General features: G+C 67.5%; 50 protein-coding genes, 4 tRNA genes and 1 pseudogene (2 of these 55 only partly in view). 27 read left to right on the plus strand and 28 right to left on the minus strand.

Annotated elements, in window-relative coordinates; translation table 11 throughout:
- On the plus strand, positions 1-956 hold the 3' portion of the coding sequence (gene nagE / locus PBN85_RS05935; RefSeq protein WP_271300442.1) for an N-acetylglucosamine-specific PTS transporter subunit IIBC. Its footprint begins 739 nt before the window's first position; 956 of the gene's 1,695 nt are visible here — the last part of the coding sequence; the start codon falls outside the window, past its left edge; its stop codon occupies positions 954-956.
- A gap of 4 nt (positions 957-960) precedes the next feature.
- Here the strand turns inward: nagE and PBN85_RS05940 are convergent, their stop codons facing one another.
- A complete protein-coding gene (locus tag PBN85_RS05940) occupies positions 961-1,500 on the minus strand; it encodes a pseudouridine synthase (RefSeq protein WP_037530789.1) in 540 nt (179 codons plus the stop codon).
- A 101-nt stretch (positions 1,501-1,601) separates the two neighbouring features.
- Between PBN85_RS05940 and PBN85_RS05945 the strand changes: the two genes are divergently transcribed.
- Positions 1,602-1,672, plus strand: a tRNA-Gly gene (locus PBN85_RS05945).
- Positions 1,673-1,791: 119 nt separating this feature from the next.
- On the opposite strand, the gene PBN85_RS05950 is transcribed toward PBN85_RS05945, so the two are convergent.
- Positions 1,792-2,370 carry an SMI1/KNR4 family protein gene (locus PBN85_RS05950; RefSeq protein WP_271300443.1) on the minus strand — a complete coding sequence of 193 codons (579 nt, stop codon included), beginning with the start codon at positions 2,368-2,370 and terminating at the stop codon, positions 1,792-1,794.
- Positions 2,371-2,520: 150 nt separating this feature from the next.
- On the opposite strand from PBN85_RS05950, the gene PBN85_RS05955 reads away from it, so the two are divergent.
- Positions 2,521-3,078, plus strand: a complete 558-nt coding sequence (locus PBN85_RS05955) for a hypothetical protein (RefSeq protein ID WP_271300444.1) — start codon at positions 2,521-2,523, stop codon at positions 3,076-3,078.
- Positions 3,079-3,111: 33 nt separating this feature from the next.
- Here the strand turns inward: PBN85_RS05955 and PBN85_RS05960 are convergent, their stop codons facing one another.
- Together PBN85_RS05960 and PBN85_RS05965 are read right to left on the minus strand one after the other, a co-directional pair.
- A complete protein-coding gene (locus PBN85_RS05960) occupies positions 3,112-3,381 on the minus strand; it encodes a hypothetical protein (RefSeq protein WP_271300445.1) in 270 nt (89 codons plus the stop codon).
- Positions 3,382-3,891: 510 nt separating this feature from the next.
- Positions 3,892-3,970, minus strand: a tRNA-OTHER gene (locus PBN85_RS05965).
- 343 nt (positions 3,971-4,313) lie between these two features.
- On the opposite strand from PBN85_RS05965, the gene PBN85_RS05970 reads away from it, so the two are divergent.
- Positions 4,314-4,826: a hypothetical protein gene (locus PBN85_RS05970; protein WP_271300446.1), complete on the plus strand. Its 513-nt coding sequence runs from the start codon at positions 4,314-4,316 to the stop codon at positions 4,824-4,826.
- A gap of 333 nt (positions 4,827-5,159) precedes the next feature.
- Complete coding sequence (locus PBN85_RS05975) at positions 5,160-6,593, plus strand: NAD-dependent succinate-semialdehyde dehydrogenase (protein ID WP_271300447.1); 1,434 nt, start codon at positions 5,160-5,162, stop codon at positions 6,591-6,593.
- Positions 6,594-6,630: 37 nt separating this feature from the next.
- On the opposite strand, the gene PBN85_RS05980 is transcribed toward PBN85_RS05975, so the two are convergent.
- From PBN85_RS05980 to PBN85_RS05995, 4 genes and pseudogenes are all read right to left on the minus strand, one after another.
- Entirely contained in the window at positions 6,631-7,023 is a 393-nt protein-coding gene (locus PBN85_RS05980; RefSeq protein ID WP_271300448.1) for an MAPEG family protein, read from the minus strand.
- A 69-nt stretch (positions 7,024-7,092) separates the two neighbouring features.
- On the minus strand, positions 7,093-8,094 hold the full coding sequence (locus PBN85_RS05985) for an inorganic phosphate transporter (protein WP_037530299.1): 1,002 nt from the start codon (positions 8,092-8,094) through the stop codon (positions 7,093-7,095).
- Between the two features lie 3 nt (positions 8,095-8,097).
- Positions 8,098-8,757: pseudogene (locus tag PBN85_RS05990) on the minus strand (DUF47 domain-containing protein); the annotation flags it as partial.
- Between the two features lie 237 nt (positions 8,758-8,994).
- On the minus strand, positions 8,995-11,127 hold the full coding sequence (locus PBN85_RS05995; protein WP_037530303.1) for a histidine kinase dimerization/phosphoacceptor domain -containing protein: 2,133 nt from the start codon (positions 11,125-11,127) through the stop codon (positions 8,995-8,997).
- Positions 11,128-11,292: 165 nt separating this feature from the next.
- Here PBN85_RS05995 and PBN85_RS06000 point away from each other — a divergent pair, with 165 nt between their 5' ends.
- A complete protein-coding gene (locus tag PBN85_RS06000) occupies positions 11,293-12,075 on the plus strand; it encodes a metallophosphoesterase family protein (RefSeq protein ID WP_271300449.1) in 783 nt (260 codons plus the stop codon).
- A 12-nt stretch (positions 12,076-12,087) separates the two neighbouring features.
- Here the strand turns inward: PBN85_RS06000 and PBN85_RS06005 are convergent, their stop codons facing one another.
- Positions 12,088-12,282 carry a hypothetical protein gene (locus PBN85_RS06005; protein ID WP_037530306.1) on the minus strand — a complete coding sequence of 65 codons (195 nt, stop codon included), beginning with the start codon at positions 12,280-12,282 and terminating at the stop codon, positions 12,088-12,090.
- Positions 12,283-12,332: 50 nt separating this feature from the next.
- On the opposite strand from PBN85_RS06005, the gene PBN85_RS06010 reads away from it, so the two are divergent.
- Positions 12,333-12,569: a hypothetical protein gene (locus tag PBN85_RS06010; RefSeq protein ID WP_271300450.1), complete on the plus strand. Its 237-nt coding sequence runs from the start codon at positions 12,333-12,335 to the stop codon at positions 12,567-12,569.
- A 107-nt stretch (positions 12,570-12,676) separates the two neighbouring features.
- On the opposite strand, the gene rpoC is transcribed toward PBN85_RS06010, so the two are convergent.
- A complete protein-coding gene (gene rpoC, locus PBN85_RS06015) occupies positions 12,677-16,966 on the minus strand; it encodes a DNA-directed RNA polymerase subunit beta' (RefSeq protein ID WP_037530308.1) in 4,290 nt (1,429 codons plus the stop codon).
- 178 nt (positions 16,967-17,144) lie between these two features.
- Positions 17,145-21,299: a DNA-directed RNA polymerase subunit beta gene (gene rpoB / locus PBN85_RS06020; RefSeq protein ID WP_037530310.1), complete on the minus strand. Its 4,155-nt coding sequence runs from the start codon at positions 21,297-21,299 to the stop codon at positions 17,145-17,147.
- Between the two features lie 378 nt (positions 21,300-21,677).
- Between rpoB and PBN85_RS06025 the strand changes: the two genes are divergently transcribed.
- Positions 21,678-22,844 carry a hypothetical protein gene (locus tag PBN85_RS06025; RefSeq protein ID WP_271300451.1) on the plus strand — a complete coding sequence of 389 codons (1,167 nt, stop codon included), beginning with the start codon at positions 21,678-21,680 and terminating at the stop codon, positions 22,842-22,844.
- Between the two features lie 83 nt (positions 22,845-22,927).
- Entirely contained in the window at positions 22,928-23,908 is a 981-nt protein-coding gene (locus tag PBN85_RS06030) for a methyl-accepting chemotaxis protein (protein ID WP_271300452.1), read from the plus strand.
- Positions 23,909-23,999: 91 nt separating this feature from the next.
- Here the strand turns inward: PBN85_RS06030 and rplL are convergent, their stop codons facing one another.
- Entirely contained in the window at positions 24,000-24,380 is a 381-nt protein-coding gene (gene rplL / locus PBN85_RS06035) for a 50S ribosomal protein L7/L12 (protein WP_037530315.1), read from the minus strand.
- Positions 24,381-24,456: 76 nt separating this feature from the next.
- Positions 24,457-24,972, minus strand: coding sequence for a 50S ribosomal protein L10 (gene rplJ / locus PBN85_RS06040; protein ID WP_271300453.1), 516 nt, complete (start codon positions 24,970-24,972; stop codon positions 24,457-24,459).
- A gap of 411 nt (positions 24,973-25,383) precedes the next feature.
- On the opposite strand from rplJ, the gene PBN85_RS06045 reads away from it, so the two are divergent.
- Complete coding sequence (locus PBN85_RS06045; RefSeq protein WP_271300454.1) at positions 25,384-25,896, plus strand: PilZ domain-containing protein; 513 nt, start codon at positions 25,384-25,386, stop codon at positions 25,894-25,896.
- Between the two features lie 69 nt (positions 25,897-25,965).
- Positions 25,966-26,811 (plus strand): oxidoreductase, encoded by an 846-nt coding sequence (locus PBN85_RS06050; protein ID WP_271300455.1) that lies wholly within the window; start codon positions 25,966-25,968, stop codon positions 26,809-26,811.
- Between the two features lie 561 nt (positions 26,812-27,372).
- Here the strand turns inward: PBN85_RS06050 and rplA are convergent.
- On the minus strand, positions 27,373-28,065 hold the full coding sequence (gene rplA / locus PBN85_RS06055; protein ID WP_037530327.1) for a 50S ribosomal protein L1: 693 nt from the start codon (positions 28,063-28,065) through the stop codon (positions 27,373-27,375).
- Between the two features lie 3 nt (positions 28,066-28,068).
- Complete coding sequence (gene rplK / locus PBN85_RS06060; protein WP_017978227.1) at positions 28,069-28,500, minus strand: 50S ribosomal protein L11; 432 nt, start codon at positions 28,498-28,500, stop codon at positions 28,069-28,071.
- A gap of 197 nt (positions 28,501-28,697) precedes the next feature.
- Here rplK and PBN85_RS06065 point away from each other — a divergent pair, with 197 nt between their 5' ends.
- Complete coding sequence (locus tag PBN85_RS06065; protein WP_271300847.1) at positions 28,698-30,944, plus strand: S9 family peptidase; 2,247 nt, start codon at positions 28,698-28,700, stop codon at positions 30,942-30,944.
- Positions 30,945-30,978: 34 nt separating this feature from the next.
- On the opposite strand, the gene dinB is transcribed toward PBN85_RS06065, so the two are convergent.
- Entirely contained in the window at positions 30,979-32,070 is a 1,092-nt protein-coding gene (gene dinB / locus PBN85_RS06070; RefSeq protein WP_037530330.1) for a DNA polymerase IV, read from the minus strand.
- A 68-nt stretch (positions 32,071-32,138) separates the two neighbouring features.
- Here dinB and PBN85_RS06075 point away from each other — a divergent pair, with 68 nt between their 5' ends.
- A complete protein-coding gene (locus PBN85_RS06075) occupies positions 32,139-32,801 on the plus strand; it encodes a cysteine hydrolase family protein (RefSeq protein WP_271300456.1) in 663 nt (220 codons plus the stop codon).
- Between the two features lie 101 nt (positions 32,802-32,902).
- Here PBN85_RS06075 and PBN85_RS06080 read toward each other — a convergent pair whose 3' ends face one another.
- From PBN85_RS06080 to PBN85_RS06090, 3 genes are all read right to left on the minus strand, one after another.
- Positions 32,903-33,355 carry a hypothetical protein gene (locus PBN85_RS06080; protein WP_271300457.1) on the minus strand — a complete coding sequence of 151 codons (453 nt, stop codon included), beginning with the start codon at positions 33,353-33,355 and terminating at the stop codon, positions 32,903-32,905.
- Positions 33,356-33,379: 24 nt separating this feature from the next.
- Positions 33,380-33,456: transfer RNA gene (locus PBN85_RS06085), tRNA-Arg, on the minus strand.
- Positions 33,457-33,576: 120 nt separating this feature from the next.
- The gene (locus PBN85_RS06090) at positions 33,577-34,215 is read right to left on the minus strand and encodes an acyltransferase (RefSeq protein WP_271300458.1); all 639 of its coding nucleotides are present in this window, start codon (positions 34,213-34,215) and stop codon (positions 33,577-33,579) included.
- 292 nt (positions 34,216-34,507) lie between these two features.
- On the opposite strand from PBN85_RS06090, the gene PBN85_RS06095 reads away from it, so the two are divergent.
- A complete protein-coding gene (locus PBN85_RS06095; RefSeq protein WP_152542032.1) occupies positions 34,508-34,747 on the plus strand; it encodes a hypothetical protein in 240 nt (79 codons plus the stop codon).
- 117 nt (positions 34,748-34,864) lie between these two features.
- Positions 34,865-35,449, plus strand: coding sequence for a hypothetical protein (locus PBN85_RS06100; RefSeq protein WP_271300459.1), 585 nt, complete (start codon positions 34,865-34,867; stop codon positions 35,447-35,449).
- Between the two features lie 173 nt (positions 35,450-35,622).
- Here PBN85_RS06100 and PBN85_RS06105 read toward each other — a convergent pair.
- Positions 35,623-35,699: transfer RNA gene (locus PBN85_RS06105), tRNA-Pro, on the minus strand.
- A 141-nt stretch (positions 35,700-35,840) separates the two neighbouring features.
- Between PBN85_RS06105 and pnuC the strand changes: the two genes are divergently transcribed.
- Together pnuC and PBN85_RS06115 are read left to right on the plus strand one after the other, a co-directional pair.
- Entirely contained in the window at positions 35,841-36,413 is a 573-nt protein-coding gene (gene pnuC / locus PBN85_RS06110) for a nicotinamide riboside transporter PnuC (RefSeq protein ID WP_271300848.1), read from the plus strand.
- Complete coding sequence (locus PBN85_RS06115; RefSeq protein ID WP_037530335.1) at positions 36,410-36,934, plus strand: AAA family ATPase; 525 nt, start codon at positions 36,410-36,412, stop codon at positions 36,932-36,934. Before pnuC ends, PBN85_RS06115 begins: the two co-directional genes overlap by 4 nt.
- Before the next feature lie 32 nt (positions 36,935-36,966).
- Here the strand turns inward: PBN85_RS06115 and PBN85_RS06120 are convergent, their stop codons facing one another.
- Entirely contained in the window at positions 36,967-37,848 is an 882-nt protein-coding gene (locus tag PBN85_RS06120) for an SH3 domain-containing protein (protein WP_443026781.1), read from the minus strand.
- A 196-nt stretch (positions 37,849-38,044) separates the two neighbouring features.
- Between PBN85_RS06120 and lepA the strand changes: the two genes are divergently transcribed.
- On the plus strand, positions 38,045-39,868 hold the full coding sequence (gene lepA / locus PBN85_RS06125) for a translation elongation factor 4 (protein ID WP_037530336.1): 1,824 nt from the start codon (positions 38,045-38,047) through the stop codon (positions 39,866-39,868).
- A 262-nt stretch (positions 39,869-40,130) separates the two neighbouring features.
- Here lepA and PBN85_RS06130 read toward each other — a convergent pair whose 3' ends face one another.
- The 4 genes from PBN85_RS06130 to PBN85_RS06145 form a co-directional block, all read right to left on the minus strand.
- A complete protein-coding gene (locus PBN85_RS06130; RefSeq protein ID WP_037530338.1) occupies positions 40,131-40,550 on the minus strand; it encodes a hypothetical protein in 420 nt (139 codons plus the stop codon).
- Between the two features lie 207 nt (positions 40,551-40,757).
- Entirely contained in the window at positions 40,758-41,048 is a 291-nt protein-coding gene (locus tag PBN85_RS06135) for a hypothetical protein (protein ID WP_271300461.1), read from the minus strand.
- A 92-nt stretch (positions 41,049-41,140) separates the two neighbouring features.
- The gene (locus PBN85_RS06140; protein WP_037530342.1) at positions 41,141-41,593 is read right to left on the minus strand and encodes a YaiI/YqxD family protein; all 453 of its coding nucleotides are present in this window, start codon (positions 41,591-41,593) and stop codon (positions 41,141-41,143) included.
- Positions 41,594-41,599: 6 nt separating this feature from the next.
- Positions 41,600-43,348, minus strand: coding sequence for a DEAD/DEAH box helicase (locus PBN85_RS06145; protein WP_271300462.1), 1,749 nt, complete (start codon positions 43,346-43,348; stop codon positions 41,600-41,602).
- A gap of 410 nt (positions 43,349-43,758) precedes the next feature.
- Here PBN85_RS06145 and PBN85_RS06150 point away from each other — a divergent pair, with 410 nt between their 5' ends.
- From PBN85_RS06150 to mtnP, 7 genes are all read left to right on the plus strand, one after another.
- Positions 43,759-45,015 (plus strand): MFS transporter, encoded by a 1,257-nt coding sequence (locus PBN85_RS06150; protein WP_271300463.1) that lies wholly within the window; start codon positions 43,759-43,761, stop codon positions 45,013-45,015.
- A 259-nt stretch (positions 45,016-45,274) separates the two neighbouring features.
- On the plus strand, positions 45,275-46,513 hold the full coding sequence (locus tag PBN85_RS06155; RefSeq protein WP_271300464.1) for an arsenic transporter: 1,239 nt from the start codon (positions 45,275-45,277) through the stop codon (positions 46,511-46,513).
- A gap of 63 nt (positions 46,514-46,576) precedes the next feature.
- Positions 46,577-46,912, plus strand: a complete 336-nt coding sequence (gene erpA, locus PBN85_RS06160) for an iron-sulfur cluster insertion protein ErpA (protein ID WP_037530349.1) — start codon at positions 46,577-46,579, stop codon at positions 46,910-46,912.
- A gap of 3 nt (positions 46,913-46,915) precedes the next feature.
- Complete coding sequence (xth, locus tag PBN85_RS06165) at positions 46,916-47,686, plus strand: exodeoxyribonuclease III (RefSeq protein ID WP_271300465.1); 771 nt, start codon at positions 46,916-46,918, stop codon at positions 47,684-47,686.
- Entirely contained in the window at positions 47,683-48,480 is a 798-nt protein-coding gene (locus tag PBN85_RS06170; RefSeq protein WP_271300466.1) for a transporter, read from the plus strand. Before xth ends, PBN85_RS06170 begins: the two co-directional genes overlap by 4 nt.
- Positions 48,481-48,570: 90 nt before the next feature.
- Positions 48,571-49,965 (plus strand): amino acid permease, encoded by a 1,395-nt coding sequence (locus PBN85_RS06175; protein ID WP_271300467.1) that lies wholly within the window; start codon positions 48,571-48,573, stop codon positions 49,963-49,965.
- Entirely contained in the window at positions 49,962-50,828 is an 867-nt protein-coding gene (gene mtnP, locus PBN85_RS06180) for an S-methyl-5'-thioadenosine phosphorylase (RefSeq protein ID WP_271300468.1), read from the plus strand. Before PBN85_RS06175 ends, mtnP begins: the two co-directional genes overlap by 4 nt.
- A 4-nt stretch (positions 50,829-50,832) precedes the next feature.
- Here mtnP and PBN85_RS06185 read toward each other — a convergent pair whose 3' ends face one another.
- The 3 genes from PBN85_RS06185 to PBN85_RS06195 form a co-directional block, all read right to left on the minus strand.
- On the minus strand, positions 50,833-51,285 hold the full coding sequence (locus tag PBN85_RS06185; RefSeq protein ID WP_161773106.1) for a DUF2141 domain-containing protein: 453 nt from the start codon (positions 51,283-51,285) through the stop codon (positions 50,833-50,835).
- Between the two features lie 171 nt (positions 51,286-51,456).
- A complete protein-coding gene (acnA, locus tag PBN85_RS06190; protein ID WP_037530364.1) occupies positions 51,457-54,141 on the minus strand; it encodes an aconitate hydratase AcnA in 2,685 nt (894 codons plus the stop codon).
- A gap of 159 nt (positions 54,142-54,300) precedes the next feature.
- Entirely contained in the window at positions 54,301-54,933 is a 633-nt protein-coding gene (locus PBN85_RS06195) for a L,D-transpeptidase family protein (RefSeq protein WP_235199446.1), read from the minus strand.
- Between the two features lie 205 nt (positions 54,934-55,138).
- On the opposite strand from PBN85_RS06195, the gene PBN85_RS06200 reads away from it, so the two are divergent.
- Positions 55,139-55,690: a hypothetical protein gene (locus PBN85_RS06200; RefSeq protein ID WP_037530366.1), complete on the plus strand. Its 552-nt coding sequence runs from the start codon at positions 55,139-55,141 to the stop codon at positions 55,688-55,690.
- Between the two features lie 79 nt (positions 55,691-55,769).
- On the plus strand, positions 55,770-55,903 hold the 5' portion of the coding sequence (locus PBN85_RS06205) for a hypothetical protein (protein ID WP_235199447.1). It continues 145 nt past the right edge of the window; the window shows 134 of its 279 coding nt (coding positions 1-134); its start codon is at positions 55,770-55,772; its stop codon lies off the right edge, out of view.

Below are 55,903 nucleotides of genomic sequence, written 5' to 3' on the forward strand. Positions count from 1 at the left end.
TCGCCGGCGATCCGACCGCGGGCGGCTTCATGAGCGGCTTCTTCCCGGTGATGATGTTCGGCCTGCCCGCCGCCTGTCTCGCCATGTACCACGCGACGGCGCCGGAGCGGCGCAAGGAAGTCGGCGGGATGCTGTTCAGCCTCGCGCTGACCTCGTTCCTTACCGGCGTCACCGAGCCGATCGAGTTCAGCTTCATGTTCCTCGCGCCGGTGCTCTACGGCATCCATGCGCTGCTCGCAGGGCTCGCCGAGGCGATCATGAACGCGCTCGGCGTCCGGCTCGGCTACGGCTTTTCGGCAGGGCTGTTCGATTATGTCCTGAACTACGGCAAGGCGACGCGGCCGCTGATGCTGCTGCCGGTCGGGGCGGCCTATGCGGTGATCTACTACGTGCTGTTCCGCTGGGCTATCGTCCGCTTCAACCTGCCGACGCCGGGGCGCGAGGCGCCCGAGGCCGTGCCGGCCGGACCGGCGGTGGCGGCCGATGCCAAGGCGGCGGCGTTCGTCGCCGCGCTCGGCGGTGCGGCCAATCTGCGCGGCATCGACGCCTGCGCCACCCGGCTGCGCCTGTCGGTCGCCGACGCCCAGGCGATCGACGAGCCGCGGCTGCGCCAGCTCGGCGCGCGTGGCGTGCTGCGCCCGTCGGGGACGGCGGTGCAGGTGATCGTCGGCGGCATCGCCGACGGGCTGGCGATGGAGATGCGCGCGGCGCTCGACGCCGGCGGTACCGCGACCGCGCCGGTCGCGGCCCCGCCGGCCGCCGCACCGGTGACGCTGCCGGAGACGATGGTCGCTGCGCTCGGCGGCAGCGGCAATGTCGGGGCGGTCAGCCGCCATGCCGACCGCTATCGCGTCGTCGTCACCGATCGCACGCGGGTGGACGAGGCCGCTTTGCCGCCCGAGGTCCGCACCATCGCCTGGCCGAGCCCGGCGGTCGCGCACCTGCTGCTGCGCTGAGCGGCTAGCGGAGGATGCGATGCGCCCCCGGCGCCAGCCCGTCGAGCGTCCATTCGCCGATCCGCCAGCGCACCAGCCGCAACGTCGGATAGCCGACTGCCGCGGTCATCCGCCGCACCTGCCGGTTGCGCCCTTCGCGCAAGGTCAGCGATAGCCAGCTGACGGGGATGTGCGCGCGGACGCGGATCGGCGGATCGCGCGGCCAGAGCGCGGGATCGTCGATCCGCGCCACCTCGGCGGGCCGCGTCGGCCCGTCGTTGAGCACCACGCCGTCGCGCAGCCGCGCCAGCGCCGCGTCATCGGGCTCGCCCTCGACCTGTACCCAATAGGTCTTGGCGAGCTTGAAGCGCGGATCGGCGATGCGCGCCTGCAGGCGGCCGTCGTCGGTGAGCAGCAACAGCCCCTCGCTGTCGCGATCGAGCCGTCCCGCCGGATAGACGCCGGGCAGGGCGATATGATCGGACAAGGTCGCCCGCGTCGTCGGCGCGCCGCGATCGGTGAACTGGCTGAGCACGTTGAACGGCTTGTTGAACAGCACCAGCATCGCGACGCGGTATCGCGTCGCCGCGCCGCTGTCGATTGCCCCGTTGCATTGCCGCCGCCGCCGGCTTACAGCCCGGATCGCGCCGCCGATCGCGGCCCGGCGCGGGTGTAGCTCAATGGTAGAGCAGAAGCTTCCCAAGCTTACGACGAGGGTTCGATTCCCTTCACCCGCTCCCCGCTCCCTCGTGTGAGGCGGCTCCAGCCTTAGTGGGGCAGGGGGCGATGTCCGCTAATGGGCGGAAAGCGGACGGACCGCTCTGACGCAATCATACGGAATTGCGCCCATCAATTGCTAAGGCGCGATGCCCCCGCCAGCGCCTTGATGGATGGAGAAATCGTCTGTCAGTTCCAATAAAAGGAACTGGCGAAAGCTATCGGCGACGATCGCATCCGGCAGGCCACCGATCAGTGCAACCTTTCCGCGGTTCGGTCCGTCCGAGCAGCAGATCGCCCATGCGTAGCACCAGATTAGGTAGTCCGAGAATATGAGATAAGCGTGCTTTTCGTGTTCGATCTCGTCATTCAATCTACCCGGCGGGCCATCTGGGCATTCATCCGGGATAGATTTGATTTCGTCTGCGGCCCACCACTGCGTACCGATGTCGTCCATGTATCTTGTTCGTGGCGCGGCATTTAACAGATACGATCGGAAATCATCAGGGAGGCAAATGGAATAGCGTTCTTCAAGCGCTTTGATCTGAACTTCCGCGCAACCCGGTGAATAGCTCTTCGGGTCAGAGGACGCCCAAAATCGGGCAAGAGCTTTAAATAGACGGTCCCCACCTTGGTCGAACAGCGTCGCATCGATCGGCGGGATGCCTGCGCGATGCGGCTTGGCGGGGTGCCTCCCCTTTCGTAGCCAACCGAACACAGACTTCTCCTGCCAATGATCACCGCCGCCATCGAAACTAAGCTGAACCAACGGCAGGTTCGGAGCAAGTCGATCAACCTCATGAACGACGGACTATGGGCGTAAGCGGACGCGGGTACCGGCACCAGCCGGGTTGGGTATCGACAGCCGTTGACCGGGCAGATTTGGCTGACCGCGGCGGAGGGTGTCTCCGCCGAGAGTGTTCGCTTTTGGGGGAAAGCGGACGTTGAGAAATCTGCGCCTGCGTGGGACCATGTGCGCATGAACCGTTCGCAAGCCATCGCTGCCGCCGAGCATTTTCTGGCGACTGTCTGGGGTGACAAACCTCCCAAAGATGAAGCCTTGCTCAACGCGTTGGATCGGCTTGTCGCCGCCTACCATGAGACGCCACATGGCGATTTGACGGACGCCGAGATCGATGCGCCACGACAGGATGGCCCGTCACTTTACAAGCAAGTGGCCGAACGTTTCCCGGCTTACGGGTATTACCCCGTAGCTGACCCGGCCAAATCATTCGATGACGCGCTCATGACGGCGGACGCCATCGATGATTTAGCCGACCTAACGCTCGATATGCGCGAAGTGCTTTGGTTTGCAGAGCATGTCAGCATTGATGACGCTCACTTCGCCTTTCGGCTTCATCACTTCCACTGGGGACAACACGCTAGGGAGCTTGCCATATTTCTGTGCGGGCGGCTCTGGGGGTGAATGTCCGCTAATGGGCGTGAGCGGACATTCCGCTTACTGGCTGACGGCGAACATCTCTTTGAGCATGGACGCCACATCCCTATCGCGATCGGGTCGCACCGGAAGTTCAATCCGATCTCGAACGACGCTCGTTAGATAGCCAGCAATCTGCTCGACCGGCGCTTCGGCTTTCAGCATTTGGAGCACTGCGGGCGCATACATATCGTATTCGTTAGAAGCTTCTTCGATGCCCCGCACACCGATCGGGTCCCATGCCCAGTGCAGGGCCGCTTGGACAATCCGTATACTTGTATCGAAACTCATGTAGCGATTCTACGATCGATGCCGAAGTTCCACAATTGGACGAAAGCGGAATGTCCCCTTCTGGGAGGGAAGCGGATGGGCGGCTTTCGGGCATGTAGGCCGCCTAAGCGACGCCATTGCAAGCCGCATAAGTCACACGATTGTCTTTAATTGAGAAGACTACATTGACCACGCCGCATCCGCCGTCGAGGACCATTATCATCTTGTCCTTAGTCCGCCACTCACGGCCGGGTTTGCTGGATAGCACGTAGGTGCCGACTATTGCCCGATTGTCGCGGTAATAATATCGCCTATACCTTTTCAACGCACTCGCGCCCGAAGGCATTCGCACTGTTTGCTCTATTTGATCTATGATCCTTTCGGATGACGATGACGCGCAGCCCGTAAGGGCGACGCCAAGCAGAATAGGGCGAACGTTCATCGCGTACGTCTGCACCCGTTGCTTATGGCTCGCAATGTCTGATCTTGGTCTGCTGACGGGTATTCTGAATGTCCGGCATTGAGCAATATTGCCAGCGGCAGGGAATCGAGCCCGCACCCGTTGCCGGGATCGCTGTGGCGATACGTCTACCTATTCCGTCACGCTGGCCGGGCCGACGTATCGGGTGATCGAGTTTGGAGCAATGTCCGCTTCTGGGCGTGAGCGGACGTTCGTTGCCTCAGACGCGGGCTTTCAGAAACGTACGCTTACGGCGTGTTCCCTTCACCCGCTCCATTCCCGTATCCCTGAGCGCACGCACGGTTCAGGCCCCGGCTCGAGCGCCCGCCGATGTTCGGCGCGCAGGCGAAGGCCATGCATGACAGCGCCTTAGCGGAGCGCTCATCGCACTAATTTCGTTGCCCGATCGCGGGAACCCCAGGCCGCCTCGCGGGTCGCACCGTGCATGAACCTCGTCGCGCCCGCGTTCGCCACCCTTGCCATCTCCCGTGTCATGCGGCCCGGGCACGAACAGGCGTTCGAGCCGTGGGCGGATCGCTGCGTCGCCGCGGCGCAGGCCCAGCCGCGGTTCCGCTGCGCGGTGCGGCTGGCGCAGGCGGGCGGGCTGCATCATCTGCTGCTGCAATTCGGCGACCGGACGGCGGTCGACGCCTGGACGGGGCAGGACGGCTATCGCGCGCTGTCCGACGAGGCGGACGATTTCTCGGTCGGGCTCGACCAGTCCGATGCCGGCACGCTGCTCGCCTTCACGCTGCCGAGCGAGGCGGCGGCGCGCAAGTGGAAGACGGCCTGCGTCACCTGGATCGGCGTCGTGCCGACCCTGCTGATCGTCAGCGCGGTGATCGGCTGGCTGCTGCCCGGTGCGCCCAAGGTGGTGCAGCAGATCCTGTCGTCGGTGATCCTTACCGCGGCGCTGACCTGGCTGATTCTGCCCAAGGTGCGCGGCTGGTCGCGTTTCTGGATGCTGCAGGACGAGCGCGGCCAGTTGTTGCGCAACGCCGAGTGACTCATCGTCGGCGCGCGATCACGCTCATTGTCAGCGTCTCGCCCAGCCGACGGGGATGATCGGCAGGACGGGTCTGGACGGTCGCGAGGTCTGCGTCCGCGGCGAGGGCGCCGGATCGATGCTGCCGCAGCTCGCGACCGTCGTCATGGCAAGACGGCGCCGGTCGCCATGACGAACGCCACAAGCATCCGTCGGTTGACCAAGTACGCCGGCAAGCCGCCCGCGCGCCGCTTTGCGCGGGCGCGCCGGGGCGGTAGAGGGGCCGACAGCGCCAGGGCCGCTGCCCCGTCGGCGATTGGCCCGGCGCGCTCTAGCTGACGAAAGCGAGCTGTTATGACCGACACTTCCTACGATACGCGCCTCGGCCTGTTGATCGACGGCGAGTGGATCACCGATCGCGAGACGCAACCGGTGCTCGATCCCGCCACCGGGGCGACGCTGGCGCAGGTGCCGCTGGCCACCGCCGCCGATCTCGATCGCGCGCTCGATGCCGCGGACCGCGCCTTCAAGAGCTGGCGCGCGGTCGCGCCGCAGGAGCGGGCGGCGGTCCTGTCACGGACCGCGGCGCTGGTCCGCGAGCGCGCCGACCGGCTCGCCCGGCTCGCGACGCTGGAAGAAGGCAAGCCGCTCGCCGAGGCGAAGGGCGAGGTGATGGCGACCGCCGCGCTGCTCGACTTCCACGCCGGCGAGGCGGTGCGCATCTACGGCCGGGTGCTGCCGCGCCCGGCGGGGACGCGCTCGCTGGTGCTGCATCAGCCGGTCGGCCCGGTCGCAGCCTTCTGCGCCTGGAACTTCCCGGTGATGAACCCGGTGCGCAAGCTGTCGCCGGCGATCGCCGCGGGCTGTTCGGTGATCCTCAAGCCGAGCGAGGAGACGCCGGGTGCGGCGGTCGAGATCCTGCGCTGCTTCGAGGATGCCGGCCTGCCCGCCGGGGTGGCGCAGCTCGTCTTCGGCGTGCCCGATGCGGTGTCGCGCCAGCTGCTCGCCTCGCCGGTGACGCGCAAGCTCAGCTTCACCGGCTCGGTGCCGGTCGGCAAGCATCTGCTCAAGCTCGCCGCCGATACGGTGATGAAGACGACGATGGAGCTGGGCGGGCACGGCCCGGTGCTGGTGTTCGACGATTGCGACCTCGATCGCACGCTCGACATCCTCGTCCAGCACAAGTTCCGCAACGCCGGACAGGTCTGCGTCGCGCCGACCCGCTTCCACGTCCAGCAGGGCATTTATGAGCGGTTCGCACAGGGCTTCGCCGAGCGCACCCGCGCGCTCAAGCTCGGCAACGGGCTCGAGGCGGGGACGCAGATGGGGCCGATGGCCAATCCGCGCCGGCCGGAAGCGATCGCCGGGCTGGTCGACGATGCGGTCGGCGCCGGCGCGCGGTTGCTCACCGGCGGCACGCGCGCGGAGGGAGAGGGGTTCTTCTTCGCCCCGACGGTGCTCGCCGACGTGCCGCTCGCCAGCCATGCGATGAACGAGGAGCCGTTCGGCCCGGTCGCGCTGATCGGCGCCTTCGCCACCGCCGATGACGCGATCGCGGAGGCGAACCGGTTGCCCTATGGCCTCGGCGCCTATTGCTTCACCGAAAACGGCCGGCTCCAGAACCGGCTCGGCGACGAGATCGAGGCCGGCATGGTGGCGATCAACACGGTGCGGCTGAGCTGGGGCGATGCGCCGTTCGGCGGGGTCAAGGACAGCGGCTTCGGTTCGGAAGACGGGCCGGAGGGGATCGCCGCGCATTGCATCACCAAGGCGGTGCATATCGCCTGACGGGGGCGGGGGCTGCCGCGCCGGCGGCCCCCGTCGCTCAGACGAAGCGGATCAGCATCAGCAGCAGGCCGAGCATCGCCACCACCCAGACGAGGCTGCGCACATAGGGCACGCCGAGCAGATAGAGCGGAATGTAGACGATCCGCGCGATCAGCCAGACCAGCGCACCGATCGCGCCGAGTCCGCCGGTCTGCCCCGTCGCCGCCAGCCCGAGCGCCAGCGCGAGGAAGGCGGGATAGGTCTCCTGGAAATTGGCGAGCGCACGGGCGGCGCGACCGGCGAGCACGCCGAGCGGTTTGACGTCGCCTTCGTCGCGCGGTCCGGCGTTCCAGGCGAGGCCGCGATCATGCGTCGCGGTCTGGCCCTGCAGCATGATATGCACGACGAGCAGCGCGACCGACGCCGCCAGCACGATCATCTCGGTCGCCATCACCCACACTCCCTCGTCATCCGCCGCAGCCAACGAGGCAGCGCGGCGAAGGCTCCGTGCAGCGCGAGACTAGCGCGACAGCAGCGCCGCGCCTTCGTAGCAAAGCGCGCCGATCAGCCCCGCCGCCGGCAGCGTCACCACCCAGGCGACGACGATCCGGCTCGCGACGTTCCAGCGCACCGCGGACAGCCGCCGTGCCGAGCCGACGCCGACGATCGCGCCGGTGATCGTGTGGGTCGAGGAGACCGGGATGCCGCCGACGGTCGCCATGAACAGGGTGATCGCGCCGCCGGTCTCGGCGCAGAATCCCTGCGCCGGGGTCAGCCGAGTGATCTTCGACCCCATCGTATGGACGATCTTCCACCCGCCCGACATCGTGCCGATCGCCATCGCCGCCTGGCACGACAGCACCACCCAGAAGGGGACGTGGAAGGCGCCGGTCAGCAGGCCCTGCGAATAGAGCAGCACGGTGATGATCCCCATCGTCTTCTGCGCGTCATTGGCGCCGTGGCCGAGGCTGTAGAGCGCGGCGGAGACGAGCTGGAGCTTGCGATAGCGCCGGTCGACCCCCATCGGCGTCAGCCGCAGCGAGCTCCAGGCGACGACGAGCACGAGCAGCAGCGCGAGGATCATGCCGATCGTCGGCGACAGGAAGATCGCGCCGACCGTCTTGCCGACGCCCGCCCAGACGACGCTGTCGAACCCCGCCTTGCTGATCCCGGCGCCGAGCAGGCCGCCGATCAGCGCATGGCTGGAGCTGGACGGAATGCCATAGCGCCAGGTGATGACGTTCCAGACGATCGCACCCATCAGCGCGCCGAAGATCACCTGCGGATCGATGACGGTGGCACTGACGATGCCCTTGCCGACCGTCTGCGCGACATTGTGGTCGAAGACGGCGAAGGCGATGAAGTTGAAGAAGGCGGCCCAGATCACCGCATGATGCGGCTTGAGCACGCGCGTCGAGACCACCGTCGCGATCGAATTGGCGGCGTCGTGCAGTCCGTTGAGAAAGTCGAACAGCAGGGCGACGCCGATCAGCGCGACAAGCAGCGTGAAGGAGATGGTCATGGCTCAGGCGTGATCGATGACGAGACCCTGGATCTCGTTGGCGATGTCCTCGAACCGGTCGGCGATGCGTTCGAGATGGCTGTAGATCTCGCGCTCGACGATGAAGCGCATCGTCTGGCTGTCGTCGCAGGATTTGAACAGGGCGTGCAGGCCGCGGGCGTGATGGTCGTCGACCTGCCCCTCAAGCTGCACCAGCCGGGCGGTGAGGTCGTGCAGCCGCGCGGCGTTGGTGTCGAGCTTGCGGAGCAGCGGAATGGCTTCGGCGGTGACCCGCGCCGCCTCGACGACGAGGTCGACCATCGCGCGCATGTCGGGCGCGAACTGATTGACCTCGTAGAGCGCGATCGTCGTCGCGGTCTGGTTCATCTGGTCGATCGAATCGTCCATCACCCCGATCAGGTCGGTGATCGCCGAACGGTCGAACGGCGTGACGAACACGCGGCGGACGTCCTGCAACACCTCACGCGTGATATCGTCCGCCTCATGCTCGCGATCGACGATCTCGGCGATATGCACCGGGATCGCGCCGTCGCCGCTGAACAGCTTCTGCAAGGCGTCCGCACCCGCGACCAGCGTCGCGGCATGGGCTTCGAATTGTTCGAAGAACCGACCTTGCTTCGGCATCAGCGCCTGGAACCAGGCTACCATAAGAGACCTTTCGTTGGTGGCGGGGGGCGCATGGGGCGGCGCGGCGCGCGAGGCAAGCCGAAATTGCGCACTGCACCATCGGGGGACGCCGCCGCACGCGCGCCGATCCCGCCGGCGGCGGTCGGTCGACGGGGGCGCGCGCAGGCCATGAGGCTATGCTATCACATTGCCGGCAAAAGGCTATCGCATCACGAGCAAGGCTTCCGCCGGGATCGTCGGGAGCGATCGATCCGGATCGCACCCGATGCAAAATTATATTTCGTCGATCGGCGCGGTCATGATCGCACGCAGGCCGGGATGATTGTCGCCATATTCGATCACGCCCGACAGGCGCTGGACCATCGCGTCCATCATCCGGCTGCCGAATCCCTCGCCGTCGCCCTTGCCGCGGCCGTCGTCGGCGACGATCAGCCGCAGCTTGCCGCCATGCTGTTCGAGCGCGATCGCCAGCGGTCCGGCCGCGCCGCCATAGGCATATTTGGTCGCGTTGATCACCAGCTCGGTCAGGATCAGGCCGATATTCACCGCCCGGTCGGTCGGCACCAGCACCGGCGCAAGGTCGAGCTTGATATGCCGCCCCCATTCGGCGCCGAGCGACGTCCGCATATCGGCGATCAGCTCGTCGACATAGCGGGCGAGATCGACACTTTCGACCTGATCGTCACGATACAGGCGGCGGTGGACCAGCGCCACCGCGGCGAGTCGCGCCTGCGCCTCGGCGAGGTGATCGGCGACGACGGGGCTGTTGGCGGTCTTGGCCTGGAGGCGGAGGAACGAGGCGACCAGCTGCAGGCTGTTCTGCACGCGATGATTGACCTCCTTCATCAGGACGTCCTTCTGCGCGAGCAGCGCATCCTTCTCGCTCAGCGCGCGGGCATATTCGCGGTTGAGCGTGCGGACCTGAAGGTGCTGGCGCGCCTCGTGGAAGCGGCGGCGCAGGCGATGCGCGGCCTCGATCTGTTCGAGCGTCCAGCGCTGCGAACAGCCGCGGACCGTCTCGCTATAGCTGGCGAAGGAGGTGCGCGGCGTCAGCGTCTCGCCGGGCGTGACCGCGACCGACTTGTGGGGATTGCCTGCCCATTCGATCGTCTCGACCGTCTCGGCACGCAGCCACAGCAGGATCGCATCCTCGTCGAACAGCGGCAGTGCGAGCAGGCCGCTCATCATGGTCTCATGCGCGCGCGCCATCGGGAAGAGCGCACCCAGTTCGTGCGTCGCGAGCGGCTCGCCACCGCGTTCGCGCACCCACCGGGCGATACCGGCGAGCACATTGTCGTCGGGGCAGCGGCCCGAGCGTTCGATCTGGTTGCCCGCGACCATGGCAAAGCCGTCGGCGTGCAGCATCGCGCGCAATTCGTCCTTCACCGCGATGATCGAGGCGCGCAGCGGCTCCTCGCTGTTGAGGCGCGGCACCATATGGTCCTCGTCGGCGCGCAGCGTCAGGCGCTCGCGATAGGCGGCGGCCTCCTCCTTGGCGCGAATCTGCCGGGCGAGGCCGCTGGCCAGCGTCGCCGCGGTGTTGCGGACGTCGGGCGGCAGCACGCGCGGGCTGTTGTGGTGACAGGCGATCAGCCCCCACAGCAAGCCGTCCTTGACGATCGAGATCGACGCCGACGCCTCCACCCCCATATTGCGGAGATATTGCAGGTGGATCGGCGAGACATGGCGCACCGCGACGTCGCTGAGGTCGATATGGTCAAAGGCGGCCGGGCGCAGCGGCGCCGGGTCATAGTCGACCGTCGGGATCGTCCGCGTGCGGTTGCGCACATAGAGCGCGCGCGCCTGCCGCGGAATGTCGGAGGCGGGGAAGCGATGGTTGCGGAAGGTGGCCAGCGACGGATCGCGATCCTCCGCCACCACCTGTCCGGCGTCGTCGTCGAGGAAGCGGTAGATCATCACCCGATCGAAGCCGGTGAGCATCCGGAACGCACCGGCAGCGCGGTCGTACAGCGTCTGGAGATCGGCGGCGCGCTCGAAACTCGCCGCGACCGCGTCGAGCCAGGCCAGCGTCGTCGATACCGACGCCGGCGCGCCCGCGACCGGCTCGAGCTCGACGAGCAGATGCGTGCCGCCCCGATGCACCGTCGCCACGAACGATTCGCCGATTCCCGGCACGACGATCTGGCTGGTCGCGTCCAGCCCGCCCGGCAGATGGTGGAGCAGCGCTTGGATATCCTGGCCGAGCAGATCGGCGAGCGGCCGGCCCTGCCAGTGCGTCGCCAGCCGCGCCTCGATCGCCCCCGCGCCGGCGATCACCGCATGACCGGGGCCGGCTTCGGCGACCAGCAGCAGTCCGTGCGGCTGGATGGCGCCTGGGATATGAATGGGTTCGCGATCACAGGCCGTCAGGTCGAGACTCGGATCTGTTTCGAGGGGGATCGCCATTGTCACCGTATGCAACTCGTCCAGTCCAGCATGGCCTGACCCGTATGGCTTTACAAATGAACCCGTGCTGATCCAAATCAATATGTTGGCAAGTCGAGCACCCACTTGCAGCCGCCCGGATCGGCGCATTAGCAGCTTTCCGGCAGCAGCAGCGTTCGGAAAGCCATGATCACTCTATTCCACGTCAGCGATGTCCATTTCGGCGCAGAGGACCCACAGGCGATCGCCTGGTTCGGCGAACGCGTTACCGCGGAACGCCCCGATGCGGTGATCATGACCGGCGACCTGACGATGCGCGCGACGCGATCCGAGTTCGAGCGGGGCGGGGCGTGGCTGCGCAGCCTCGGCGTGCCGGTGACGCTGGAGATCGGCAACCACGACATCCCTTATTACTGGGATCCGTTTCGCCGCCTGTTCGCGCCCTATCAGCGCTATGCCGCGGTGGAGAAGATGATCGAGCGCGAGCTCGACCTGCCCGGCGTGACGATCGTCCCGCTCAAGACGATCGCGCGGGCGCAATGGCGCTGGAATTGGTCGAAGGGCCGGGTAGGGGCGGGTTCGTTACGCCGCGCGCTGGCGATGATCGACGCGGCGCCCAAGGACCGGCTGATCTTCGTCGCCGCGCATCACCCTCTTATCGAAGGCCCGACCAAGGGCACGGCCAGCACGCGTAATGGCGACGGGGCGCTGACCGCGCTGGCGGAGGCGGGGGCGCATGCGGTGCTGTCGGGCCATGTCCATGACCCCTTCGACGTTCCGGTCGCGCGCGCGGGGCGGACGATCCGGATGATCGGTGCCGGAACGCTGTCGAAGCGGACGCGCCATTCGCCGCCGGCGTTCAATGAGATCCGCGTCCATAACGGTGGCTTCGAAACGATCGCCCGGACGATGGGCGTAGACGCCGCGGTGGTCGGCGATGCGACGGCCGATGTCGGGCGCCTGTCCTAGCGGCGCGGCGGCTCAGTTGAGTAGCGACATCGTCCCCCAGGATTGCCACAGCGGGTTGGAATTGGAGGATTCGCGAGCGATCATAAGCGCTTCCTCGATGCGGATCGCAGCGAGGTCGAGCCCGACCGCATCCGCGATCTGACAGGCCTCGACCAACAGCGTCTCCAAGGTCTCAAGCGGCTGCGACTGCGACGACATATTCATCATTTCATATCCCACGAGGCCAAATGCCCCGCCCCCGTCCTGATATACGGTATATGCCCGTTATCGCCAATGTGGCGCAAGTTTTAATTGCGCTCGGCAAACAGCCCGCGCCGCAATTCCCAATATCCAGTGGCACGCGAGACACAGTTCCTGTCGCGAGTGGTTATCATCAGCAAAATAGCGTCATCCCCTCCAAAGATCAGACGGCAAGAGCCACCCAATCACGTCCGTTGCTTGATTTGTATCAAGAGGGACGGAGCGGCGGGCATCATTCGGTGAAATTTTTTTAAGGTGGCGTTGCGGGGCGCGCGCGGGGCCGCTGCCGGCATACGCCCAAAATAAAACCGCCGCCCGGTCACCCGGACGGCGGTTTCGTGTGCTCGGCAAGAGGCCAGGATCACTCCTGGTTGAGATACTCACCTGCGGCGGCATCGCTGCCGTCGCCCGAGGGCACGACCTCGGCGAGCGGGTCAGGACCCGTGCCGGCATCGTCGCGCACCGTGCGCTGCTGCTCCGCGGCCCGCTGTTCCGCGGCAGAGATCGGGGCGACGATCGCCGCCGACAGCGCCCGCTGCTGTGCCCGCAGCGCCGCGTCGCGCGACGAAGCGGCGACCCGCAGCCGGTTCATGCCCGCGCCGGTACCCGCCGGGATCAGCCGGCCGACGATGACATTCTCCTTCAGACCCATCAGCGTGTCCTGCTTGCCCTGGACCGCCGCCTCGGTGAGGACGCGGGTGGTCTCCTGGAACGACGCCGCCGAGATGAAGCTGCGGGTCTGCAGCGACGCCTTGGTGATGCCGAGCAGCACCGGCTTGCCCTGCGCGGGCTGCTGGTTCTTCTCGAGCTTCTCGTTCGTCGCGTCCATTTCCTCGCGATCGACCTGCTCGCCCTTGAGCAGCGTGGTGTCGCCGCCGTCGGTGATCTCGACCTTCTGCAGCATCTGACGAACGATCGTCTCGATGTGCTTGTCGTTGATCTTGACGCCCTGCAGTCGATAGACTTCCTGGATTTCGCTGACCAGATATTCGGCCAGCGGCTCGATGCCCATCGTCTCCAGGATGTCATGCGGGTTGGGCGAACCACCGATCAGGTTGTCGCCACGCTTGACGTAGTCGCCTTCCTGAACGTCGATCACCTTCGACTTCGGCACCAGATATTCGACGACCTCGCCGCCATCCTCGGGCTGGATGCCGATCTTGCGCTTCGCCTTATAGTCCTTGCCGAACACGACCCGGCCGGAGACCTTGGCGATGATCGCCGCCTCCTTGGGGATGCGCGCCTCGAACAGTTCCGCGACGCGCGGCAGACCGCCGGTGATGTCGCGGGTCTTGGCGGACTCGCGGCTGACACGGGCGAGCACGTCGCCCGCCTGCACCTCGGCATTGTCGTCGACCGACAGCACCGCGCCGGCAGCGAGCATGTAGCGCGCCGCTTCGCCGTCTTCCGACGTCGTGAGGGTCAGGCGCGGACGCAGATCCTCCTTCGACTTGGACGAGGTGCGATATTCGATCACCACGCGCTGCGCGATGCCGGTCGCTTCGTCGGTCTGCTCGGTGAGCGTCTTGCCCTCGATCAGATCCTGATACTTCACGATGCCCGAATTCTCGGTGATCACCGGCATGGTGAACGGATCCCACTCCGCCATGCGATCGCCCTTCGACAGCATGTGGCCGTCGTCGAACATCACATAGGCGCCATAGGGGATACGGTGCGTCGACAGTTCGCGGCCGTCCATGTCGACGATCGCGATCTCGCCCGAACGCGACAGCGTCACCCGCCGCCCGCGCTGATCGACGATCAGGCGCAGGTCGCGGAACTGGGCGGTGCCGTCGACCGGCGCCTCCAGGTTCGACTGTTCGTTGAGCTGCGCCGCGCCGCCGATGTGGAAGGTGCGCATCGTCAGCTGCGTACCCGGCTCGCCGATCGACTGCGCCGCGATCACGCCGACCGCCTCGCCGATGTTGACCGGCGTACCGCGGGCGAGGTCACGCCCGTAGCACTTGCCGCACACGCCGATCTTGCTTTCGCAGACCAGCGGCGAGCGGATCTTCATCCCCTGAATGCCGATCTTCTCGATCTGCGCGATCATCGCCTCGTCGAGCAACGTGCCCGTCGGGATGATGACTTCACCGCTCTTGGCGTCGACCACGTCCTCCGCCGTCGTGCGGCCGAGGATGCGCTCGCCGAGCGAGGCGATCGTCGAACCGCCCTGCACGATCGCCTTCATCTCCAGCGCGCGCTCGGTGCCGCAATCCTCCTCGACGATGACGCAATCCTGCGACACGTCGACGAGGCGGCGGGTGAGATAACCCGAGTTGGCCGTTTTCAACGCGGTGTCCGCGAGGCCCTTACGAGCACCGTGGGTCGAGTTGAAATATTCGAGGACGGTCAGGCCTTCCTTGAAGTTCGAGATGATCGGCGTCTCGATGATCTCGCCTGACGGCTTGGCCATCAGCCCGCGCATGCCGGCAAGCTGCTTGATCTGCGCCTGCGAGCCACGGGCACCCGAGTGGGCCATCATGTAGATCGAGTTGATGTCCTTCTCGCGGCCCTTCATCGGCCCGTCCTCATAGTGACGGACGGCCTTGATCTCGTTCATCATCGAGTTCGCCACCTGATCGCCGCAGCGGCTCCAGGCGTCGATCACCTTGTTGTACTTTTCCTGCTGCGTGATCAGGCCGTCCTGATACTGCTGCTCGAAGTCCTTCACCTGATCGCGCGTCTCGTCGACCAGCTTGTCCTTGTCCGGCGCGATGATCATGTCGTCCTTGCCGAACGAGATGCCGGCGCGGAACGCGTGACGGAAGCCCAGTGCCATGATCGCATCGGCGAACAGCACGGTCTCCTTCTGGCCGGTGTGACGATAGACCTCGTCGATCACGTCGCCGACGTCCTTCTTGGTGAGCAGGCGGTTGACGGTCTCGAACGGCACCTTGTGGCTGTGCGGCAGGGTTTCACCCAGCAGCATGCGGCCCGGCGTCGTCTCGTAGCGCTTGAGGTACTGCTTGCCGTTCTCGTCGGTCTGCGGAACGCGGCTGACGATCTTGGTGTGCAGCGTCACCGCACCCGCGTTAAGCGCCTGATGCACCTCGGCCATGTCGCCGAGCAGCATGCCTTCGCCCGGCTCGCCTTCCTTCATCATCGACAGATAATAGAGACCCAGCACCATGTCCTGCGACGGCACGATGATCGGCTTGCCGTTGGCGGGCGACAGGATGTTATTGGTCGACATCATCAGGACGCGCGCTTCCAGCTGCGCCTCGAGGCTCAGCGGCACGTGCACGGCCATCTGGTCGCCGTCGAAGTCGGCGTTGAACGCCGAGCAGACCAGCGGGTGGAGCTGGATCGCCTTGCCCTCGATCAGCACCGGCTCGAACGCCTGGATGCCGAGCCGGTGGAGCGTCGGTGCGCGGTTGAGCATCACCGGATGCTCGCGGATCACCTCATCCAGGATGTCCCAGACTTCCTTGCGCTCCTTCTCGACCCACTTCTTCGCCTGCTTGAGCGTCATGCTCAGGCCCTTGGCGTCGAGGCGGGCGTAGATGAACGGCTTGAACAGCTCGAGCGCCATCTTCTTGGGCAGGCCGCACTGGTGCAGCTTCAATTCCGGGCCGGTCACGATCACCGAACGACCCGAATAGTCGACGCGCTTGCCGAGAAGGTTCTGGCGGAAGCGGCCCTGCTTGCCCTTGAGCATGTCGGACAGCGACTTGAGCGGACGCTTGTTGGCGCCGGTGATCGTCCGGCCGCGGCGGCCGTTGTCGAACAGCGCGTCGACCGCTTCCTGCAGCATGCGCTTTTCGTTGCGGACGATGATGTCCGGCGCGCGCAGCTCCATCAGGCGCTTCAACCGGTTGTTGCGGTTGATGACGCGGCGGTACAGGTCGTTGAGATCCGACGTCGCGAAGCGGCCGCCGTCGAGCGGCACCAGCGGGCGCAGCTCGGGCGGGATCACCGGCACCACCTCGAGGATCATCCACTCGGGCCGGTTGCCCGATTCGAGGAAGCTCTCGACGACCTTCAAACGCTTGATGATCTTCTTCGGCTTCAGCTCCGACTTGGTCGTCGCCAGCTCTTCGAGCAGCTGCGTCTTCTCGCCCTCGAGATCGAGGCTTTCGAGCATGATGCGCACGGCCTCGGCGCCGATCCCGGCGGAGAAGGCGTCCTCACCATATTGGTCCTGCGCCTCGAGCAGCTCGTCCTCGGTCATCAGCTGGAACTTCTCCAGCGGCGTCAGACCCGGCTCGATGACGATATAGGCTTCAAAGTACAGCACGCGCTCGAGCTGCTTGAGCTGCATGTCGAGCAGCAGGCCGATGCGCGACGGCAGCGACTTGAGGAACCAGATGTGCGCGACCGGGGCGGCGAGTTCGATATGGCCCATCCGCTCGCGGCGGACCTTCGACACGGTGACTTCGACGCCGCATTTCTCGCAGACGATGCCCTTGTACTTCATGCGCTTGTACTTGCCGCACAGGCATTCGTAATCCTTGATCGGACCGAAGATGCGCGCGCAGAACAGGCCGTCACGCTCGGGCTTGAACGTGCGGTAGTTGATGGTCTCGGGCTTCTTGATCTCGCCGAACGACCACGAGCGGATCTTGTCGGGCGAGGCGATGCCGATCTGGATCTGGTCGAAGGTTTCGGGCTTGGCGATCGGGTTCGCGAAGTTGGTCAGTTCGTTCATGAACCTGTCCTCTTAAAATCTCTGTCTCCTCTCCCCTTGTGGGAGAGGAAGGGGCCCGCTGCCGAAGGCAGTGGGAAGGTGAGGGGGAAGCGATGCGGCTGCCGTGCCGCACTGCCCCTCACCCCGCGCCGCGTTCCGCGGCTTGCCCCTCTCCCACAGGGGGAGAGGGGACTTGAGGTCACTCCGCGGCGATCGCGATGCCGTCCTCGTCGACCTGGTCCTGCATCGTCTTCAAGTCGACGTTGAGGCCCAGCGAGCGCATTTCCTTGACGAGCACGTTGAAGCTCTCGGGGATGCCGGCCTCGAACGTGTCGTCACCCTTGACGATCGCCTCATAGACCTTGGTGCGGCCGACCACGTCGTCGGACTTCACCGTCAGCATCTCCTGCAAGGTGTAGGCGGCGCCATAGGCCTGCAAGGCCCAGACCTCCATCTCGCCGAAGCGCTGGCCGCCGAACTGCGCCTTGCCGCCCAGCGGCTGCTGGGTGACGAGCGAGTAGGGCCCGATCGAGCGCGCGTGGATCTTGTCGTCCACCAGATGGTGCAGCTTGAGCATGTAGATGATGCCCACCGTCACCTTGCGGTCGAACTTGTCGCCGGTGCGTCCGTCGAACAGCTCCGACTGGCCCGACGTGTCGAGACCCGCCAGCTCCAGCATCGCCGACACGTCGCTTTCGCGGGCGCCGTCGAACACCGGGGTGCCCATCGGAATGCCGGTCCGGATGTTCTGGACCAGCTCGGCGATCTCTTCCGGCTCGCGGCTCTGGATGTCGTCGGCATAATGATCGCCATAGACCTCGACGAGGCGCGAACGGACCGCGTCGGGCATCTCGCCCGCCTTGGCGTCCGGATTCGCCTCGCGCCAATCCTCGAGCGCGGTCGCGACCTGCATGCCCAGGTTACGGGCAGCCCAGCCGAGATGCGTTTCGAAGATCTGCCCGACGTTCATGCGCGACGGCACGCCCAGCGGGTTGAGCACCAGATCGACCGGCGTCCCGTCGGCGAGGAACGGCATGTCCTCCTGCGGCAGGATGCGGCTGATCACGCCCTTGTTGCCGTGACGGCCGGCCATCTTGTCGCCCGGCTGCAGCTTGCGCTTCACCGCGACGAACACCTTGACCATCTTGAGCACGCCCGGCGGCAGCTCGTCGCCACGCTCCAGCTTCTCGCGGCGGTCATGGAACTTGTCCGTGATCCGCTTGGCCGCCTCGTCATACTGCTGCTTGACGGCTTCGAGATTGGCCTGGACCGCATCGTCCTGCACCGCGAACTTCCACCATTCGTGGCGGTCGACGCTGTCGAGCAGGTCCATGTCGATCGTCGAGCCCTTCTTGAGGCCCTTCGGAACGGCGGTGGCGACCTGGTCGAGCAGCATTTCGCGCAGGCGGCTCCACGTCGCCCGGTTGAGGATGGTGCGCTCGTCGTCCGAGTCCTTCTTGAGGCGCTCGATCTCCTCGCGCTCGATCGCCATCGCGCGCTCGTCCTTGTCGATGCCGTGGCGATTGAAGACGCGCACGTCGACGATCGTCCCGGCGACGCCCGGCGGCAGGCGCAGCGAGGTGTCGCGCACGTCGCTCGCCTTTTCACCGAAGATCGCGCGGAGCAGCTTCTCTTCCGGCGTCATCGGGCTTTCGCCCTTCGGCGTGATCTTGCCGACGAGGATGTCGCCCGGCTCGACCTCGGCACCGACGTAGACGATGCCCGCCTCGTCGAGGTTGCGCAATGCTTCCTCGCCGACGTTGGGGATGTCGCGCGTGATGTCCTCGGGCCCGAGCTTGGTGTCGCGGGCCATCACCTCGAACTCGTCGATGTGGATCGACGTGAACACGTCGTCCTTCACGATCCGCTCGGAGATGAGGATCGAGTCCTCGTAGTTGTAGCCGTTCCAGGGCATGAACGCGACGAGCGCGTTGCGGCCGAGCGCCAGCTCGCCGAACTCGGTCGACGGACCGTCGGCGATGACGTCGCCGGCGTTGACCACGTCGCCCACCTTCACCAGCGGACGCTGGTTGATGCAGGTCGACTGGTTCGAGCGCTGGAACTTCATCAGCGTGTAGATGTCGACGCCCGACTTGGCCGAATCGACCTCACCGGTGGCGCGCACGACGATGCGGCTGGCATCGACCTGGTCGACGATGCCGGCACGCTTGGCGGCGATCGCGGCGCCCGAATCGCGCGCCACGGTCTCTTCCATGCCGGTGCCGACGAACGGCGCCTCGGCCTTGACCAGCGGCACCGCCTGGCGCTGCATGTTCGAGCCCATCAGCGCGCGGTTGGCGTCGTCGTTCTCGAGGAACGGGATCAGCGACGCGGCGACCGACACCAGCTGCTTGGGGCTGACGTCCATCAGCGTGATCGTCTCGGGCAGCGCCATCAGGAACTCGCCCGCCTGACGGGCCGACACCAGCTCCTCGGCGAAGCTGCCGTCGTCCTTCAGCTCGGCCGAGGCCTGCGCGATCGTATGCTTGGCCTCTTCCATCGCCGACAGATAGACGACGTCGTCAGTGACCTTGCCGTCGACGATCTTGCGGTACGGCGTCTCGATGAAGCCGTATTTGTTGACCCGGCTGAACGAGGCGAGGCTGTTGATCAGACCGATGTTCGGGCCTTCCGGCGTCTCGATCGGGCAGATGCGGCCATAATGCGTCGGGTGGACGTCGCGGACTTCGAAGCCCGCGCGTTCCCGCGTCAGACCGCCCGGCCCGAGCGCCGAGACACGACGCTTGTGCGTCACTTCCGACAGCGGGTTGGTCTGGTCCATGAACTGCGACAGCTGCGACGAGCCGAAGAATTCCCGCACCGCGGCGACCGCCGGCTTGGCGTTGATCAGGTCGTTCGGCATCACTGTCGACACGTCGACAGAGGACATGCGCTCCTTGACCGCACGCTCCATGCGCAGCAGGCCGACGCGATACTGGTTCTCGAGCAGCTCGCCGACCGAGCGGACGCGGCGGTTGCCGAGATTGTCGATGTCGTCGATCTCGCCCTTGCCGTCCTTGAGGTCGACCAGCGTCTTGACCACGGCGAGGATATCCTCGGTGCGCAGCGTCGTCACCGTATCCGGGCAGTCGAGGTCGAGGCGCATGTTGAGCTTGACGCGGCCGACCGCCGACAGGTCATAGCGGTCCGGATCAAAGAACAGGCCGGCGAACAGCGCCTCCGCGGTCTCCAGCGTCGGCGGCTCGCCGGGGCGCATGACGCGATAGATGTCGCTCAGCGCCTGCTCGCGCTCCTCGGCCTTGTCGGCCTTGAGCGTGTTGCGGATCCATGCGCCGGTCGAGACGTGATCGATGTCGAGCAGCTCGATCGTGTCGATGCCGGCCTTGTCGAGCGCCTCGAGATTCTCGGCGCCGATCTCGTCGCCCGCCTCGACGTAGATCTCGCCGGTTTGCTCGTTGATGAGGTCATAGGCCGAATAGCGGCCGAAGATCTCTTCGGTCGGGATCAGCAGCTGGGTGAGGCCGTCCTTGGCCGCCTTGTTGGCCGCACGCGGGCTGATCTTCTGCTGCGCGGCGAACACGACTTCGCCCGAGGAGGCGTCGACGATGTCGAACAGCGGCTTGACGCCACGCCAGTTTTCCGGCGCGAACGGGATGATCCAGCCGCCCTGGCCGCGCACATAGGTGACGCGGTTGTAGAAGTGGTTGAGGATGTCCTCGCTGGTCATGCCGAGCGCATAGAGCAGCGCCGTCACCGGCAGCTTGCGCTTACGGTCGATGCGGACGTTGACGATGTCCTTGGCGTCGAACTCGAAGTCGAGCCACGAGCCGCGATACGGAATGACGCGGGCGGCGAACAGATACTTGCCCGACGCATGCGTCTTGCCGCGATCGTGATCGAACAGCACGCCCGGCGAGCGGTGCATCTGGCTGACGATGACGCGCTCGGTGCCGTTGATGAAGAAGGTGCCGTTCTCGGTCATGAGCGGCATGTCGCCCATGTAGACGTCCTGCTCCTTGATATCGATGACCGACTTGGCCTCGGTATCCGGATCGACCTCGAACGCGGTCAGGCGCAGCGTGACGCGCATCGGCGCGGCATAGGTGATGCCGCGCTGGCGGCATTCTTCCACGTCGAACTTCGGCGGCTCCAGGACGTAATCGTCGAAGTCGAGATAGGCGGTGCCGGCGAAATCCTGGATCGGGAACACGCTGCGCAGCGTCTTCTCGAGGCCCGAGACGTGGCCGATGCTCTTGTCCGAACGGAGGAACTGCTCGTAGCTCTCGCGCTGAACCTCGATCAGGTTCGGCATCTGAATGACTTCGTGGATGTCCCCGAAGATCTTGCGGATGCGCCGCTTCGCGGTGCTGCCCTGGATCGCTTTGCTGGCCATGGTGTTATGCCCTCAGTCGTGGCCCGCCAGCGGACACTGGCGACGGCCGGAATATCGTGCCCGGGAACCCCCGGAGCGGGACGCGAGGTGCGACGCAAAAAAGCCGATCGCATCCAAGTGCGTCGGCCTTCAGCGTCTTTGAAACCAGAACCCTCTATCCGTACGGGGCGCTGCGCGACGGCGCCCCATGTCCCGAAAGCTTTGGTGAACCGCGGATATAGGCGGCTTGCCCCGCCGTGTCAAAGGGGTGGCGGCGGCGGGCGGCGCGGCCGTGCCGTTCGCTCCGTCGCCATAGCGGGGCGGTTCGTCGCAGCGGGGGTGGCGGTCGTCAACCGTTCACTAAGGAGCGCGCAAGGGTTTTGGGTGAGATCAGAGTACATGACCATGATGCGGGGCGCGCGGCTGGGCGCGATCGCCCTTTCGGCGGCGGCTCTGGCGGGGACGCCGGGGCTCGCGCAGTCCAATACGAGCGCGCCGCAGACGATCCCGGGGCTCGACAATTTCAGCCTGTCGCCGTCGCGCCCGGCCACCCCCGCGCCGGTCGTTCCCGAGCCGACGCCTGCACCCAGCCCGACGCCGGCTCCAACCCCGACACCGCGTGCGGTCCCGACCCCGCGGACTACGCCCACGCCGCGCGCCACACCGACGCCGCGTGCGACGCCGACCCCGGCCGCGACGCCCACCGTCGCGCCTGTACCGACCATCGCACCGGAACCCGCCGCGACGACGCCGGCGGCACTGCCGACGGACGAATCCTCAGCGGCCCCGCTCGCGACACCGAGCCCGACCGCCACGCCGGTGATTGCGCCCGCAGCCGAAGGGGATGGATCGGGTCTCTGGTGGCTGATCGCTGCCGCGGTGATCGCAGCGGCCTCGGGCGGTTGGTGGTGGCTACGCCGTCGCTCGCGCGAGGCGGTCGATGAGGCGCCTGCGGTCGTACCGGTTGCGCCACTGCCGCCGGCTCCACCGGTGCGGGATCGCCTGCCCACGCCAGCGGCAACGCCGACGACGGCCCCGACCCCGGCGATGTTCGAGCCGCCCGCGGCGCGTGCCCGGCTGGCGCTTGCGCTGCACCCGCGTCGCGCCGGGCTCAACCTGCTCAGCGCCACCGTCGAGGCGGAACTCGAAGTGCGCAATGCCGGGACGGCGCCGGCACAGGCGATCCGCATCGCCGCGACGCTGACCGGCGCCGGACCGGGGCAGGAGGGTGATGTCGCCGCCATCTATGCCGCGCCGCCGGGACGCACCGCGGTGCCACCCTTCGCGCTGGCGCCGGGAGAGTCACGCCGCGTCCGCGTCGTCGTCGCCCTGTCGCGCACCGAGATCCGCCCGCTCGAGGCGGCGGGGCGGCCGATGTTCGTGCCCGTCGTCGTCGTCAACGTCGTCTATGATGCCGGTGGCGGCGAGGGGCAGGTCGGCAACGCCTTCGCGGTCGGCGTCGAGCGCGTCGACTCGGCGAAACTGGTGCCGTTCTGGCTCGATCAGCCGGCGCGGATGCACGATGTCCTCGGCGTCCGCCCCTATGCCGCTGCCGTGGAGCGGTGAGCGACGCAATTCGCGCTTGATCCGCATCGCCGGTTGTCGCTAACCGTGTCCAAAGTGGTCCTTTCTCGGGGCCGGGAGACCCCATGGCAGGCGAACGTCACGGTGCCGCGATCTGGGCGGCGATCTGCCGCACGACCAATGTCGCGCATTTCGATGCCGCCGGCCATGTCGTGTGGGCGAGCGAGCGCTATTGCACGACCTTCGGCTATCAGCTCGAAAACCTGCTCGGCATGCCGCACCGCGCCTTCTGCTCGCCGGAGGTGCGGGCGTCGGCCGACTACCGGCAATTGTGGCTCGATCTCGCGCTCGGCCGCGCCGTCTCGCTCGATTGCACGCGGATCGGCCGGGACGGACGCGAGCTGCGGCTGCACGCCGATTACGATCCGCTGCTCGACGATGACGGCGCGGTCTGCGGCTTCGTCAAGGTCGCCAGCGAACGGACCGCGCCACCGTCCGATGACGAGACGCGCGACGCCCGCCTCGTCGCGCTCGACCGCAGCCATGCGGTCATCGACTTCACGCCGGACGGGATCATCCTCGACGCCAATGCGCGGTTCCTCGCGCTCATCGGCTATGACCGCGACGATCTGATCGGCCGCCACCATCGCATCCTGTGCGATCCGGTCGATGCCGGTGCGCCGGCCTATACCGCCCTCTGGGCGAGGCTCGCCGCCGGCGAGAGCGAGGCGGGGGTCCTGGCGTGGATCGACAGCAAGGGGGCGCCGTTATGGCTGCAGGCAAGCTATACGCCGGTCGCCGACGCGGACGGCACGCCGCAGCGCATCGTCGCCATCGCCACCGACGTCACCCGCCGCGTTCGCCTCGACCATGATGTCGCCGCGCGCCACGACGAGGTGCGCCGCCACCAGGCGGCGATCGCCGACAAGACGGGGGAGATGCAGGCGACGATGACGCAGCTCGCCGCGCTGGTCGACGCGATGACCGCGATGAGCCGGCAGACCGAGCTGATGGCGATCAACGCCGCGATCGACGCGGCGCGTGCCGGCGAGCCGCCGGCGACGGTGATCCGGCCCGAGTCCTGGCGTCCCGCACGCCGGCGGTGACGCATAACGAAAGGGGCGACCTTCTCGCGAAGGCCGCCTCATCCGTTGCACGATCCGCCCGACGCCGTGACGCCGGACGGTTCGGACCAGCTTACTTGAGTTCGACGGTCGCGCCGGCGTCTTCAAGCTGCTTCTTGACCTTCTCGGCCTCGTCCTTGTTCACGCCTTCCTTGACGGCCTTCGGCGCGCCTTCGACGAGCGCCTTGGCTTCGGTCAGGCCGAGACCGGTGATGGCGCGGACTTCCTTGATGACGTTGATCTTCTTGCCACCGTCGCCGGTGAGGATCACGTCGAACTCGGTCTTCTCTTCCGCGGCCGGGGCACCGGCGCCCGCGCCACCGGCGGCGGGAGCCGCGGCGACGGCAGCGGCGGCCGAAACGCCCCACTTCTCTTCGAGCATCTTCGAGAGCTCGGCGGCCTCGAGGACGGTCAGTTCGCTCAGCTGGTCAACCAGCGCGTTCAGGTCTGCCATGATACTTCCTTCATATGCCGGGGCGAAACGCCCCTAAGTGTCAGTTGAAAATCGCTTGTCCGAAAGCGCCTGAAGCTCAGGCGGCTTCCTTCTCGGCGTAGGCCGACAGCACGCGCGCGATCTGCGCCGCGGGAGCCTGGGTGATGGTCGCGAGCTTCGTTGCCGGGGCAACGATGAGGCCGACGATCTTCGCCCGGAGTTCATCCAGCGAGGGCAGGGTGGCGAGCGCTTGCACGCCGGCAACGTCGAGAGAGGTCGCACCCATCGCACCGCCGACGATTTCGAACTTGTCGTTCGTCTTCGCGAATTCGACCGCTACCTTGGCAGCGGCGACGGGGTCGATCGAGGTGGCGAGGCCGACCGGGCCGGTGAGCATGTCGCCCAGCGAACCGTAATCGGTGCCATCGAGTGCGATCTTGGCAAGCTTGTTCTTCGAGACCTTGTAGGTCGCGCCGGCGTCCCGCATCGCGTTGCGCAGTCGGGTCGACTGGGCAACCGTCATTCCGTTGTTGCGGGTGACGACCACCACGCCGACCTCGGAAAAGGTGCGATTCAACTCGGCAACGGCCGCGGCCTTTTGAGCACGATCCATGCCATTCTCCACGTTTTGAGAGCGCCGCACGAAGCGACCCTCCCGGTTACAAACCGGAGGGGAAAACCCCGCCGGGGTTGTCCATCGATGGGGAAGGCACCCGTGAAGGGCGGCAGACCGGCGCGACGGAGCGCTCCGATCGTTCGAAATCCTGTCCCCGTCTCGGCAGGGCATTAAGCCGTGGCAAATCCGCGGCACCTGCTGTCTTGGACGGATGCGCGGCGGGCGGACCCACCGGCAAGCGCGGGCCTTTACCGCAGTTACGTGCGAAGTCAACCATGCCCTTCGGTGCGCGGCGGCAAGCACCGGAATTATGTCAGAAACTGATACGTCTATTACGGACGTTTAACATTTGCGTGGTAGGGCAGCGATGATGTCCGACCTTTTCTCCGCGCCCGACCGGCCCGCCCGATGAAAAAGCGCGAACCCCGCGTCAAGGTGCTGGTGCGCGCGCGCATGCGGGCGGGATCGGAATGGACCGACGTGGTGATCCACAACATGTCGTCGCGCGGCCTGCTCGCCACCGCCGAGCCCGCCTGCCGGCCGGGAACGGTGATCGAGATCCGCCGGATCCATCATGTCGTCGTCGGCCGCGTCGTCTGGCAGAACGGCGCCTTCTTCGGCGTGCGGACGCAGGACCCGATCGACATCGACGGCATCGTCTCCGCCAAGCCGCCCGCGCATAAGCCGCAGCGCGGCGACGCGCCGGGCGCGGATCGGCGCGCCGAACGCCGCGTGCCCCCCGCCGAGCGCGAGGCGCAGAGCCATCGCTTTGCCGCCGCCTTCCAGTTCGTCGCGCTGCTCGTCGCGATCGGCGTCGTCGGCATCTTTGCCGCCCGTCACGTCGGCGCGATCCTGTCGCGGCCGCTCGCCTCGGTCGGCGCCGCGCTCGACGGCAGCGCAGGGGCGACGCCGCCGAAGTGATGTTAGCGCGGAACCCGGCTCGCGCTGCCGCATTGCTCCGGTTTGCTCCCGATCGCACCGAGGTTCCCGATGACACTGCCTTCCGCCCCCGTCTGGTTCATCACCGGTTGCTCGACCGGTTTCGGTCGCGATCTGGCAAAGCTGGTGCTGGCGCGCGGCTGGCGTGTCGTCGTCACCGCGCGGGATGCGGAGCGCGTCGCCGGTCTGGCGGCGGAGGCGGAGGACCGCGCGCTGGCACTGGCGCTCGACGTCAACGATGCCGGTCAGGTGGCGGCGGCGGTCGCGGCGGCGGAGTCGCGTTTCGGCCGCATCGACGTGCTCGTCAACAATGCCGGCTATGGCTATCAGGCGAGCATCGAGGAAGGCGAAGAGGCGGCGATCCGCGCGCAGTTCGATACCAACGTCTTCGGCCTGTTCGCGCTGACCCGCGCGGTGCTGCCGCTGATGCGCGCGCAGCGATCGGGTCACGTCATCAACTTCACCTCGGTCGCGGGGCTGATCGGCTTTCCGGGCTCGGGCTATTATGCCGCGTCCAAACATGCGGTCGAGGGCTGGTCGGACAGCCTGCTCGCCGAGGTCGCGCCGCTCGGCATCGCCGTCACCTGCGTCGAGCCGGGGCCGTTCCGCACCGACTGGGCCGGTCGTTCGCTCCAGCAGACGCCGGTACGGATCGCCGACTATGCCGACACCGCAGGCAAGCGGATGGAGTCGACCAGGCAGATCAGCGGCGAGCAGGCGGGCGATCCGGTCCGCGCCGGCGACGCGATCATCGCCGCCGCCGAGGCGGACACGCCGCCGCGGCATCTGGTGCTCGGCAAGTTCGGCTATGAGGCGGTGACAGCCAAGTTGCGGGAGCGGCTGGCGGAAATCGAAGGCCTGCGCGACGCCGCGCTGGGGGCGGACTTTCCGGAATAGCCGTCGCGGCGGGCGGTTGGGGTGAGGCGAGCGGCGGCGTTCGCGCTCCACCCGAGTATCGGCCTTTTACGGGGATGATCGCGCGAAGACGCGAAGACGCGAAGATGTTGCGACCCGGCACCGGTCTGGCCTTACTCGAGAGCACGGCAAGGCGAAGTGCCTCTGTCCATATAGTCTCTCCGCGCCTCCGCGCCTCCGCGTGAACGCTCTTCCTTCGCGGCTTCGCGCCTTCGCGTGAATCATCATCGCACGGGCAGCCCGAGGATTTGCGTTCGCGCGGAGGCGCGGAGGCGCGGAGGGTTGTCGATGCGATCAAGTGACCTGAAGGTGAAAGTCTCCCGGCGAGGCGAAGACTTTCGGCGAAGTCGCCCAGCGCTCCGCAAACCACCAGTAGTCTCGCGCAGGCGGGAATTTAGTGGCCAAGCGGAACAGCGGCCTGCGGCGAAAAGAAAACTGGGCTTCCGCCCCCGCGGGAGCATTGTCTAGGCCGGAGTAGCACCCATAGAAAAAGGGCCGGGATCGCTCCCGGCCCTTCTCCTATTCACTGCAAGCGGGCGACGCTTACGCGCCGGCCACCTCGGCGGTGTCGACGCGGATGCCCGGGCCCATCGTCGAGCTGACGGCGACCTTGCGGACATACTTGCCCTTGGCGCCCGACGGCTTGGCCTTGACCACCGCATCGACCAGCGCGTCGAAGTTGCGACGCAGGTCTTCCTGCGTGAACGACGCCTTGCCGATCCCCGAGTGGATGATGCCGGCCTTCTCGACGCGATACTCGACCTGACCGCCCTTGGCGGCCTTGACCGCTTCGGCGACGTTCATCGTCACGGTGCCGAGCTTCGGGTTCGGCATCAGGCCCTTGGGACCCAGCACCTTACCGAGGCGGCCGACAACGCCCATCATGTCCGGGGTCGCGATGCAGCGATCGAATTCGATCGTGCCGCCCTGGATCGTCTCCATCAGGTCTTCCGCACCGACGACATCGGCGCCGGCTGCGCGCGCTTCGTCAGCCTTGGGGCCGCGGGCGAAGACGCCGACGCGCACCGTCTTGCCGGTGCCGGCGGGCAGCGTCACGACACCGCGGACCATCTGGTCGGCGTGGCGCGGATCGACGCCGAGGTTGAGCGCGACCTCGATCGTCTCGTCGAACTTGGCGGTGGCGTTCTGCTTGGCGAGCGCGATCGCCTGGTCGACGCCGTGCAGCGTCTCCGACGAGATGGTGTTCGCCTTCTGCTTCTTGGTCAGCTTGGCCATCTATCAGCCCTCCGTCACTTCGAGGCCCATCGCGCGGGCGGAGCCTTCGATGATCTTGGTCGCAGCCTCGATGTCGTTGGCGTTCAGATCCTTCATCTTGGTCTGGGCGATCTCGGCGAGCTTGCTGCGCGCAATCTTGCCGGCGACGACCTTGCCCGGCTCCTTCGAACCCGACTTCAGGCCGGCGGCCTTCTTGATCAGGAACGACGCCGGCGGCGTCTTGATCTCGAAGCTGAACGAACGATCGGCATAGACGGTGATCTTGGTGGGCAGCGGCGTGCCCTTGTCCATGTCGGTGGTCTGCGCGTTGAACGCCTTGCAGAATTCCATGATGTTGACGCCGCGCTGACCCAGGGCCGGGCCGATCGGCGGGGCGGGCTTGGCGTCGCCTGCAGGAACCTGCAGGTTGATGTAACCTGTGATCTTCTTTGCCATGTCACTCTCGTTTCAAGTTTAGCGGTCCCAGCGGGCGTCTCCGCCCTCCCGCAAGCATCCAGCCGAGGCGTGGAAGCGGCGGCCGTTAGCGGAAAGCGCAAGCCGAAGCAAGCGACCGCCATCCGGCGAGGAGCGTATACGATCGGCTGGAGGTGATATAAGCAGGCGGTTCCTGGAGGAGGGTTGATTTGAAGACGATGCGCAGCGCCCTGATGTTCGCCGGTCTCGCGGCTCTGGTTCAGCCCGGCCTCGCCGCCGGCCAGTCCGCGCCGCTCACCGTGGAGCGCATCTTCGGCAGCAATCCGATCCCGACCGATACCGTCGAAGGCGGGGAATGGACCGTGGACGGCAAGGGCTTCGACGCGATCGAACGGTCGTCGGCGATCGCCGGCGGCACCGACCTCGTCCGCTACGACGTCGCGCGGAACGGGCGCACCGTGCTGGTCGCTGCACGCGATCTCGTCGTGCCGGCGACGGGCAAGCCGGTCGAGATCCAGCATTACGCCTGGTCCGCCGACGGCAAGCGGCTGCTGATCCTGACCAACGGCCAGCGCTTCCGCCGCACGCGCGCGCTCGGCGACTATTGGCTGTTCGACCTGACGACGCGCAAGCTGCGGCGGATCGGCGGCGATGCCCCGGCCGCCAGCCTGCTCTATGCCGAATTCTCGCCCGACGGCAGCCGCATCGCCTATGTCCGCGGCAACAACCTCTATGTCGAGCCGACCGCCGGTGACGCGCCGCCGCGCCAGTTGACCCGTGACGGCAACGACCTGATCGTCAACGGGCTCGGCGACTGGGTGTACGAAGAGGAATTCTCGCTGCGCAAGGCGTGGTCGTGGAGCCCGGATTCGAAGACGATCGCCTTCTGGCGCTTCGATACCGCCGGCGTCGGCACCTTCTACCTCATCACCAACACCGTCGGCCAATATTCGCGGCCGATCCCGCTGCAATATCCCAAGGTCGGCACGACCAATTCGGCGGTGCGGGTCGGCACCGTCGACGTCGCCAGCGGCGCGACGCACTGGATCACGCTCGCCGGCGATCCGCGCCAGAATTACGTACCGCAGATGAGCTGGGCCGGCAGCAGCGGCAAGGTCTTCCTGCAATATGCCAACCGCCTGCAGAACAGCTATCAGCTGCTGCTCGCCGATCCGGCGACGGGCGCGACGCGGCCGGTGTTCACCGAGCGCGATGCCGCCTGGGTCGAGGCGAACGATGATCCGACCTGGCTCGACGATGGCAAGCGCTTCACCTGGCTGAGCGAGCGTGATGGCTGGCGGCACCTCTATATTGCCTCCGCCGACGGCAAGACGATGGACCTGCGCACCCCAGGTAAGTTCGATGTCGTTAGCCTGCTGCGGGTCGACGCGGCGCAAAACGCCGCCTGGTTCATCGCCTCGCCCGACAATCCGACGCAGCGCTACCTGTATCGCGCGACGCTGACCGGCGCGCCGCACGTCGAGCGGGTGACGCCGGCGGGGCAGGCGGGGACGCACAGCTACGACATCGCGCCCGGCGCGCATTGGGCGCGGCACACCGTCTCGGCATTCGATCGGCCGCCGGTGACCGAGATGATCGACCTGACCACGCAGGCGCCGGTGCGCGTGCTGGCGCGCAACGCCGCGCTCGCCGACGAAGTGGCGCACGAGCCGCTCGCGCCGGTCGAGTTCACCCGGCTCGATCTCGGCAAGGGCGTGTCGGTCGACGCGTGGCTCCTCAAGCCCGCGGGCTTCGACCCGAAGAAGCGCTATCCGGTGCTGTTCCAGGTTTATGGCGAACCCTGGGGGCAGACGGTGGCGGACGTTTGGGGCGGCAACACCGCCCTGTGGCACCGGATGCTCGCCGAACGCGGCTATATCGTCGCGAGCATCGATCCGCGCGGCACCAACACGCCGCGCGGGCGCGACTGGCGCAAGAGCATCTACCGCCGCCTGGGCGTGATCGGACCGGAGGATTATGCCGCGGGCGTCCGCAGGCTGATCGCCGAGCGGCCTTATATCGACGCGACGCGGATCGGCATCTGGGGCTGGAGCGGCGGCGGGTCGAGCACGCTGCACGCGATGTTCCGCTTTCCCGACCTGTTCCGCACCGGCATCGCCGTCGCGGCGGTCTCCGACCAGACGCTGTATGATACCGTCTATCAGGAGCGGTACATGGGCCTGCCGTCGGACAATGAGGCGGGCTACAAGGCGGGATCGCCGATCACCTATGCGGACGGGCTCAAGGGTAATCTGCTGATGATCCACGGCACCGGCGACGACAATGTCCATTACCAGAATCTCGAACAGCTCGAAGACCGGCTGATCGCCGCGAACAAGCCGTTCACGATGATGGCCTATCCCGACCGTACCCACGGCATCTACGAGAAGCCGGGCACCAGCCTACACCTCTATTCGCTGATGACGCGCTATCTCGAGACGAACCTGCCGCCCGGCGGGCGGTGAGGGGCCACCCGGCCGGACCTGCCGCGCGCCCGCGCTACAGCGGCAGGCTCGCTTGTTCCGCCGCCGCCACCTCGCCGTCGCGGACGATGCCCGACAGCGTCAGGCCGAGCAGCCGCACGCCGTCCGGCACCGGCAGCAGCGCGTCGAGCAGCTCCCCGCCGATCCGCAGGAAGGCGGCGGGATCGCCGACCGTCGCGGTGAGCGAGCGGGCGCGGGTCAGCGTGCGGAAATCCGCATGGCGCAGCTTGAGCGTCACCGTCCGTCCGCGCGCGCCCGACCGTTCGATGCGGACCCATGCCGCCTCGGCGACGCGCGCCAGCGCCGCATGTAGCTCGGCGCGATCGGTCAGGTTGGTCTCGAACGTCCGCTCCGCGCCGACCGACTTGGCGACGCGATGCGAGCGGACCGGGCGGTGATCCTCGCCGCGCGCCGCGGCATAGAGATACTGGGCGTAGGAGCCGAAATGCGCCTGGAGGAAGGGCAGCGGCCGGTCGCGCAGATCGGCACCGGTATGGATGCCGAGCTGCTCCATCCGCGCGGCGGTGACGGGGCCGACGCCGTGGAAGCGCTTGACCGGCAGCGACGCGACAAAGGCCGCGCCCTTGTGCGGCGGGATGACGCAGATTCCGTCGGGCTTGTTCTGGTCGGAGGCGAGCTTGGCGATGAACTTGTTGTAGCTCACCCCGGCGGAGGCGGTGAGGCCGGTGTCGGCACGGATGCGCGCGCGGATCTCCTCCGCGATCGCGCTCGCCGACCCCAGACCGCGCACGTCGGCCGTCACGTCCAGATAGGCCTCGTCGAGCGACAGCGGTTCGACGGCATCGGCATAATCGGCGAAGATCGCGCGGATCTGCTGCGAGACCGCGTGATAGACCTCGAACCGCGGCCGTACGAAGACGAGATCGGGACAGCGGCGGATCGCCGTCACCGACGGCATCGCCGATCGCACCCCGAAGGCGCGCGCCTCGTAGCTCGCCGCTGCGACAACGCCGCGCGCGCGCGATCCGCCGACCGCGACCGGTCGGCCACGCAGCGTCGGATCGTCGCGCTGTTCGACCGACGCGAAAAAGGCGTCCATGTCGACATGGATGATCTTGCGCTGCGGAACCGGTTCGGCATCGGCCATGATCCCGTTTCGTTCCAAAATCATGACAGATCAAGGCGGCGTGCGACGAATGGGAGTAGGGGACGGTCATGGCCCAACCCCGATTGCCCGCCGCCGCGGGCCACACCGCCCTCGTCATCATCGACATGGTCAATGCGCTCGACTTCGACGGGGCGGAGCGCCTGCGACCGGCGGCGGAGGCGGCGGTCGCCCCGATCCTGGCGCTTCGCGATGCGGCGGATCGGGCGGGGGTGCCAGTGATCTACGTCAACGACAATGACGGCCAGTGGCATTCGCAGCGCGACCGGCTGGTCGAGACGGCGCTGTCGCGCAACACGCCGGGGCGCACGCTGACCGAGGCGCTGCGCCCGCGCGACAGCGATTATTTCGTCATCAAACCGCAATTCTCCGGCTTCTACGCGACCAACCTGCCGGTGTTGCTGCCGCAGCTCGCCGCGAGTCGGCTGGTGCTGACCGGTGTCGCCGCCGACATCTGCGTGCTGTTCACCGCCGCGGATGCGCATATGCGGCAATATGAGCTGTGGGTGCCGGCGGACGGCGTGGCGGGCGACGATCCCGATCGCACCCGCTGGGCGCTCGAGATCATGAAGAACAGCATGCAGGCGGAAACGCGGCCGACCGACGCCTTCACGCTCGACGCATGGATCGCCGCCGCGAACCGACACGATTGTCCGTCGTGCAATCGGGGTGACCGAGGTTGCAATTGTCGCGGAAATGCAGCGGCGACATAGGCCTGTCGACGCCGCGATCCCGCGGCATCGATGGGAAATCGCCGTGTTCAGCCTGATCGTCCAGCTCGTCTCGCTCCGCCGCGCGCGCTGACGCGTCGCGCCTATTCGGCGTCGGCGAGTGCCGCCCGAACCTCCTCTTCGCTGACTCCGAACGCGCCGGCCAGTCCGGCGACCGACGCGCCGCGCTTGGCGAGTTCGCGCATCCGCGCGACATCGACCACCGTCGTGTAGCCACGCGTATCGCGCTGTTCGCGCACCACGTCCTTGCGACCGGATCCACGACGCCGCTGCGCCGCGGCGGCATGCGGATCGCCCTCGGCGAGCTGCTGCTCCGCCACGCGCCGCTCTTCGCGCGCGGCCTCTCGGGCGCGGGCCTCTTGCTCGCGGGCGGCGGTGCGGTCCTTGAGCCGCTGTTCGCTCTCACCCGCACGCGCCTGCGCCCGCGCCTCGCGGGCGGCGGCGCGTTGGGCGGCGCGATCGTCGAGACCGAGATTGCTGCGTACCCGCAGCCCGGCAGGCGAGGGCGTTCCCCAGCTCTTGTCGACCACCGACATGGCTCCGCTATGACAAGTCAGAAATGGCGCGCCCGGAACGATTCGAACGTCCGACCCTCAGATTCGTAGTCTGATGCTCTATCCAGCTGAGCTACGGGCGCTTGGGGCCGCGGCAGATGCCGCAGCCGATCGGGAAGTCATGAACCACCGTGCCTCCCGAAGACAGGGTGTGCGAGCGGCTTTGGCCAAAGCGCCGCGGTTATGCAAGCGCGAAATGCGCGTCAGGCGACGCGGCGGACTCCTTGGCCCGCGAATGTGCCGACCGGCTCACGCGCCGGCTGCTTGGGCTGCGCGGGCGCCTTGCCGTCGCGCCATGACGGATCGCTGCGGTTCGCGAGCGTGCGGAAACGGCGGGCGCGGACAGTGCCGGAGGCGCTGGCCATGTTGAGGTAGAGGCCGTTGGGCTCGGTATCCTCGGTGACCAGCGACTTGGCGCCGATGATGCAGCCAGGCGCGATCGTCACGCCGGGATTGATCGTGCAATCCGCCATCACCCAGGTGCCGGCCTTGATCGTGATCGGCGCGACCTCGATCGACGGCGACGAGCGGCGCGCTGGATCGCCGCTATGCGGATGGCTGCTCGCGGTGAAGGTGCAGCGCGCCGCGACGCGGGCGCCGTCCTCGATCGTCAGCGTGTCGCCGCCGTCGAAATAGGCTTCGTTGTTGAGCATCGCATTGCGCCCCATGACGAGGTCGGCGGAGGCGAGCCAGCAGGAATGCCGCACCGTCGCCGTCGGATGGATGCGGGCACCGGCGAAGTTGAGCAAAGCGCGTCGCATCCGGTCGGACAGGAAACGCGATCCCTGTACGCGAAGGATGACGGAGCGCAGCTTCGTCCGTTTCCATTTCGTCTCGGGCATGAGGCTTTCGCTCCCTACGGCGCCAGAAGGAATCTTGCTGTCGCTCAGACAGCAAGGCTGACATATAGGTTAATGAACGATTTGTCATTCAGTCGTTCCCCCACTCGCCCCGCGAATCCACCGATCGACCGTCCGGGTGGCGGTGCCCGCCGAAACGGGGTGTGATCTGCCAATACGAAGGGATCGGTAAGCGCCGCGATGCCACCTGCGGGTGTATCACTGATATGGCACACTTATCGCATGGCGGATCGCGACGACCATCGTCCACCGATGGCCTGTCGGGGAGACGATCATGCCTTATGACCAGATGCCGATCCTGATGCTGGCACTGACGACAGCCTTGTCGCCGGTGGACGCCCATGCCGATGCCCGCGCCTATGCCGTGTCGTACAAGCCGGCGCGCGACGTCTATTGCATCCGCTTCTTCTCCGACACGATGCGCGATCCGCGGCCTAATACGCCGGCGCCGACCTGCATGACGCGGGCGAAATGGGCGCGGCAGGGTGTCGGCATCGTGCACCGGCGGCGCTGATCGTCCCGCGGCGGCGGTGGCCTGCAATAGGGCCGGACCGGCTTGGCACAATCGCCGACATCGTTACACTCGCCGCCGCCGGATCGGGCAGACTCGACCGGGACAGGGAGAAGGATGATGATCGGAACATTCGCGATGTTCGTCGCCGGTCTGGCGTCGGGTGCGCCTGACCAGGCCGTGCCGGCCCCGGCACCGGCGGCGCAACCCAGCATCTTCGACAAGGCGGTCAATGCGCCGGGGATCGGCTGGATGCCCTACGGCCCCAATCAGACCGCTCATCAGGTCGCGGCGGCCGAGGTGCCCGGCGGCAATGCGGTGCAGATCAAGGTGGCCAAGGCCGGCGCCAACGTCTGGGACAGCGGCGCGAATTATCCGACGATCAAGCCGATCGCCGCGGGCGATACGATGATGGTGATGATCTTCCTGCGCGCACCCAATGCCACCGACGCCGCGCCGGTCACGATCCCGGTCGGGGTCGGCGGCGCCGCACCGCCCTATACGCCGATCACCAGCGAGCCGATCAAGGTCGGTCCGACGTGGAAGCGCTATTATGTGTCAGGCGTTGCGAACGAGGCCTATGCGCCGGGCAAGGCGAACCTGTTCGTGCAACTCGCGGGTGCCAAGCAGGTGATCGAGGTCGGGCCGGCCTTCCTGATCGACCTCGGTCCGAACTTCGATCGATCCAAGATCCCGCACAATTGAGTCGCTCGACAGAAGGGGCGGGGGCGCGGCGTCGCTTCCGCCCTGACGGTGTCCAGCGGAATCCCCGTAATACCCAAACACGCGAGCGTCCCGCGCCGCGCTGGCTTTCGTAAGGTTATATCTGAGAAGGGAGGCTGCGGCCCCGCATGGGGGGATGTGCGCGGCTTAGAAAATGGTCGGGAAGAGAGGATTCGAACCTCCGGCCCCTGCCTCCCGAAGACAGTGCTCTACCAGGCTGAGCTACTCCCCGACGGAGTCCGTCCGGTGCCCTTCGAAAGGGTCCGTCCGTGCTTGGAGGCGCGCCTATAGCCAGCGTCGAAGGGGGATGCAAGCGCCGGATTCACATGCTTGCGAAATCGTCGCACGAGGCTCTAGGGGCGGCGACGTGAACATGGTCGAAGCGCTCGCCGCTGCCCTCGTCATCGTCAACGTCGCGCTGGTCGCGCGGCGCAGCGTCTGGAACTATCCGGTCGCGCTGGTCGCGGTGGCGATCTACGCCTGGGTCTTCGCGACCGCGCGCCTGTACAGCGATGCGCTGCTGCAGGGCGTGTTCTTCGCCGCCAATCTCTACGGCTGGCGCAACTGGGCGCACAGCCGCGCGACGGCGGGGACGGTGATCGTCACGCGACTCGCACCCGTCGCGCGGATCGGCTGGCTCGTGGCGATCGTCGCCGCGGCCTGGGGCTGGGGGCTGCTGATGCACCGGTTCACCGATGCCGCTTATCCGTGGTGGGACGCGGCGCTGGCGATCGCCTCGGTCGCGGCGCAATGGTTGCAGGCCCGGCGCGTGATCGAGAGTTGGTGGCTGTGGATCGCGGTGGATGTCGGCAGCGTGCCGCTCTATGCGGCCAAGGCGCTGTGGATCACCGCCGCGCTCTACGCCGTGCTGCTCGGCCTGGCGATCTGGGGGTGGATCGACTGGCGCCGGGCGGCAGTGCGGCAAGAAGGAAAGGTTCGCGCATGATTCCGCGCTCGATCTGTCTGCATGGCCCGGAAAGCACCGGCAAGTCGACGATGTTGCCGCGTCTGTCGCAACATTTCGGCGGGGCGCCGTGCGTCGCCGAGTTCGGCCGCGCCTATACCGAGGCGTTCGGCACCGACCTGACGATGGCCGATCTGGTCGAGATCGGCAAAGGCCATGACGCCAAGGTCCGCCATGCCCTCGCCGACCGCAATTATCCGGTGATCACCGACACCGATCCGCTGATGACCGCGGTCTGGGCGGAGATGCTGTTCCACCGCCGCGACCCCTGGTTCACGACCTGGACCAACACCGCCGACATCTATCTGCTCTTCGACATCGACCTGCCCTGGGTCGAGGACGGCACGCGGATGTTCGGCGACGAGGCGGCGCGCCGCAAATTCTTCGAGCTCAGCAAGGCAGTGCTGGAGGAGCGCCGGCTGCCCTGGGCACTGGTTTCGGGACAGGGCTCGGCGCGTTATCTCAGCGCGCTGCGCGGGATCGAATCGCTCGCGCAGGGGTGAGGGTGGGGGAGCGCGGCGCTCCCCCGGTCGGATCAGCTCGACGGCGCCAGCTTGGTGTTGAGCACCCAGCCGACATTGTCATTCTCGTCGGCGACCTCCCACCACAGGCCGTCCTGCTTGCCGGTCGGATAGACGATCGCGCCCACCGGCAGCGCGCGCAGCACCTTGCCCGCGGGCGTCGCGGTGGCGCGCAGCGCGACGGGGGCCTGGGCGGTGAAGGTCTTCTTGGGCGTCGCCTCGGCGGTACCGGCCGATCCCGGCGTGACGAGACCGAGCCCGGTGACGAGCTTGCTATACGCCTGGATGAACGACAGCGTGACGATCCGCCCCATGTCGGTATTGTCATAGCCGCCGCCCGCCGCCCCGGCGACCGACAGGAAGCCACCACCGCCGAAGCTGAGGTTGTTCTTGGCGGCATAGCCCTCTTCGGTCGCGACCGTTTCGGTGGTGCGGACGTTGGTCAGCGACAGGACGGTGTTCGCCTCCATCTTCTTGCTCTTGAGCCCGCCGAGCAGGCCACCGATCGCGCCGCCGATCAGCCCGCCCGCCGCGCCGGCGACGCCGTTGCCGCTGACGTTGCTGTTGGCGCCCTGGATCTCGGCGACGAGCACGTAATCGGCCACCTTGATCTGGCCCTGGCCGACGTTGGCGCCGCGCTGCAGGCCGAGATTGCCGCCGATGTTGCGTTCGATCTGCGCGGCGTTGAGCCCGGTGCCGCGATCGACCAGGTTGAAGCAGCCCGAACGCTGGACGAGCACCTTGAGCAGCTTCGACGGCGGCGCGAGATCATATTGCGTCCACCAGCGCGGATCGTCGCCGTCGGCGATCGCCAGCGTGCCGAGCTTGCGCAGGCAGTGCGGCACCTCGGCGGCGGTCTTGTCCTGAAGCTTCTGACCGACCGATTCGCGCGCCAGTTTCCGCGCATCCGCGCTGGACACGACCAGGCACACGCCGGCCAATGCGGCGATAAGCTGTTGCTTCCTAACTTTTCTGATTCTCCCCAAGCGTTGATCATGCTCGGGACACCGCCAAAGGAGCCCCCTTTGATCGGCGTCGCGGAGCCTTCGGCATCTAGCACCCGGGCGGATCGTGCGCTAGGCGCGGGGCCTTATGACGACCTCCCCCGACACCATCCGTAACTTCTCGATCATCGCGCATATCGATCATGGCAAGTCGACGCTCGCCGACCGGTTGATCCAGCGCACCGGCGGCCTCTCCGACCGCGAGATGTCGAGCCAGGTGCTCGACAATATGGAGATCGAGAAGGAGCGGGGGATCACCATCAAGGCGCAGACCGTGCGCCTGTCCTATCCCGCCAAGGACGGCGTCACCTACACGCTCAACCTGATGGACACGCCCGGCCACGTCGACTTCGCCTATGAGGTGAGCCGCAGCCTCGCCGCCTGCGAGGGCGCGCTGCTGGTCGTCGACGCCGCGCAGGGCGTCGAGGCGCAGACGCTCGCCAACGTCTATCAGTCGATCGAGCACGACCACGAGATCGTGCCGGTGATCAACAAGATCGATCTGCCCGCCGCCGAGCCCGAACAGGTCCGCAAGGAGATCGAGGACGTGATCGGCATCGACGCGTCGCAGGCGGTGCTCGCCAGCGCCAAGTCGGGGATCGGCATCGACGAGATCCTCGAGGCGATCGTCACCCGCATCCCGCCGCCCAAGGGCGATGCCGACGCGCCGCTGAAGGCGATGCTGGTCGACAGCTGGTATGATCCGTATCTCGGCGTCGTCATCCTCGTCCGGGTGATGCAGGGCGTGCTGCGCAAGGGGCAGCAGGTCAGCTTCATGCAGGCGGGCACGACGCATCTGGTCGATCGCGTCGGCTGCTTCCGGCCGAAGATCGAGCAGCTCACCGACCTCGGCCCGGGCGAGATCGGCTTCATCACCGCGCAGATCAAGGACGTCGCCCAGGCGCGCGTCGGCGACACGCTGACCGACAGCAAGCGCCCCGCCGCCGAGGCGCTGCCGGGCTTCAAGGAGGTCCAGCCGGTCGTCTTCTGCGGCCTGTTCCCGGTCGACGCCAACGACTTCGAGAAATTGCGCGAGAGCATCTCCAAGCTGCGGCTCAATGACGCGTCGTTCAGCTTCGAGATGGAGACCAGCGCCGCGCTCGGCTTCGGCTTCCGCTGCGGCTTCCTCGGCCTGCTGCATCTGGAGATCATCCAGGAGCGGCTGACGCGCGAATATGACCTCGACCTGATCACCACCGCGCCGTCGGTGGTCTATCAGATCGAGCTGACCCATCCCGATCCGGCCGGCATCACGCAGATCGACCTGCACAATCCCGCCGACATGCCCGACGTCAACAAGATCAAGACGATCAGCGAACCGTGGATCAATGCGACGATCTACGTGCCCGACGAATATCTCGGATCGATCCTCAAGCTGTGCCAGGACCGCCGTGGCATCCAGAAGAATCTGACCTATGTCGGCGGCCGCGCGCAGGCGACCTACGAACTGCCGCTCAACGAAGTGGTGTTCGATTTCTACGATCGGCTGAAATCGCTGTCGAAGGGCTATGCCAGCTTCGACTATACGCAGATCGGCTATCGTGAGGGCGACCTCGTCAAGATGAGCATCCTCGTCAACGAGGAGCCGGTCGACGCCTTGTCGATGATCGTCCACCGCGGCACGGCCGAGGTGCGCGGCCGCGGCATGGTCGAGCGGCTGAAGGAGCTGATCCCGCGGCATCTGTTCAAGATCCCGATCCAGGCGGCGATCGGCGGCAAGGTGATCGCGCGCGAGACGATCAGCGCGATGCGCAAGGACGTCACCGCCAAATGCTATGGCGGCGACGCGACCCGCAAGCGCAAGCTGCTCGAGAAGCAGAAGAAGGGCAAAGCCAAGATGCGCGAATACGGCAGCGTCAGCATCCCGCAGGAAGCCTTTATCGCTGCGCTGCGCATGGGTGACGAAGGATAGGGGCAGGCGGCCCAGGCTCTGGCGATCCGAAGACGCTTTGACCCATGAGACCGGCGACCGGCCGGTACAGGTCGTCGGCGGCCCGTGCAGATTGGCGACGGCGGATTAGAAACTCAAAATGTGATACGCCAGACCCGGTACGGCGTGTCGACCATGGGCGAAATGCGCTAACCCAATTCCGCCGGAGCGGCGGGTGCGGTGACCGCGGACCGCGTGGCGGTAAACGCCACGCGTCACGTCAAATGGATATCACCGCCACCGATCACATATAGCTGGCAGGGTTGGGGCTCGGCATCTTGCACGCGCGCGACTTGCCGCGCTTGCACGCCGCAACCTGATCGCGCCAATCGGCCATCGCCATCGCATAGGCGCGCTCGCGATCGGCTTGCAGCGCGGTGTCGGCCGCGATCGTCTGCCGACGGGCGCGCATCGCCGCGCGATACCGCCGCACGTCGCGCTGATAGCGCGCCTCATTGGCGGCGTTCACCGCGGTGACCGCCCCCGTATCGAACCGCGCGACCGCATCGACATGCTGGTTGGCCGCGGCGGTTTCCGGCGCGGTCTGCGCCGCGACGGCATCGTCGCGCTGCTGCTCGGCGGTGGAGGGCGCGGACGTCGTCGTCTGCGCGGCGACGGGAAGGGCGGCGATCAGCGCGACGCCGATCAGGACGGAACGAACCATGGCGAATACTCCTCGCAAGATGCCCGCGATAATGGGCGGCGGGGAGGTTGGTTCCCGTAACGGGGGCGGTACGATCGTGGGGAGATCGGCTAAGCGACCCGCTGGGCTCGGGTCACGGCATGATGACAACGACCCCCCGATCCACCGAAGCACCGTCGATCCGTCGCCGAAAACATTCGTCTCTAGCGGTTCATCTCGAACCGGTTGTTAACCTGCTGCCAACACACGCTTGATGGCTTCCCGTATCTCCTTCTCGATGCTTTCCCACTCACTCTTTGGCAGAGCGGCGAACTGCTCTTTGGTGAAATGGTGGCGGGCGAGAATGTTATCCCTGATCCGGTCGAAAGGCGTCTTCTTCGCTTCCTTGAGAAAGGCGGCTGCCCAATCATCCGCGCGAGAGAATGCATTGGCCACCGCAAGCGGAGCGATAGCCGCCCGGATGCCAATGGTTTGAACAAAATTTGGCGTAGTGCCGCCAATATGCAGAGGATAGGACATCGCAGCCTTCTCGACCGAGAACGTCTTTGCTACGTCTAATTATAGACAGAGCGTCGGCAGAACCGTTCAGCCTAGAAGCGTCGCAGGCGATGTCACCGCGTCAACCGCACCAACGCCGTGTCCAGCGCCTGCAGGAACCGGCTGCGGTCGGCGGCGGCGAAGGGCTTGGGCCCGCCGACCTGGTCGCCGCCGGCGCGCAGGTCGGCCATGATCGCGCGGGTGGCGATCGCGCTGCCGATCGAGGCGGTGGTGAATGGCTTGCCGGTCGGCGCCAGCACCGTCGCACCCGCTTTCAGGCAGCGGTCGGCGAGCAGGATGTCGGCGGTGATCACCACCGCCTGCGCATCCGCCGCCGCGGCGATCCAGTCGTCGGCGGCGTCGAAGCCGTCGCCGACCACGATGCGGGTGATCAGCGGATGCGCGGGAATGCGCAAATGGCTGTTGCTGACGATCGTCACCGGCACCGCGCGGCGCCAGGCGACCTTGTAGACCTCGTCCTTGACCGGACAGGCGTCCGCATCGACCAATATGCGCACGCCCGTCATCGCCGCTTAGCCGCGCGGGCCCTTGCGGTACGGCTTGGCCTGATGCCGCGCGGGCGCGCCGCCGGGGGCAGTGCGGCTGCGCGGGGCACCCGTTCCGCTGCGCGGCGCGCGCTCCGCCCGGTCGGCGCGGTCGCGGCCGCCCGCCTCACGCGGATTGCCGGTGAACGGGACGATCTGCAGGCTGCCCTCGTCGCTTTCCGGATTGGCGGTACGCTGCACGCTGGCGAGCACACGGTCGGCGACGGTGCGCGGCACCTCGAAGATCGTGTCGTTCGGGTTGATGCGGATCGCGCCGATCTCCGCCTTGGTGATATGGCCGCGGCGGCAGATCAGCGGCAGCAGCCAGCGCGGGTCGGCATTCTGGCGACGGCCGATGTCCATGCGGAACCAGACGGTATCCTCGAAGCCGGGGCGGTGGCCCTGCGTCCGGTCGGACTGCTGCGGCGCGGCGCTGTCGAGCAGGTCCTCCGCCTGCGGCATGGCGGCGCGATGCGCGTGGACCAGCGCGGCGGCGATATCCTCCGGGCTCTTTTCGGCGATCAGGCGCGCGGCGAGCGCGCGATCCTCGTCGTCGAACTCGATCGGCGCGAGCAGCGTGGTGATCAGCCGCTCGCGATCCTGCGCGCGGATATCGTCGGCGGACGGCGCCTTGATCCAGTCGCAGGCGATCTTCGCCTGCTTGAGCATCATGTCGACGCGGCGGCGGCGCGGATAGGGCACGATCAGCACCGCCGTGCCCTTCTTGCCGGCGCGGCCGGTGCGGCCCGAGCGATGCTGGAGCGTCTCGGCATCGCGCGGCAGCTCGACGTGGACGACGAGGCTGAGGCTCGGCAGGTCGATGCCGCGCGCGGCGACGTCGGTGGCGACGCAGACGCGGGCGCGCCGGTCGCGCAGCGCCTGCAACGCCTGGTTGCGCTCGTTCTGGCTGTGCTCGCCGGACAGCGCGACCGCCGCGAAGCCGCGCTCGACCAGACTGGCGTGGAGGTGGCGGACGTTGTCGCGCGTCGCGCAGAACAGCATCGCCGTCTCCGCCTCGTGGAAGCGCAGCAGGTTGATGACGGCATGTTCGATGTCGGCGGGCGCGACGGTCACCGCCTGATAGGCGATGTCGCCATGGCCGCGATCCTCGCCGACCGTCGAGATGCGCAGCGCATCGCGCTGGTAGCGCTTGGCGAGCGCGACGATCGGGCGCGGCATCGTCGCCGAGAACATCAGCGTTCGGCGCTCGTCGGGCGAGGAGTCGAGAATCTGTTCGAGATCCTCGCGGAAGCCCATGTCGAGCATCTCGTCCGCCTCGTCGAGCACCGCGACGCGCAGGCTGGCAAGGTCGAGCGCGCCGCGCTCGAGATGGTCGCGCAGCCGGCCGGGCGTGCCGACGACGATATGCGCGCCGTGGCTCAGCGAGCGGCGCTCCTTGCTCGCGTCCATGCCGCCGACGCAGGTGGCGATGCGGGCATGCGCCTCCTTGTACAGCCACATCAGCTCGCGGCTGACCTGGAGCGCGAGTTCGCGCGTCGGCGCGATGATGAGTGCGAGCGGCTTGCCCGGCGGCGGCAGCGTGCCGTCCGCCATCAGCTCGCCGGCCATGGCGAGGCCGAAGGCGACCGTCTTGCCCGAACCCGTCTGGGCGGAGACGACGAGATCGCGGCCGGCGGCCTCGGGTTCGATCACCGCGGCCTGGACGGCGGTGGGCGCTTCATAGCCGCGCGCGACGAGCGCCTGGCCGAGCAGGGGGGGAAGGGAGGAAAAGGGCATTGGGGCAACCTAACGGAAAGCGGCGCCCCGACGGCTTGGCACGAGGCCAGAACCGGGGCGCGGCAGAGGACAGTACAATCGCGATGTTGAAATCGCGGGCCAATCGCGGGCGGCAATACGGACGCAATGTGGCGCTTGTAACGCGCGCATCATGGCCGTTTCCGTGACCCCAGAGACCCTGCACCGCCTAATCCGCGAAGCCGAGGCCGAGCGAGGCCGCACCGCATCCCCTACGCTGAATCGGTGCTTCGCGCAACTCGCTGCCGCCTATCGGCTCGAATTGCAGCGTCTTGTCCCCGATCGGCCATGACGGATAACATTTATCGGTCCGAAGCGGGATCAACTCGCACCGCGTCTCGTTGAGCGGCAACGCGTAAGCCTCGGGTGGCTGGACGCGGTGGAGACCGCCGATGGCCAGCCTAGCCCCTTCCGCCGCCACCGGCGGCCGCAACGCCAGACCGGCCGACGCCGGGCGGACGCTCGATGCGCTCAACTTCTTCCTGGCCGATGTGCGCGACGGGCTCGGGCCGTATCTCGCCATCTATCTGCTCGCGGTGCGCGGGCCGGCGCATGGCTGGAACGAGGCGACGGTGGGCGTCGTCCTGACCGTCGCGGGGATCGTCGGGCTGGTGTCGCAGACGCCCGCCGGCGGCCTGATCGACCGCAGCCGCAACAAGCCGCGCATCGTCATCCTGGCGGCGCTGCTGGTGACGCTGAGCAGCATCTCGCTGCCGTTCGTTCATGGCTTCGCGATGGTCGCGACGACGCAGTCCGTCGCCGCCGTCGCGGGCGCGGTGTTCGCACCGGCGATCAGCGCGATCACGCTGGGGCTGGTCGGCCCGAAGCTGTTCTCCAAGCGGGTCGGGCGCAACGAGGCGTTCAACCATGCCGGCAACGCCGTCTCGGCGGCACTCGCCGGGGCGCTGGCATGGAAGTTCGGGCCGGTCGTGGTCTTCTGGCTGATGGGCGGGCTGACCGTCGCGAGCATCTTCGCGGCGATGCGCATCCGCAACGACGATATCGACAATGCCGTCGCCCGCGGACTCGACTGCGAGCCGGACGAGGGCTGCGAGCAGCCCGGCGGCTGGAAGGTGCTGGTCGAGAACAAGCCGCTGCTGCTGTTCGCGGTGATCGCCTTCCTCTTCCACCTTGCCAATGCCGCGATGCTGACCTCGGTGAGCCAATTGCTCGCCAAGACGGTCGGCAAGGATTCGGCGACCTCGCTGACCGCGGCCTGTATCGTCGCGGCGCAGCTGGTGATGGTGCCGGTGGCGGTGCTGGTCGGCCGGAACGTCGATCAATGGGGCCGCAAGCCGCTGTTCCTGGTGGCGTTCGCCGTGCTCGCGGCGCGAGGGGCATTGTACACCCTGTCCGACGATCCGTGGTGGCTGGTCGGCGTGCAGGCGCTCGACGGCGTCGGCGCCGGCATCTTCGGCGCGCTGTTCCCGGTGGTGATCGCCGACCTGACCAAGGGCACCGGCCGGTTCAACGTCAGCCAGGGTGCGGTCGCCACCGCACAGGGCCTCGGCGCGGCGCTGAGCGCGACGCTGGCGGGGACGATCATCGTCGGCGGCGGCTATGCGGCGAGCTTCCTGACGCTCGCCGCGGTCGCCGGCGTCGGCCTCGCACTCTACGCGCTGGCGATGCCAGAGACGAAGCCGGCGTGAGGGCGGGCAGGGCGGCGGCGCCACCATCATCCTCCATCCCTCATCCCTCCGCAGGCGGGGATCCATGCCCGCGGTCCTTTCGAACCTCGGGCAGGCCGACGCGTCTGGATCAGCGTCTGCGCGGGGATGACGAGCGGGGCGAGACGTCTTTCTATGATGGCAGGATAAAGCCCGCCACCGCTTCCATTCTTCGGCTTAGACACCGCCGACCGGCAGGAACCGACATGATGACCACCCTCGACCCAAGACCCGTCGCGCGATGATCGCCACCGCCGCGATCTGCGCCGCCGCCACCGCCGGGGTGATCGTCCGCCCGTTCCGCTGGCCCGAGGCGGTCTGGGCGGTCGGCGGGGCGCTGCTACTGCTCGCCTTCGGGCTGATCGCGCCGGCCAATGCCTGGGCGGCGGTGCTCAAGGGCAGCGACGTCTATCTGTTCCTGATCGGCATGATGCTGCTGTCCGAGGCGGCGCGGACGCACGGCGTGTTCGACTGGGTCGCGCATCGCGCCGCGGCGGGGGCGAAGGGATCGGCGGTGCGGCTGTTCACGCTCGTCTTCCTCGTCGGCGTCGCGGTCACCACCTTCCTCTCCAACGATGCCACCGCGGTGGTGCTCACCCCCGCGGTCTATGCGGTGGCGCAGCGCGCCAAGGTCAAGCCGTTGCCGCTGCTGTTCGCCTGCGCGCTCGTCGCCAATGCCGCGAGCTTCGTGCTGCCGATCTCCAATCCCGCCAACCTCGTGCTCTACGCCAGCGACCTGCCGCGGCTCGGCGCCTGGCTCGCCGCCTTCGCACTGCCGTCGCTGCTCGCGATCGGCGCGACCTATGCGGGGCTGCGCTGGCTGTTCCGCAGCGATCTGTCGGGCAGTGCCGAACAGGGCGAGAGCGTCGCGCTGGAGGGCAATGGCCGCGTCGCGCTCGCCGGCATCGGCGCGACGGCGGTGCTGCTGACTATGGCCTCGGCGCTCGGCTGGGATCTCGGCTGGCCGACCTTCGGCGCCGGCGTCGCCACTGCGCTCGCCGTGCAGTTGCGCGCCCGGCAGTCGCCGCTGCCGCTGGTCAAGGGCGTGTCGTGGCTGGTGCTGCTGCTCGTCGCCGGGCTGTTCGTGATGGTCGAGGCGCTCGCCGAGACCGGGCTGATCGGCTGGCTCGCCGGGCAGCTCTCCGCGGCGGCGGCGCAGGACCCGCGCCTCGCCGCGGCGGGGGCGGGCGGGTTGCTCGCGGTCGGCGCCAATCTCGTCAACAACCTCCCCGCCGGCCTGATCGCCGCGCAGACGATCGCGGCGGCCCACCCGCCGGCGCTGATCGTCGATGCGTTGCTGATCGGCGTCGACCTCGGTCCCAATCTGTCGATCACCGGCTCGCTCGCGACGATCCTCTGGCTGATCGCGATCCGGCGCGAGGGCGAGGACGTCACCTTCGGGCAATTCCTGCGCGTCGGCGTGCTCACCACCGTGCCGGCGCTGATCCTCGCCATCGGGGTGCGCGTGCTGATCGGGTGAGGGGGCGGCGCCGGAACGCGGAGCGAACTTGCCCCGCCACGATCGCGCGCCTATCTCCGCCCCATGGCCACGTCACCCGACATCCTGCTCACCCCTGCCGCGGCGCGACGCGTCGCGACGATCGCCGGCAAGCAGAACAAGCCGGCGATCCTTCGCCTGTCGGTCGACGGCGGCGGCTGTTCGGGCTTCCAGTACAAGTTCGGCTTCGCCGACGCGCCCGACGGCGACGACGTGATCGCCGAGACGGACGGCGTGCGGCTGGTCGTCGACAGCGTCAGCATCGACCTCGTCCGCGGCTGTCAGGTCGATTATGTCGAATCGCTCGGCGGGGCGGCGTTCCGCGTCGACAATCCCAACGCCGCCTCGGGCTGCGGTTGCGGCTCCAGCTTTGCGATCTGACGGTTGAAGCTCGTCACCTACAACGTCAACGGGATCAAGGCGCGCCTGCCCCGGTTGCTCGAATATCTCACCGAACAGCAGCCCGACGTCGTCTGCCTGCAGGAGATCAAGAGCAGCGACGATAGCTTCCCGCATGCCGATATCGAAGCGCTGGGCTATGGTGCGGTCTGGCATGGCCAGAAGGGGTTCAACGGCGTCGCGGTGCTCGCGCGCGGCCAGGTGCCGGTCGAACGCCAGCGCGGGCTCGCGGGCGAGGCGGAGGACGAGCACAGCCGCTATCTCGAATGCGAGGTCGACGGGCTGGTCGTCGCCTCCATCTACCTGCCCAACGGCAATCCGCAGCCCGGCCCCAAGTTCGACTATAAGCTGCGCTGGATGGAGCGGCTGGCGACGCATGCCCGCACGCTGCTCGACGCCGAGGTGCCGACGGTGCTGATGGGCGATTACAACGTCATCCCCAACGACGACGACACCTTCTCGGTGCGCGCGATGGCGAGCGACGCGCTGATGCAGCCCGAAAGCCGCGCCGCCTATCGGCGGCTGCTCGCGCAGGGATGGACCGATGCGCTGCGCACCCGCCACCCGACCGGCGGCGTCTGGACCTTCTGGGACTATCAGGCGGGGGCGTGGCAGCGCGACGCTGGCTTCCGCATCGATCACCTGCTGCTCAGCCCGCAGGCTGCCGACCGGTTGGTCGATGCCGGCGTCGACAAGGACTATCGCGGCCGCGACAAGGCCAGCGATCACGCACCGACCTGGGTGCGGCTGACGTGAGGCGGATCGCCGCGGCGGGGGGCGTCGCGCTGACGGTGGTCGCCACCCCCGCGCTGGCGCAGCGCAGCTATTGCCCCGAACGGCCGGGATTGGATACGCCGGCCTGCATCATCGATCGCGGCAAGGTGTCGGTCGAGACCGGCGTGGTCGACTGGACGCTCGATCGCCAGCCCGACAGCCGCACCGATACGGTGCTGATCGCGGATACGCTGGTCCGCGTCGGCATCACCGACCGGATCGAGGCGCGGATCGGCTGGACCCCCTTCGGTCACGAACGTCAGCGCGATCGCCAGACCGGTCAGATCGATCGCTTCGACGAGAGCGGCGACGTCTCGCTCGGGTTCAAGGCCGGGTTACTTCATCCCGACGGCAAGGGGCTGGCGGTGGCGGTGCTGCCGTTCGTCACGCTGCCGGTCGGCGGCAGCACGATCGGATCGCGCGTCGCCGGCGGCGGCGTGCTGCTGCCGGTGACCTATCGCCTCAACGATACCGTCCAGCTCGACGCGACGCCCGAGATCGACGCCCAGCCCGATGAGGAGCGCGCCGGCCGCCATCTGCGCTACAGCAGTGCCGGCGGCACGACGATCAAGCTCAACAAGACGGTAGCGCTGTCGCTCGAGGCGCAGGTGATCCGCGACGAGGACCCGGACGATAGCGCGACGCAATGGCTGAGCGCCGCGTCGCTCACCTGGCGACCCAAGAAGGACTGGCAGTTCGATGTCCAGTCGACCTTCGGCCTCAACCGCGCCGCGCCGGACATGGAGCTGGCGGCGGGCATTTCGCGGCGGTTCTGATATTGTCAGCCCCTCGGCGAAAGGGGAGGGGCTAGTACAGCGCGGCCGCCACCGCCTATACCTCGCGCCTTCACGGGAGGGAGGGACCCAATGAGCCTGTTGCGTCGCAAGACGATCCAGCCACAGCCGCCCGGCCAGCAGCTCGCGCGGACGCTCGGCTGGCCGCATCTCGTCGCGCTGGGCGTCGGCGCGATCGTCGGCACCGGCATCCTGACGCTGATCGGCGTCGGCGCCGACCGTGCCGGCCCGGCGGTGATCGTCGCGTTCGTCGTCGCCGGCGCGATCTGCGCCTGTGCCGCGCTCTGCTATGCCGAGATGGCGACGCTGATCCCCGCCTCGGGCTCGGCCTATACCTACAGCTATGCGACGCTGGGCGAGGTGTTCGCCTGGGTGGTCGGCTGGAGCCTGATCCTCGAATATTCGCTCGTCGTCTCGACCGTCGCGGTCGGCTGGTCCGGCTATGCCGTCGGCTTCCTCAAGGGGCTCGGCGTCACCATACCCGCGGCGCTCGCCAATGGTCCGGGACTGGGCGGTGTCGTCAACCTGCCGGCAGTGGCGATCATCGCGCTGGTCGCCGGGCTGCTGATGCTCGGCACGCGCGAGAGTGCCCGGATCAACACCGTGCTGGTGCTGCTCAAGATCGTCACGCTCGCGCTGTTCGTCGGGGTCGCGCTGCCGCATTTCGATGCGGCCAACCTCCACCCCTTCGCGCCTTATGGCTATGGCAGTCCGACCGGCGCGGGCGGCGTCAAATATGGCGTGATGGGCGCGGCGGCGATCATCTTCTTTGCCTTCTACGGCTTCGATGCGATCTCAACCGCCGCCGAAGAGGCGAAGAACCCCGAGCGCGATCTCGCCATCGGCATCGTTGGATCGATGCTCGCCTGCACCGTCATCTATATGGTTGTTGCCGCCACCGCGGTCGGTGCGCTCAGCTACGCGCGCTTCGGCAGCAGTCCGGAGCCGCTCGCGCTGATCCTGCGCGAGCTCGGCCAGCCCAAGGTCGCGACGGTGGTCGCCGCCGCCGCCGCGGTGGCGCTGCCGACGGTGTTGCTCGCCTTCCTCTACGGGCAGAGCCGCATCTTCCTCGTCATGGCGCGGGACGGCTTCCTGCCGCCGGCGCTCGCCACGGTGAACAGGCGCGGCACGCCGGCGCGGATCACGGCGATGACCGCGGTGTTCGTCGCGATCATCGCCGGACTGGCGCCGCTCGACGTCATCGCCAGCCTCGCCAATGCCGGCACGCTCTGCGCCTTCGTCGCGGTGGCGGCCTGCGTGCTGGTCTCGCGGCGTCGCGATCCGGAGGTGCGGCGGCCGTTCCGTACGCCTGCGGCCTCTATCGTCGCGCCGCTCGCGATCCTCGGTTGCCTGTATCTGTTCACCAGCCTGCAGATCCGCACGCAGCTCGCCTTCCTGGGCTGGAACGGTTTCGGCCTGCTCGTCTACCTGCTCTACGCGCGCCGGCGGGCGGAGATCGCGGCATGAGCACGGGCTGGCATATCGGCATCATCGGCGGTTCGGGCCTCTACGATGTCGAGGGCGTCGAGGACGGCCGCTGGGTCGAGGTGACGACGCCCTGGGGCGCGCCGTCGGATGCGATCTTCAGCGGCCGGGTCGGTCCTGTCGCGGTGTCGTTCCTGCCCCGGCACGGGCGCGGCCACCGCATCAGCCCCGATGCGATCAACGCCCGCGCCAATATCGACGCACTGAAGCGGATCGGCGTCACCGATGTGCTCGCGGTCTCGTCGGTCGGCTCGCTGGTCGAGGCGCGGCGGCCGGGCAGCTTCACGATCGTTGACCAGTTCATCGATCGCACCCGCGGCCGCGCGGCGAGTTTCTTCGGCAGCGGCTGCGTCGCGCACGTCTCGATGGCCGACCCGGTCTGCCCGCGGCTCAGCGCCTTCGCCGCCGATGCGGCGGGGGCGGGGACGGTGCGTGGCGGCACCTATCTGGCGATGGAGGGGCCGCAGTTTTCGACGCGCGCGGAGAGTCACCTCTACCGGCAATGGGGCTGTCATGTCATCGGCATGACCGCGATGCCCGAGGCGAAGCTCGCCCGTGAGGCGGAGCTGCCCTATGCCCTGGTCGGCATGGTCACCGATTACGACTGCTGGCGGGCCGATACCGAAGCGGTCGACGTCGCGCAGGTGATCGCGCAGCTCGGCGCCAATGCCGCCCGCGCCCGCACGATGGTGATAAACCTGCTGCGCGCCTTGCCCGCGCAACGGCCGCCGTCGCCGATCGACACCTGCCTCGACCAGGCGATCATCACCGCCAAGAGCGCGCGGGATCCGGTGCTGGTCGAGAAGCTCGACGCGGTGGCGTGGCGCGCGCTGGGGCTGCGCTAGCGCTCTAGCGATCGGGGCCGATGCTGAAGCCGTGGCGATAGTTCATCGTCACGGCGATCCGGCTGATCCCGCTGCCGACCGGCACCGCGACCTGCGCGAAGGCCGGCTTGAGCCGCAGCAGCGACAGCGCCGGGTCGCGCGAGAAGGCGCCGCCGTCGCCGCCATCGGACTTGCCGTTGCCGTTGGCGTCGTGACGCACGGCGATGCCATAGGTCCCCGGCCGCGGCACCGGCACGCACAGCTCGACGCTGCGCCGCGAGTCGCTCGGGACCTCGACCCGCGCCAGCCAGCGGCCTTTCTGGAGGAAGCCGGGTTCGTCATACAATTGCACGCGCAGATCGCCGCCGCCGGTCCGCAGCCCCCGCACCGTGACGATCAGCCGGTGCGGCGTCGCCGCGGTACAGCCGGCGGTGACATGCTGCGCCGACGCCGACGCCGGCACCACGAGGGCCGTCAACAGGAGCGGGTATAGGCGGGTCATGCGGCGGTAAGTCTCCGTAAAACGGTGATTATACCGCTGGATGTGGCGAGGGTGTGGCGCGCGCGGGAAGGCTGCCCCGGCCCGAATGCAAGCGGGGGCGACACCTCGCGGTGCCGCCCCCGTCGCATCCGTCGCTACGTCGCGGAATTACGCCGCGAGGTTGCGCAGCACGTACTGGAGGATGCCGCCGTTGAGGAAATATTCCAGCTCGTTGACGGTATCGATCCGGCAGCGCGTCGCGAACGTCTCGACCGTCCCGTCGGCGCGGGTCAGCGTCACATCCACCGTCTGGCGCGGGCGCAGGTTGGCGACGCCGGTGATGGTGAACGTCTCCGACCCGTCGAGGCCCAGCGTCTGCCGCGTCACGCCCTCGGCGAACTGCAGCGGCAGCACGCCCATGCCGACGAGGTTCGAGCGGTGGATACGCTCGAAGCTCTCGGTGATGACCGCGCGCACGCCGAGCAGGTTGGTGCCCTTCGCCGCCCAGTCACGGCTGGAACCGGTGCCATATTCCTTGCCGGCGACGATGACGAGCGGCGTGCCCTTCTCCTTGTGGCGCATCGCCGCGTCGAAAATCGGCATCACCTCGCCGTCGAACTTGGTCATGCCGCCTTCGATGCCCGGCACCATCTCGTTCTTGATGCGGATGTTGGCGAAGGTGCCGCGGACCATGACATGGTCGTTGCCGCGACGCGCGCCATAGCTGTTGAAATCGGCGCGGCTGACCTGCCGCTCCATCAGCCACTTGCCCGCCGGGCTGTCCGCCTTGATCGATCCCGCCGGCGAGATGTGGTCGGTGGTGATCGAATCGCCGAGGATGGCGAGCGGCTTCGCCTCGATGATGTCGGTGACGGGCTTCGGCGTCATCTCCATGCCCTCGAAATAGGGCGGGTTGGCGACATAGGTCGAGCCCGACGGCCAGGCGTAGGTGTCCGACTGGGTCACCTCGATCGCCCGCCACTTGGCGTCGCCGGCATAGACGTTGCCGTAGCGGTTGCGGAACATCGTATCGTCGATGTTCGCCGCCATCACGTCGGCGACCTCCTGGTTGGTCGGCCACACGTCCTTGAGGAAGACGTCCTGTCCGTCCTTGCCCTGGCCGAGCGGCGTCTCGGTCATGTCGAGCGTCACCGTGCCCTTGAGCGCATAGGCGACGACGAGCGGCGGCGAGGCGAGGAAGTTGGCGCGCACGTCGGGCGAGACGCGGCCCTCGAAATTGCGGTTGCCCGACAGCACCGAGGCGGCGACGATGTCATTGCCGTTGATCGCCCTCGAGATCGGCTCGGCGAGCGGACCCGAATTGCCGATGCAGGTGGTGCAGCCATAGCCGACGAGGTTGAAGCCGATCGCGTCGAGATCCTGGCTCAGCCCCGCCTTGTTGAGATAGTCGGTGACGACCTGCGAACCGGGGGCGAGCGACGTCTTGACCCACGGCTTGGGCTTGAGGCCGAGCGCGTTCGCCTTGCGCGCGACGAGGCCGGCGGCGACCAGCACCGACGGGTTCGACGTGTTGGTGCAGCTGGTGATCGCCGCGATCACGACGTCGCCGTCGCCGATGTCATGGCCGCGATCGGCGACCTCGACGCGCTGCGGGCGCTCCTTGTGGTAGATCTTGAACAGATCGCCGTTGAACACCTCGTCGACCTTGCCGAGGCTGACGCGGTCCTGCGGACGCTTTGGGCCGGCGAGGCTGGCGGTGACGGTGCCCATGTCGAGTTCGAGCGTGTCGGTGAACACCGGCTCGGGCGCATCGTCGTGGCGCCAGAAGCCGTTCGCCTTGGCATAGGCCTCGACCAGCGCGATATTCTCCTCGGACCGCGCGGTCAGGCGCATATAGTCCATCGTCTTGTCGTCGATCGGGAAGAAGCCGCAGGTCGCGCCGTACTCGGGAGCCATGTTGGCGATCGTCGCGCGGTCGGCGAGCGTCATCGACGACAGGCCCGGACCGTAGAACTCCACGAAGCGGCCGACGACGCCCTTGGCACGCAGCATCTGCGTGACGGTGAGCACGAGGTCGGTGGCGGTGATCCCCTCGCGCAATGCGCCGGTCAGCTTGAAGCCGACGACTTCGGGGATCAGCATGCTGACCGGCTGGCCGAGCATCGCCGCTTCCGCCTCGATGCCGCCGACGCCCCAGCCGAGCACGCCGAGGCCGTTGATCATCGTCGTGTGGCTGTCGGTGCCGACCAACGTGTCGGGATAGGCGATCGGCGTACCGTCGCCATGGTCGCCGACGCTCGGCGACGACCAGACCGCCTGGCCGATATATTCCAGATTGACCTGGTGGCAGATGCCGGTGCCCGGCGGCACGACCTTGAAATTATCGAGCGCGGCCGATCCCCATTTGAGGAACTCGTAGCGCTCGCCGTTGCGCTGATATTCGAGGTCGACGTTATCCTCGAACGCCTTGGGCGTGCCGAACTCGTCGACCATCACCGAATGGTCGATGACGAGGTGGACGGGCACCTGCGGATTGATCTTGGCGGCGTCGCCGCCGAGCTTGGTGATCGCGTCGCGCATCGCGGCAAGATCGACGACGCAGGGCACGCCGGTGAAATCCTGCATCAGCACGCGCGCCGGGCGATACTGGATCTCGCGATCCGAGCGGCGCTCCTGCTGCCAGTCGATGATCGCCTGCACGTCGGTCTCGGTGACGGTCTTGCCGTCCTCGAAGCGCAGCATGTTCTCGAGCAGCACCTTCATCGAGAAGGGCAGGCGGCTGATGTCGCCGAACTTCGCCGCCGCCTTTTCGAGGCTGAAATAGGCATAGCTCTTGTCGCCGACGGTGAGCGTGGAGCGGGTGTTGAGGCTGTCCTGGCCGATGGCGGTCATTATGATCCCTTCTGGTAGGCCCAGGGCGCTCGGGGAGGCGGCGTGGAGCCGCGCGGGCGCGCGAGAGCGCTTCTAGCGAAAGCTTATGGTGGGGCGGCCTTAGCAAGGGTGACCCGGCGGGGGAAGCCTATGCTGCACGTGCGTTGCCGCCGGCGGCGATCAGGTCGCGGCCGGCAGGATCGCCTCGCCCGTCGCCAGCGTCTTGCCGCGCGTGATGATCACGCGATCGCCGACTTTCGCCTCCCGGAACAGCAATTTGGCAAAGGCGGTCGGCACGCCGATGCAGCCGTGCGTGGCATAGCCCCAGGCGACTTCCGTGCCGTGCACCGCGACGCCGTCGTTGGTCAGCCGCATCGTATAGGGCATCGGCGCGCCGTACAGGCTGGAGACGTGGTGCGCGTCCTTCATCAGGATCGGAAAGGTGCCGAGCGGAGTCGGCTTGTCGTCGGCGCCATAGAGGATCGCGGTCGCGCCGATCTCATAGCCGTCGCGGAACACCGACAAGGTCTGCGCGGCGAGATCGACGGTGACGATCAGCGGCCCGGCAGGGACGCCCTTGTCGTCCCAGGCATAGTCGCCGAACTTGATCGGCCCGATCGCGAGTACGCGCTTGACCGCGAGCGGATTGGCTGTCGGCGTGGGGGCGGGCGCGGGGCGGACGGCGACGGGGGTCAGGGCAGGGGCGCGGGTCGCGCTCACCGGCGACACCTTCGCCGTCATCGGCCGCAGCGACGGTGCCGCGGCAACCGCCACCGCGCCGATCGCCGCGACGGCGAGGATGAGCTTGGCCACCAAGGGCCGTCGTGCCGGCATGATCCGCTCCCGCTGCTCTTGGCCGCATGCCCCGGCGGCGGGCATTTGGCTAGGTCCCGCAAGGGCTTGTGCCGCGACGGGACGAAGCGCGACGGCGTCAACCTTGGGGCTGGACCGACGCCGCATCAGGCCGGAAGCCCGGCACAGGCAACCCGATGGCCCCGGTGCCGGTTACCCTGCCGAGATGGCAAAGCTCAAAGTCTTCCGCACCCCGATCGGGTTCCACGACGCCTATGTCGCGGCCACCAGCCGCAAGGCGGCGTTGAAGGCCTGGGGCAGCGAGCGCGATCTGTTCGCGCGCGGTTCGGCCGAGGAGGTCATCGATCCGTCGCTCACCGCCGAACCGCTCGCCCAGCCCGGCGTGGTGATCAGACGCTCGCGCGGCAGCGCCGCCGAACAGATCGCCGCGCTTCCCGAGACCCCTGCGAGGCCGCCCCGTCGCGCGACACCCGAGCCGGCCCCCGCCACGCCGTCCGCCAAGCCGAAGCCACGGGCGATCCCGCCGAAGCCGGACCGGGCCGCGCTCGACGCCGCCGAACAGGCGCTCGCCGAGGCGACCGACCGTCAGCGCGGCGAGGCGCGGGCGCTGCGGGCCGAGGAGGCGACGCTCGCCAAACGCCGCCGGGCGATGGAGCGGGAGCATGAGGACGAGCAGCAGGCGCTCGCCGCCGCAAAGGAGGGGGCGGCCGATGCTTATGACCGCGCGATGCGGCTGTGGCGGGCCGCGTCGCGCTGACGCTCGCTGCGGCCGAGGCGTTGCGCCTGCGGAACATTGCATCGCGCCATGGGGTTGGATTGGCCAGAAAGGATCAGCCATGTCCCATATCCCCAGTTCCGCGATGAAACATGCCGGCCCAGTGCATCACGACGAGGCCGCGCCGCCCAAGCCGGCGCCCAAGCCCAAGCCGCCGCGTCCGCAGCCGGGTGGCCTCGGCACCGCGGCCTGGCT

The sequence above is a fragment of the Sphingomonas sp. CV7422 genome (genome assembly GCF_027945725.1).
GTDB classification, from domain to species: domain Bacteria; phylum Pseudomonadota; class Alphaproteobacteria; order Sphingomonadales; family Sphingomonadaceae; genus Sphingomonas; species Sphingomonas kyungheensis.

Excerpts from the sequence above, each read along its gene's own strand:
- PBN85_RS05940 (WP_037530789.1), bottom strand. The coding sequence starts at position 1,500 with ATGCTGGTGCTGTTCAACAAGCCGTTCAACGTGCTCAGCCAGTTCACC.
- PBN85_RS05960 (WP_271300445.1), bottom strand. The coding sequence starts at position 3,381 with ATGAGTTTCGATACAAGTATACGGATTGTCCAAGCGGCCCTGCACTGG.
- PBN85_RS05970 (WP_271300446.1), top strand. The coding sequence starts at position 4,314 with ATGCGGCCCGGGCACGAACAGGCGTTCGAGCCGTGGGCGGATCGCTGC.
- PBN85_RS05975 (WP_271300447.1), top strand. The coding sequence starts at position 5,160 with ATGACCGACACTTCCTACGATACGCGCCTCGGCCTGTTGATCGACGGC.
- PBN85_RS05980 (WP_271300448.1), bottom strand. The coding sequence starts at position 7,023 with ATGGCGACCGAGATGATCGTGCTGGCGGCGTCGGTCGCGCTGCTCGTC.
- PBN85_RS05985 (WP_037530299.1), bottom strand. The coding sequence starts at position 8,094 with ATGACCATCTCCTTCACGCTGCTTGTCGCGCTGATCGGCGTCGCCCTG.
- PBN85_RS05995 (WP_037530303.1), bottom strand. The coding sequence starts at position 11,127 with ATGGCGATCCCCCTCGAAACAGATCCGAGTCTCGACCTGACGGCCTGT.
- PBN85_RS06000 (WP_271300449.1), top strand. The coding sequence starts at position 11,293 with ATGATCACTCTATTCCACGTCAGCGATGTCCATTTCGGCGCAGAGGAC.
- PBN85_RS06005 (WP_037530306.1), bottom strand. The coding sequence starts at position 12,282 with ATGATGAATATGTCGTCGCAGTCGCAGCCGCTTGAGACCTTGGAGACG.
- PBN85_RS06010 (WP_271300450.1), top strand. The coding sequence starts at position 12,333 with ATGCCCGTTATCGCCAATGTGGCGCAAGTTTTAATTGCGCTCGGCAAA.
- rpoC (WP_037530308.1), bottom strand. The coding sequence starts at position 16,966 with ATGAACGAACTGACCAACTTCGCGAACCCGATCGCCAAGCCCGAAACC.
- rpoB (WP_037530310.1), bottom strand. The coding sequence starts at position 21,299 with ATGGCCAGCAAAGCGATCCAGGGCAGCACCGCGAAGCGGCGCATCCGC.
- PBN85_RS06025 (WP_271300451.1), top strand. The coding sequence starts at position 21,678 with ATGACCATGATGCGGGGCGCGCGGCTGGGCGCGATCGCCCTTTCGGCG.
- PBN85_RS06030 (WP_271300452.1), top strand. The coding sequence starts at position 22,928 with ATGGCAGGCGAACGTCACGGTGCCGCGATCTGGGCGGCGATCTGCCGC.
- rplL (WP_037530315.1), bottom strand. The coding sequence starts at position 24,380 with ATGGCAGACCTGAACGCGCTGGTTGACCAGCTGAGCGAACTGACCGTC.
- rplJ (WP_271300453.1), bottom strand. The coding sequence starts at position 24,972 with ATGGATCGTGCTCAAAAGGCCGCGGCCGTTGCCGAGTTGAATCGCACC.
- PBN85_RS06045 (WP_271300454.1), top strand. The coding sequence starts at position 25,384 with ATGAAAAAGCGCGAACCCCGCGTCAAGGTGCTGGTGCGCGCGCGCATG.
- PBN85_RS06050 (WP_271300455.1), top strand. The coding sequence starts at position 25,966 with ATGACACTGCCTTCCGCCCCCGTCTGGTTCATCACCGGTTGCTCGACC.
- rplA (WP_037530327.1), bottom strand. The coding sequence starts at position 28,065 with ATGGCCAAGCTGACCAAGAAGCAGAAGGCGAACACCATCTCGTCGGAG.
- rplK (WP_017978227.1), bottom strand. The coding sequence starts at position 28,500 with ATGGCAAAGAAGATCACAGGTTACATCAACCTGCAGGTTCCTGCAGGC.
- PBN85_RS06065 (WP_271300847.1), top strand. The coding sequence starts at position 28,698 with ATGCGCAGCGCCCTGATGTTCGCCGGTCTCGCGGCTCTGGTTCAGCCC.
- dinB (WP_037530330.1), bottom strand. The coding sequence starts at position 32,070 with ATGGCCGATGCCGAACCGGTTCCGCAGCGCAAGATCATCCATGTCGAC.
- PBN85_RS06075 (WP_271300456.1), top strand. The coding sequence starts at position 32,139 with ATGGCCCAACCCCGATTGCCCGCCGCCGCGGGCCACACCGCCCTCGTC.
- PBN85_RS06080 (WP_271300457.1), bottom strand. The coding sequence starts at position 33,355 with ATGTCGGTGGTCGACAAGAGCTGGGGAACGCCCTCGCCTGCCGGGCTG.
- PBN85_RS06090 (WP_271300458.1), bottom strand. The coding sequence starts at position 34,215 with ATGCCCGAGACGAAATGGAAACGGACGAAGCTGCGCTCCGTCATCCTT.
- PBN85_RS06095 (WP_152542032.1), top strand. The coding sequence starts at position 34,508 with ATGCCTTATGACCAGATGCCGATCCTGATGCTGGCACTGACGACAGCC.
- PBN85_RS06100 (WP_271300459.1), top strand. The coding sequence starts at position 34,865 with ATGATCGGAACATTCGCGATGTTCGTCGCCGGTCTGGCGTCGGGTGCG.
- pnuC (WP_271300848.1), top strand. The coding sequence starts at position 35,841 with ATGGTCGAAGCGCTCGCCGCTGCCCTCGTCATCGTCAACGTCGCGCTG.
- PBN85_RS06115 (WP_037530335.1), top strand. The coding sequence starts at position 36,410 with ATGATTCCGCGCTCGATCTGTCTGCATGGCCCGGAAAGCACCGGCAAG.
- lepA (WP_037530336.1), top strand. The coding sequence starts at position 38,045 with ATGACGACCTCCCCCGACACCATCCGTAACTTCTCGATCATCGCGCAT.
- PBN85_RS06130 (WP_037530338.1), bottom strand. The coding sequence starts at position 40,550 with ATGGTTCGTTCCGTCCTGATCGGCGTCGCGCTGATCGCCGCCCTTCCC.
- PBN85_RS06135 (WP_271300461.1), bottom strand. The coding sequence starts at position 41,048 with ATGTCCTATCCTCTGCATATTGGCGGCACTACGCCAAATTTTGTTCAA.
- PBN85_RS06140 (WP_037530342.1), bottom strand. The coding sequence starts at position 41,593 with ATGACGGGCGTGCGCATATTGGTCGATGCGGACGCCTGTCCGGTCAAG.
- PBN85_RS06145 (WP_271300462.1), bottom strand. The coding sequence starts at position 43,348 with ATGCCCTTTTCCTCCCTTCCCCCCCTGCTCGGCCAGGCGCTCGTCGCG.
- PBN85_RS06150 (WP_271300463.1), top strand. The coding sequence starts at position 43,759 with ATGGCCAGCCTAGCCCCTTCCGCCGCCACCGGCGGCCGCAACGCCAGA.
- PBN85_RS06155 (WP_271300464.1), top strand. The coding sequence starts at position 45,275 with ATGATCGCCACCGCCGCGATCTGCGCCGCCGCCACCGCCGGGGTGATC.
- erpA (WP_037530349.1), top strand. The coding sequence starts at position 46,577 with ATGGCCACGTCACCCGACATCCTGCTCACCCCTGCCGCGGCGCGACGC.
- PBN85_RS06175 (WP_271300467.1), top strand. The coding sequence starts at position 48,571 with ATGAGCCTGTTGCGTCGCAAGACGATCCAGCCACAGCCGCCCGGCCAG.
- mtnP (WP_271300468.1), top strand. The coding sequence starts at position 49,962 with ATGAGCACGGGCTGGCATATCGGCATCATCGGCGGTTCGGGCCTCTAC.
- acnA (WP_037530364.1), bottom strand. The coding sequence starts at position 54,141 with ATGACCGCCATCGGCCAGGACAGCCTCAACACCCGCTCCACGCTCACC.
- PBN85_RS06200 (WP_037530366.1), top strand. The coding sequence starts at position 55,139 with ATGGCAAAGCTCAAAGTCTTCCGCACCCCGATCGGGTTCCACGACGCC.